This is a genomic window from Pseudomonas sp. NPDC086251 (assembly GCF_044746405.1).
In the GTDB taxonomy this organism is placed as follows: Bacteria; Pseudomonadota; Gammaproteobacteria; order Pseudomonadales; family Pseudomonadaceae; genus Aquipseudomonas.
The window spans coordinates 1-46,654 of the sequence record NZ_JBIVBY010000011.1; the positions used below are offsets into that span (position 1 = coordinate 1).

The window sequence follows — 46,654 nt, forward strand, 5'->3', positions numbered from 1 at the left end:
GTGAGAGAGCCTGGCTAAGCGCCGTCTGGCTTTCGACCGTACTCGTTCGTATGCTATCGTTGGTAAGCTCTTCAACGACCTGGGCAAGCGTTACGCTACCCGTGAGGGTGGCTACCTGCGCATCCTCAAGTGCGGTTTCCGCACTGGCGACAACGCGCCTATGGCGTACGTCGAGTTGGTTGATCGTCCTGCCGGTGGTGAAGCTGTATCCGCTGAGTAAGACGTCAGTCTGAAACGAAGAACCGGGCCTAGTGCCCGGTTTTTTGTGCGCGTTTGAAAAGTGGCGTGTGCGTTAGTAATTTTCTATCGGTTCTGAAAGGTTAATGAATTTGTAGGTGTAACGTTCGTGGTCAATACTCCCTCTCAGCCGATTAGCCGGCAGTTAAAGACTGACAGAGGAAGAGATCGCATGAGCCAAAATAAAACGCTTACCACCGCCAGTGGCGCTCCTGTCGCCGACAACCAGAATTCCCGCGCCGCCGGCCCTCGTGGCCCACTGCTGCTCGACGACTTCCACCTGATCGAGAAGCTTGCCCACTTCAACCGTGAAAACATCCCGGAGCGCCGTGTACACGCCAAAGGCTCGGGTGCTTACGGTACGTTCACCGTGACTCGTGATATCAGCGAGTACACCAGCGCCAAACTGTTTGAGTACGTCGGTAAGCAAACGCCAACATTCCTGCGCTTTTCCACCGTCGGTGGCGAACGCGGTTCAGCTGATACCGAACGCGATCCACGTGGCTTCGCCCTGAAGTTCTATACCGAAGAAGGAAACTGGGACATCGTGGGCAACAACACGCCCGTGTTCTTCATTCGCGATCCACTGAAATTCCCGGATTTCATCCACACCCAAAAGCGCCTGCCGCAAAGCAACCTGAAAAGTGCGCAGATGATGTGGGATTTCTGGTCGCACTCGCCTGAGGCGCTGCACCAGGTCACCATTCTGTTCTCGGATCGAGGCATCCCTGACGGCTACCGTCACATGCACGGCTTCGGCAGCCACACCTACAGCCTGATCAGCGCCCAGGGCGAGCGTCATTGGGTGAAGTGGCACTACAAGACCAAACAAGGGATCAAGAACCTGGCTCCCGCCGACGCAGCGCGTCTGGCCGGTACCGATCCGGATTACGCTCAACGCGATCTGTTCGAGGCAATCGAGCGCGGTGATTTCCCGAAATGGCGTGTGTGCATCCAGATCATGACCGAAGCTCAGGCGGCGGCGCATTACGAGAACCCGTTCGATGTGACCAAGACCTGGTCGCAAAAAGAGTTTCCGCTGATCGAGGTGGGTGAACTGGAGCTCAACCGTAATCCGCTGAACTACTTCGCTGAGGTCGAGCAGGCAGCGTTCGGTCCGAGCAACATGGTCCCGGGTGTCGGTCTGTCGCCGGATCGCATGCTGCAAGGCCGCGTGTTCGCTTACGCAGATGCACACCGCTACCGTATTGGCACCAACCACCAGCAATTGCCGGTGAACGCGCCTCGCAGCCCGGTGAACAGCTACCAGCGCGATGGTTCGATGGCGTTCGGTAGTAACGGTGGTGCGGCGCCGAACTACGAGCCGAACAGTTACGTCGAATCGCCAAAACAAGCGCCTCGCTACGCTGAGCCTGCGTTGGCGTTGAGCGGCGCCGCTGATCGTTACGATCACCGTGAAGATACCGACTACTACAGCCACGCGGGTGCGCTGTTCCGTCTGATGAGCGATGCGCAGAAAACCCTGCTGGTCAATAACATTGCCGGCGCGATGGCCGGGGTTTCCAGCGACGTGGTTGATCGTCAATTGCAGCATTTCTTCAGGGCCGATCCGGCGTATGGAGAAGCAGTCGCAACGGCGTTGGGCGTAGCGCTTAACTAAGTCTAAACGAGAAGCAGAACCGCCCTCATTTGGGCGGTTTTTGCGTTATTTAAACCACTTTTCTCAGAATATCTTCGCTTTTATCGCGCAAACGAAGTGACCAATCTGTCGCCTTGGTTCAAACTACAGACTTTCAAGCAGGGAGATGTAGGGCGATGCAAGGCCACCCAGACGTAATCGATTACCTCAACACGTTGCTGACCGGCGAGCTGGCCGCGCGTGATCAATATTTCATCCATTCGCGGATGTACGAGGACTGGGGTTTCACCGAGCTCTACGAACGTATCAACCACGAGATGGAAGAAGAGGCTGGGCACGCTGATGCCTTGATGCGCCGAATCCTCATGCTCGAAGGCACGCCGCGCATGCGTCCTGACGACCTCGATGTCGGCACCACCGTCCCTGACATGCTGGCCGCTGACTTGCGCCTGGAATACAAAGTCCGCGCCGCACTCTGCAAGGGCATCGAGCTCTGCGAGCAGCACAAGGATTACGTCAGCCGCGAGATGCTGCGCATTCAGCTGAACGACACCGAAGAAGATCACACTTACTGGCTTGAGAAGCAGCTGGGTCTGATCAAGCTGATCGGCCTGGAGAATTACCTGCAATCGCAGTTCTGAATTGTCTCCTGTAGGAGCGAGCTTGCTCGCGATGGACTACAAAACGCCGCGTATATTCATGGATCACGCGTTATCGTTAACGACCATCGCGAGCTAGCTCGCTCCTACAGGTCAGATGCAAAAAAGCCCCTGTCACTGTTGAAGTGACAGGGGCTTTTTCTTGGGCCGGATTCAGGCCCTGTCGCGAGCCAGCAATGGCTTGAGGTAGAAGCCCGTGTGAGACTGCTTCATCTCGGACACTTCCTCCGGTGTGCCGACGGCAATGATCTGTCCGCCCTTGGAACCGCCTTCCGGCCCAAGGTCGACCAACCAGTCCGCCGTCTTGATCACGTCCAGGTTGTGCTCGATCACCACCACCGTGTTGCCGTGGTCGCGCAGTCGATGCAGTACATCGAGCAGTTGCTGGATATCCGCGAAGTGCAAACCGGTGGTCGGCTCATCGAGGATGTACAGCGTCTTGCCGGTATCGCGTTTCGACAGTTCGCGGGACAGCTTCACCCGTTGCGCTTCACCGCCAGACAATGTGGTCGCCGATTGCCCCAGCTTGATGTACGACAGACCGACGTCCATCAAGGTCTGGAGCTTGCGCGCCAAGGCCGGAACCGCATCGAAGAACACCCGCGCTTCCTCGATGGTCATCTCAAGCGTCTCGTGGATGCTCTTGCCCTTGTACTTGATCTCCAGCGTCTCGCGGTTGTAGCGCTTGCTCTTGCAGACGTCGCACGGGACATAAATGTCCGGCAGGAAGTGCATTTCCACTTTGATCAGACCATCGCCCTGACAGGCTTCGCAACGTCCGCCCTTCACGTTGAAGGAGAAACGCCCCGGACCGTAGCCGCGAGAGCGGGATTCCGGGACGCCGGCAAACAGTTCGCGAATCGGGGTGAACAAGCCGGTGTAGGTTGCCGGGTTGGAGCGCGGCGTTCGACCGATCGGGCTTTGGTCGATGTCGACGACCTTGTCCAGATGCTCAAGGCCTTTGATGCTGTCGTGCGCGGCGGCTTCAAGTGTCGTTGCGCCGTTGAGTGCCGTAGCGCTCAATGGAAACAGCGTGTTGTTGATCAGCGTCGACTTGCCCGAGCCGGACACGCCAGTCACGCAGGTCAGCAGGCCGATCGGAATGTCCAGGTCGACGTTGCGCAAGTTGTTGCCGCGAGCGCCCTTGAGGGACAGCGACAACTTCTTGTTGCGCGGCGTGCGTTTGGCCGGGACCGCAATCTTCACCCGACCCGACAAATACTTGCCGGTCAGTGAGTCAGGGTGAGCCATGACCTCCGCCGGAGTACCCTCGGCGACGATGTGTCCACCGTGCACACCCGCGCCCGGGCCGATATCCACCACGTAGTCCGCCAGGCGAATCGCGTCTTCGTCGTGCTCGACCACGATCACCGTGTTGCCGATGTCCCGCAGGTGCTTGAGCGTGCCGAGCAATCGGTCGTTGTCGCGCTGGTGCAGGCCAATCGACGGTTCGTCGAGGATGTACAGAACACCCACCAGGCCCGCGCCGATCTGGCTGGCCAGACGAATGCGCTGAGCCTCACCGCCGGACAACGTATCCGCACTGCGATCGAGCGACAGATAATCGAGGCCGACGTTGACCAGGAACTGCAGGCGCTCGCGGATTTCCTTGAGAATCTTGTCGGCAATTTCGCCACGGCGACCGGTGAGCTTCAGCGCACCGAAATACTCGCAGGCGTCGCCAATCGGCAGATTGGTGACCGCTGGCAGCGTCTTCTCGCCTACCCATACATGCCGCGCTTCTCGGCGCAGGCGGGTGCCGCGGCAATCCGGGCAATGCTGGGTACTAAGGAACTTGGCCAGTTCTTCACGCACCGAGGCCGATTCGGTTTCGCGGTAGCGACGTTCCAGGTTCGGCACGATGCCTTCGAACGGGTGCGAACGTTTGACGATATCGCCACGGTCGTTCAGGTATTTGAAATCGACGTTCTGCGAACCGCTGCCGTGCAGGATGAATTTCTGCTGATCGGCCGGCAGTTCATTGAACGGCACTTCCAGGCTGAATTTGTAATGAGAGGCCAACGACCCGAGCATCTGGAAGTAATAGACGTTACGCCTGTCCCAGCCGCGGATCGCGCCTTCGGCCAGGGTCAATTCGCCATTGACCAGGCGCTTGATGTCGAAGAATTGCTTCACCCCCAAACCATCGCACGTCGGGCACGCGCCGGCCGGGTTGTTGAAGGAGAACAGCTTGGGTTCCAGCTCGCTGATGGCATGGCCGCAGATCGGGCAGGCGAAGCGCGCGGAGAAGATCATCTCTTCGCCGGGCTCATCGTCCATCGGTGCAACCAGCGCAATGCCGTCTGCCAGCTTCAGCGCGGTCTCGAACGATTCGGCGAGACGCTGTTGCAGATCGGCGCGGACCTTGAAGCGGTCGACCACGACATCGATCGAGTGCTTCTTCTGTTTGTCCAGCTTCGGCAGCTCGTCCAGCTCGCAGAGTCGGCCGTTGACCCGAGCCCGGACAAAGCCCTGGGCGCGCAGTTCTTCGAAGACCGACAAATGCTCGCCTTTACGCTCGCGGATCACCGGCGCTAACAGCATAAGCTTGCTGCCCTCCGGTTGCGCGAGGACCAGGTCGACCATCTGGCTGACGGTCTGCGCTTCCAAGGGGATGTCGTGGTCCGGGCAGCGTGGAATACCCACGCGAGCATAAAGCAGGCGCAGGTAGTCGTAGATTTCGGTGATGGTGCCAACCGTCGAGCGTGGGTTGTGCGAGGTCGACTTCTGTTCGATGGAGATGGCTGGCGACAGGCCTTCGATGGTGTCGACGTCAGGCTTTTCCATCATCGACAGGAACTGCCGGGCATAGGCTGACAGCGATTCGACGTAGCGGCGCTGGCCTTCGGCGTACAGCGTGTCGAAAGCCAAGGAAGACTTGCCGGATCCGGACAGGCCGGTGATGACGATCAGTTTGTCCCGTGGCAGGGTCAGGTCGATGTTCTTCAGGTTGTGGGTTCGGGCCCCACGAATCAGGATCTTGTCCAAAGTGGCCTCGCTTGGCGGGCGTCGAAAACGTAGGAGTATACGGCCAAATACTGGATGGATGCACACTATCAAACGAGCGGATTTGTGTCTTACATGAAGAGTCTGTCAGCGGAGCGCGTCAAAGCGTCGCGATATACCCCGTCAATCGATGGGACTGGTAGAATCGCCGCCGGTTCACATGAGGTTTTTCCATGCACGATCCCCACAGCGAACGCATGAGTGGCAGTGAGACACGCGCAGCAAGCGGTCTGGCCCTGGTGTTCGCCTTCCGTATGCTTGGCATGTTCATGGTGTTGCCGGTACTGGCGACCTATGGGATGGACCTGGCGGGAGCGACCCCGGCCCTGATCGGGCTGGCGATTGGCGCTTACGGCCTGACCCAGGCGATTTTTCAAATTCCTTTCGGTTTCATTTCCGACCGCATCGGTCGCCGTCCGGTGATTTACCTGGGATTGATCGTCTTCGCCCTCGGTAGTCTGCTGGCCGCCAATGCCGACTCGATCTGGGGCGTGATTGCCGGACGAATCCTGCAGGGTGCCGGGGCGATTTCCGCGGCAGTGATGGCGTTGCTGTCAGACCTGACCCGGGAACAGCACCGGACCAAAGCCATGGCCATGATCGGCATGACGATTGGTCTGTCGTTCGCGGTCGCCATGGTTGTAGGACCGTTGCTGACGCGCGCCTTCGGCCTGTCCGGATTGTTCCTGGCCACGGGCGGCATGGCGCTGTTCGGCATCGTGATCGTGATGTTCATGGTGCCGCGGGCAACCGGTCCGTTGCAGCATCGCGAGTCCGGTGTCGCGCGCCAGGCACTGATGCCGACGCTCAAGCATCCGGACCTGCTGCGCCTGGACCTGGGCATTTTTGTGTTGCACGCGATGTTGATGTCGAGCTTCGTTGCATTGCCCCTGGCCCTGGTCGAAAAAGCCGGGCTGCCCAAAGAGCAACACTGGTGGGTGTACCTGACCGCGCTGCTGATTTCGTTCTTCGCCATGATCCCGTTCATTATCTACGGCGAGAAGCGACGCAAAATGAAACGAGTTTTGCTCGGCGCCGTCGTGACGCTGATGCTCACTGAGCTATTCTTCTGGCAGTTCGGTAACAGCTTGCGGGCCCTGGTGGTGGGTACGGTGGTGTTCTTCACCGCGTTCAATCTGCTGGAAGCCTCGTTGCCGTCACTGATCAGCAAGGTTTCACCCGCTGGCGGCAAAGGTACGGCGATGGGGGTTTACTCCACCAGTCAGTTCCTCGGTTCGGCACTGGGCGGGATCCTCGGCGGCTGGATGTTCCAGCATGGCGGTCTGTCGGTTGTGTTCCTCGGATGCGCCGGTCTGGCTGCCCTCTGGTTGGCCTTTGCTGTTACCATGCGCGAACCTCCCTACGTCACAAGCCTGCGCTTGCCGTTGTCGCCTGAGGCGATCCGCGAAGCGGGTCTGGTTGAGCGCCTGAAGGCGGTCGTAGGGGTAACAGATGCAGTGATCGTCGAGGATGAAGCGGCGATTTACATCAAATTGGACACCGAACTATTGGATCGCACGACCCTTGAGCGCCTGGTGAACAACCCGGCCGAGGCAGCGTGCGTAGCCTAGGAGAACGTTATGGCCCGTGGGGTTAACAAAGTCATATTGGTCGGCACTTGCGGCCAGGATCCTGAAGTTCGCTACCTGCCTAATGGCAACGCCGTGACCAACCTGAGTCTGGCGACCAGCGAACAGTGGACTGACAAGCAAACCGGTCAGAAGGTCGAGAAGACCGAATGGCACCGTGTTTCGATGTTCGGCAAGGTTGCCGAGATCGCTGGCGAATACCTGCGTAAAGGTTCGCAGGTGTACATCGAAGGCAAGCTGCAGACCCGCGAGTGGGAAAAAGACGGTATCAAGCGTTACACCACTGAAATCGTGGTCGACATGCAAGGCACCATGCAACTGCTGGGCGGCCGTCCACAGCAGGGCGACCAACAAGGCGGGGGCAACAACTACCAGCAGTCCGCCCCGGCTCCACGCCAACAGGCTCCGCGTCCGCAGCAATCGGCACCGCAGCAGTCGCGTCAGGCTCCGCCTCAACAGCAGGCAGCGCCACAACCGGCTCCGGATTTCGACAGCTTTGATGACGATATCCCGTTCTAAGAATCGGCTCAGACTTTCTTGTAAGGTTTAGCCGCGAAACCCCCGATCAGTCCTTCGACTGGTCGGGGGTTTTCTTTTGCCCCTCATTTTGTAGGAGCCAAGCTTGCTGGCGAAGAACGGATAACGCGGTTTTCCTGATTGACCGCGTCATCGTTCTTCGCCAGCAAGCTTGGCTCCTACAGGATAGCGGTCAACGGGATGAAGTCGTCACATTGGCCCGGGCCGAGTGCAGTTTCTTGTAGCTTTCGATCAACCGCAGGTGCCGATCGAGCCCCTCCAGTTTCATGCTGGTCGGCGTCAAGCCATGGAAGCGCACACTGCCGTCCACCGAACCGATCACTGCATCCATCCGCTCGTGACCAAACATCCGACGGAAATTGGCCTCGTAATCTTCCAGCTCCAGGTCTTCGTCCAGCTTCATCTCCAGCACCGCGTTGACAGCTTGGTAAAACAAGCCACGGTCAACGGTGTTGTCGTTGTACTGCAGGAACATTTCCACCGCCTCTTTCGCCTCTTCAAATTGCTGCAAGGCAAGGTAGATCAGCAGCTTCAGCTCCAGGATTGTCAGCTGACCCCACGCCGTGTTGTCGTCAAATTCGATGCCGATCAACGAGGTGATGTCGGTGTAGTCGTCCAGCTCGCTTTCCACCAGACGCTCAACCAGTGCTTTCAGTTCGTCATCGTCCAGACGATGCAGGTTCAGGATATCGGCGCGGAAGAACAGCGCTTTGTTGGTGTTATCCCAGATCAGATCGTCTACCGGATAAATTTCCGAATAGTCCGGTACCAGGATACGGCAGGCGGTCGCGCCGATATGCTCGTAGACCGCCATGTACACTTCCTTGCCCATGCCTTCGAGAATGCCGAACAAGGTGGCGGCTTCCTCGGCATTGGAGTTTTCACCCTGGCCGGAGAAATCCCACTCGACGAATTCGTAATCGGACCTGGAGCTGAAGAAACGCCATGACACCACGCCGCTGGAATCAATGAAGTGCTCGACGAAGTTATTAGGCTCGGTCACCGCATGGCCTCCAAACGTCGGCTGGGGCAGATCGTTGAGGCCTTCGAAGCTGCGGCCCTGGAGCAATTCGGTCAGGCTGCGTTCCAGCGCCACTTCCAGGCTCGGGTGTGCGCCGAACGAGGCGAACACACCGCCGGTACGCGGGTTCATCAACGTGACGCACATCACCGGGAATTCACCGCCCAGGGATGCATCCTTCACCAACACCGGGAACCCTTGTTCTTCCAGCGCCTGAATACCGGCCAGTATGGCGGGGTACTTCGCCAGCACGCTGGCCGGCACATCCGGGAGTGCGAATTCGCCTTCGATGATTTCGCGCTTTACCGCGCGCTCGAAGATCTCCGACAGACACTGCACCTGGGCTTCAGCCAGTGTGTTACCGGCACTCATGCCGTTGCTCAGATACAGGTTTTCAATCAGGTTGGACGGGAAGTACACCACCTCGCCGTCCGACTGGCGCACGTATGGCAGCGAGCAGATGCCGCGCTCTTCATTGCCCGAGTTGGTATCGATCAGATGGGAACCGCGCAGCTCGCCGTCGCGGTTGTAAATCTTCAGGCAATACTCGTCGAGAATTTCAGTTGGCAGCTCATCTTTGCGGCCAGGCTTGAACCAGCGTTCGTCCGGGTAATGCACAAACGCCGCGTTGGCGATGTCTTCGCCCCAGAACTGATCGTTGTAGAAGAAGTTGCAGTTGAGCCGTTCGATAAACTCGCCCAACGCCGACGCCAACGCGCCTTCCTTGGTCGCGCCCTTGCCGTTGGTGAAGCACATCGGCGAGTGTGCATCGCGGATATGCAGCGACCACACGTTGGGCACGATATTGCGCCACGAGGCGATTTCAATCTTCATGCCCAGGTCAGCCAGAATGGCCGACATGTTGGCGATGGTTTGCTCCAGCGGCAGGTCCTTGCCGGCGATATAAGTGCTCGCCTCTGAACTGGACGCCGGCATCAACAACGCCTGCGCATCGGCGTCGAGGTTTTCCACCTCTTCGATCACAAACTCAGGCCCGGCTTGCACCACTTTTTTCACGGTGCAACGGTCGATGGAGCGCAGGATGCCCTGGCGGTCCTTGTCGGAAATGTCCGCTGGCAACTCGACCTGGATCTTGAAGATCTGGTTGTAGCGGTTTTCCGGGTCAACAATATTGTTCTGCGACAGGCGAATGTTGTCGGTGGGGATATTGCGCGTGCTGCAATACAACTTCACAAAGTACGCCGCACACAACGCCGACGAGGCCAGGAAGTAGTCGAACGGACCCGGTGCCGAGCCATCGCCCTTGTAGCGGATTGGTTGATCGGCCACCACCGTGAAGTCGTCGAACTTGGCTTCAAGCCGAAGGTTGTCGAGAAAGTTGACCTTGATTTCCATGGGGGATTACCAGAATAACGGGCTAGACGATTTGGCCGCCATTATCCGGCTTTTCAGCGGTAAGTCTTGTGGTTGTCTGGTCCCGAGACAGGTTTGCACCTGTTTCACCCCTAACGCCCGATGCACGGCACCGGGCGTTTTCATGGGCGATGAGTTTTTCAGTCGAGTATCAGGTGCGGCAGGAAACGGCTCGAATCCTTGGTGATCAAGCTGTTGTCTTCCCGCACCCCGATGCCGGCAGCCTGATCGCCGATTACCCATGAGCCCACCAGCGTAAAGCTGTCACCAAACCGAGGCAGCGGCGCGAATTCCTGAAGGATAAACGGTGCGTCTGTGTAGGGGCCGTCCTCTTTCACGATCAGACCGTCGGCAGTTTGCAACTCGATGTTGGCGCCTTCCCGGGAAAAGAAAGGCTTGCGCACCCAGCCCTTGGGCACTGCTCTGCCCGGGTCGACATCCAGGTGGGACGCGAGCAGATTCGGATGACCTTTATGGAACTCCCACAACAGCGGCAGGATGCCTTTGTTGGAGATGATCGATTTCCAGGCCGGCTCGAAAAACTGCGTATCGCTCTGCGCGATGGCTGCACCGAAAGGCTCGTGGAAGATGAACTCCCAGGCATGCAGCTTGAACAGGTGCGGGATCCAGCGATCTTCGAGATCGACGAAGCGTCCATCGCTGGTAAGGCCGATGTCTTCGAGGTCGATGTGCCGTGATTCTATGCCGACCTTTTCCGCGATCAGGCGCAAATAATCGGTGGTGCCCTTGTCTTCGACCGAGTCTTTCATCGAGGCGAAATAGAAAGGCTGTTTGAGCTGCAGTTGTGCGAAGGCCTGATGCAGTTTGGTGTCGATGCTGTTGAACTGGTCGGCATGCCGGGGCAGCAAGCCGCGCTCGATGCACTGTTCCAGCCAGCCCCACTGAAACGCTGCGGCCTCATACAGGCTGGTCGGCGTGTCGTAGTTGAGCTCCAGCAGTTTGGCCGGCCCGGTGCCGTTGTAGGAGAAATCCATGCGCCCATACAGATGTGGGTGGCCTTCGAGCCATGAGGTGCGAATCATGTCGAAGAACGACGCGGGAATGCTCAGGCGTGCCAGCAACTCCTCGCTCTGAACCACGCGGGACACCAAGTCCATGCACATCTGATGAATTTCGGTGGTCGGGTCTTCGAGATCGTTCTCGATCTGCTTGAGCGTGAATTGGTAATACGCGCTCTCGTCCCAATAGGGTTCGTCGTCGATGGTATGGAACAGAAAGCCGAGACTGTCGGCGGTCTGTTTCCAGTCATGACGCTCGGCGCAGAGAATTTTCTTCATGGCCCTGTTTTCCTTAACTGCTCGACCCGCCGCCGCCCCAGCCGCTACGTGCACTGGCCTTGCTGCCGAACCCGCCGCGGGAGGTGGACGAGGCAACGGAAACCGGCTTGCTGGCGGAACGGATCGAGTCGGAGTAGTTGCTGCTGCCATACCGCGCCTGATTAGACCTGGTAAACGTCGAACCCTTCGAAATACGCTGGTTGAGCGTCGAGGAGGCGTAGTTGCCGCGATCATCGCGATAGCGATACACCGGCTCGGAGTAATAGCTGTTGCGGTTGTTGCTCAGCATATTGCCGATCAGCAGGCCGGTCAGCAGGCTGGTGCCGGAGAACCCCGAGCCACCGCTGTTCGCTTCCGAGGCGGGCAATTGAGCCTTGGCAGCGTCTACCTGGGCTTGCGTCACTTCGCCATCGGCCGTCAGTTCGAACCCTCCCAGTTTCGGGATGAACTTGCCGGCGGAATCCTGCTGGCACCAGTCGGCGACAAAGTCGGCATCGCAATCTGCCGGGTTGTCGTACACCGGCGCAATGCGGCGATGCTCGGCCATGGCGGTCATGTAGGCGTCGGAACAGACGTCCACCGGGAGTTTTTCATCGGCGCACTGTTGAACGGACTGAAAGTTGTACTTCTTCTGCACCGCGTAGGTTTTTTCCGTCGGTCCGCAGCCTGATATCGCCATGGCGACCGACGCTGCCAGCGACAGCTGAACGTACTTGCTTCGTTTCATCGGGAGCTCCGTGCGCAATCAGTTCTGGGAAGGGGTCATGCACGCGGCGTTCAACATGCCGACGCTGATGGCCACGGCTGCCACGTAGATGCCGGCAGCGATTTCACCTTTGCGGATGCGTTCGGAGGCGCCTTTGAGTACCAGGCTGGTCAGCAGAAACGCCAGCAATTGTACGAACGCGGCGATGACTGCCCAGACGACGAAGTCGAGGATGCTGATCGAGTAGGCAATCACATTGCTGGCCGGAATGGCGAAGCCGATGATCGCGCCACCCAGTGCGATCGCGGCCGCCACGTTACCCGCACGGATCAGTTCGAACTCCTTGTGCGGAGTGATTCGGGTGTAGATGAACTGGAACAGCGCGAACAGCACGGCGGCGCCGAGGATGTACGAAACAAATCCGAACACGGCGGCTTTGTTCAGGGAAATGGAGAGCGCTTCGAGCATGGACTGCTTCCTTTTTTAGAATGTATTGAAGTCGGTGGTGTACAGCGAAATGCCCAGCGAAGTACTCAAGCTGATCGTGCCTTCGGCGTCTTCCTCGACGGAAAACAGCAAAAATTCCCGGCGATTGGTCAGGCCGGTTTCGCGGGCGTACAGCATTGAACGGTGCTCGATGCTGTAGGACTCATCCGGATTTTTCAGCTGTTCACTCAACGCCACCAGTTCAGTCTGGCCGCTCTCGGTGCCCCATTCACGCGTGTATTCGACACCGTTGTGGGTGTAGGTCGGCAGCCCGATCAGGCTTTGCGGACCGGCCAGCCGACGCAGTTCCGCTTCGCTGCTGAGGGTGGTGTAGCTGAGGTAATTGAACAGGATCACCGATTCGACCTGGCCAGCGATGTCGCCGGTGGTGTGCACCTGGAGCCAGTAGTCTTCGTCGTTCATGTAATAGCGCGACAGCCAGGTCGACTGCCCGAGATCTATCGTGCCGTTGCTCCAGATCTGCTGGGAACCCGGGATGGCTACGCTGGTTTTTTCATCGAGCAACAATTTCAGGGTGCTGTCGAACATCACACCCTTGCCCAGCGCCAGACCCAATGGGCCGGTGGCTGGCGGCGGGGTTGGGTTGGCTGTCCATTTCGATTCGGTAGTCGCGTTCGGGGCCTCAAGCCCCATCAATTGTTTAAACCATCCCATTGGAGATTTCCTTGAGGCGAGTTGAGGCGATGTAGAAGAGTTCGCCGCCCTCGATGCGCGTGGCACCGGGCGGGTTGATCGAAGGGTATTGGGCGCCCTTGGCGCGATAGCCGATGAGTGTGGCGTTGTGGCGCTCTTTCATCTGCGTGTACAGATCGCCAAACGTTGCCTCATAGTCCTGCGGCAGTTTCATCAGGTATTGGGTCGCGCCCTGGCCCACGCACAGCAATTCATTGATGACTACGGACGAGCCCGGGTCCTGGGACGCGCGCACCAGCATCTCGATGGCCATGCTTGACGTGCATTCCAGGCTGGGCGCGTAGGCGCTGGCGAGCGCGGCAATTTCACTGTCATTGAAATGAGCGACCACATGCCCGACCGGCTTCAATTGATTGACCGCCAGCACGGTGGCCAGGGTCAGGTCGTCCGAATGGGTTCGCACCAGAACGCGCTCGGCACCGGGCACACCCGCGCGCATCAGTAACGCCACCGAGGACAGGCTTTCGCCTTTGATCAACGTAGCCTTGCCCGGCATCGGGTTTTCTTCAAGCGTGCAGTCGCAAATGACGATCAGGTTGTCGTTGGACGTTTCGTCCTGAAGCAACAGCTCAATGACCCGCTCGCTGGTCGCGCCTTCCCAGCCGATAAGAACCGTATGACCGACCTTGCCAGTGAAATCACCTTTGCCCTTCATGCCTTTTCTCCATGCGTCGATGACACTGCTGGTGGTTTTGCCGATGGCTGCCGTCAACAGCGCAATGCCCCCGAGCATCACCCAGGTGGCCACGAAAATGCGACCTGCGGAAGTCTGTGGCGCGAGATCGCCATAGCCCACCGTGAGCGTGGTCGTGAGGTAGAAGTAGATAAACGTGGCCGGGGTGGTGAGGTGTTGTTCGCCCATAAGCACCAGGCCCAGATAGGCCGTGGCCAGGTGTACGCCCAAGGCAATGACCAGTCCTGCCCAGCCAAACCGGTGGAAAAGGGACGAGGCATACAGGCGCAGCAAAAGGAAAATCGACATTTCGTCCCTGACTCCGTGGGTACTCGTTCCCGGCGACGTTTATCGCCTCGGCGTCTGAAAGCTCAAGCGCGGTTAACCGGCGGCATTAAACCTGCTGCGCGGCATTGTTAACAGTACCTTCGCTGCAATAAACCCGGCGAACGCACCCAAGAGGTGTCCTTCGAAGGAAACCCCCTGGCGCGGAAGGAAGCCGAAGATCAGCCCGCCATAGAGCAGGGCCACGACGCTGGCTGTTATCAGGTTGCCCCAGCTTCTCTGGAACCAGGCACGGGACAGGATGTACGCCCACAGCCCGAACACCCAGCCGCTGGCACCGATGTGCACCCCGGAAAAACCGAACAGCCAGACCAGCGAACCACCCAGCAGAATGATGATCGCACTGACGGCCAGAAACCGGTTGAGTCCTTCGACAATGACCAGGGTGCCCAGAATCAAAAAGGGGATCAGGTTGGCGCTCAGGTGCGCGAAGGACGCGTGCAGGAAAGGCGAGGTGATGATGCCGAGCAGACCGTGCGCTGTTCTTGGAACCAGGCCGAATGCCAAGAGGCTGTAGCCGGTGACAACGTTGAGCAGTTGCAACGCGACCATCAGGACAGCGACACCGGCGATTGTCTTGAAACCCTTCAGGGCATCCATCCTTGACCTCAACTCAACAAAAAAACTGATACGCCATCCATTCATTGTGGGAGCGAGCCTGCTCGCGAAAGCGTGTTGTCCGGCAACATTGATGTCACCTGACACTCCCTCTCGCGAGCAGGTTATGCCTCCGGCACCCTGAGTCGGTTACTCGGCGGATTTTTGCTTCAGGCGCTCCAGAATCGCGTTGGCGCTGCCGGCATCCGGTGTGATGCCGGCTTCGCGCAACTTGCGCTCCAGGTCCGTACCGGTCGACGCATCGGCCAGCTGGTCCTGGGCTTCCAGTTCAGCAGCGCGTTGCTGCTGCTTGGCCTGCAAACGGTTCAGCGTGCCGACGGCGGTTTCCAGCTTGCCATTGGCACCGCCACTGGCGATCGAAGCGCTGACCTGGGCTTTCTGGACGCTTTCGCGCGCCTTGGCCATGTCCACTTGCTGGCGCAGGCTTTTGATGCGGTTTTCGGCTTTGGTGATGTCCTTGCGCATGTTTTGTGCGTAACCGCCGAATTCGGTGGCCTGCTTTTGCTCGACATCCAGTTCGCTGGTCAGGGTCGAAATGGCTTCGGCAACTTCCAGGGCCAGGTCTTCGCGGTTGGCCTGGATAGCCGCCATCGCCTTGGACTCCAGGTCCTTGATTTTCGCGTTGTACTCACTGACGCGATCAGCCGACAGTTTGTGTTTGGCCATGATGGTGACCAGCTCACGCTTGGCATTGGCCAGGGCGCTGTCAGCATCGCGAATTTCCTGGTCAAGGATGCGCAGGGCCTGTTGGTCGACGATCGATTCGCCGACTTCGTTGGCGCCACCGCGCAGCGCGGTGAACAATTTGCTCCAGATGGACTGAGTCATTGGATGTTCCCTATTCCCGGATAATTAATTGAAGAAACGATCGAAAGCTTCGCTGGCGCGCTGGACGTTATCGACGAGGGTTTTAACCTCGGTCACGACGTTGGTCAGGCTGGAATCGGAACTCAGTGCGCCGAACATGTTGTAAACCACCTGGCCGTTGGGCATGGACTCGATACCGATGGATGACAGCGGGAACAGTTCCCGGCTGCGCAGCACGGCATCATTGAAGGCCGGCACGTCCTTGATCGATTCGACGTCGACCAGAACGGTATCCACGATGATCTGGTCGCCCACCACGGCGATGTAAATCGGCAAGCCACCGAAATCGTTCATTTCCAGCTTGATGCTGGACTCGGAACCTTGAACCAGGGTGAGGGTGATGTCGTTCGAAACCACTTCGTCCAGAGCCTGAAGGGCACTGAAGAGGCGATCGATGTTCCAGTTAGTACCTGCGCTCATGTAATTCTCCGACATGAATGAGCCAGCCAGAATCGGTTGGCGAAGCTGTTTCTCCATCTGCTTGAGCAGGCTTCGGTTTTCGGGAAGCACCCAAGTCTCGTGTTTTACATAACCGGCGGCACCCAGGCCCGCGCGCATCTGCTTCATGTAGAAACTCGACGGTTTTTTCGCGGACGGTTTCGAGCGCTCTCCCTTGCGGCTCGCAGAATCGGCGACTGAACCGGAAGACGGGTCCGGTGGAGAGCTGCTGTTCATAGTGCTGACCTCGTTTTGAAAAACTCACGCGTGAGAAACACTACAGGCAATTTTTGCCGCCCTCAATAGCTCACGCGTGAGATTTTGTGACGACCGGCAAGGGCCACACACACGAAGGCCAGTAGCGGGCGAACGCTACTGGCCTTTTGGTTTGCGGGACGTCGAATGATGCAGCTCGACAACACTCTTTTAGTGAGTGGCCGCCAGGAAGTCGTCCGTGGACACTACGCTGGCGTAGGCAAAACCCAGGGCCGACATGAACGCAGCGTGCACGTGGGCGGCCGGAACGGTGACGCCGTTGAACTCCAGGTCACGGGAGGCACAGGCGTCGTGGATGACGGTGACGCTGTAGCCGAAGTCGGCAGCGGCGCGGGTGATGCCATCGACACACATGTGGCTCATGCTGCCGACGACCACCAGTTCCTTGATGCCTTGTTCGTCGAGGATCGATTTCAGATCGGTTTCGCGGAACGAGTTGACGAAGTGCTTGAGCACGACCGGCTCGTCGGCGCGGTTGAGGACTTTGGGGTGCAGCTTCGCGCCTTCGGAGCCCGGGGTGAAGAACGGCGCCGCGTCAGAAGTAAACTCGTGGCGGATGTGCACCACCGAATCACCGGCGTCGCGAAAGGCTTTGAGCAGCCGAACAGCGTTGTCGGCCGCCGCGTCGGCGCCGACCAGCGGCCACTTGCCTTGGGGGAAGTAGTCGTTTTGGATATCGACTACGATGAGTGCTTGCTTGGCCATGACTGTTTCCTCGAAGTGCTTGTTGGTGTGGAATGAAGTATCAGGTCCGGCAGGCCGTCCGAGGATTGGCCGCACCGACAATAGAAGGGGGAAAACTGACAATGGACGTAGAAAGGGCAATCGCCGAACTGGGTGTGCTGATCTATCCCGGCGCGCAGATGGCGGCGGTGCATGGGTTGACGGACTTGTTCGGGGTGGCCAACCGGATTGCCGCCGAGCATCAGTCTGCACAGTTGCCGTTGCTGCGGGTCAGTCATTGGCAGGTCGATGGCGATCAGGCGCCGGTGCGCGTCTACGACAGTCATCCCGCTGCGGAGGCCGCGTTAGTGGCGGTGTTGATTCCGCCGTCGATCGGCGGATTTTCCGCAGGCCAGGCGCCACAGGGTTTGATCCGCTGGCTGCGTCAGCAACACGCCAATGGCGCGACCCTGGGCGGGGTTTGCGTGGGGTCGATCCTGTTGGCCGAAAGCGGCTTGCTCGACGGTCGCAGCGCCACCACGCACTGGACCTCGGCCAAAGCCTTCGCCGAGCGTTACCCGGCCATCCAGTTGAAGGCCGATACGCCGATCGTCGACGACGGCGACCTGATTACAACGGCCGGGCTGATGGCGTGGTCGGAACTCGGTTTGCGTCTGGTCAATCGTCTGCTGGGGCCGAGCATCGCCACTAGCACGGCGCGTTTCCTGGTGGTGGAGCACAGCGACAGCGCGAGTGAATGCGGCAGCAACTTTTCACCGATTCTCAGCCATGGTGATGCGTCGATTCTCAAGGTCCAGCATTGGCTGCAAAGCACCGGGGCGATTGATGTCTCGCTGGCGGCGATGGCCGAACGGGCAGGGTTGGAAGAGCGCACTTTCCTGCGGCGTTTTCGGGCGGCGACCGGGCTCAAGCCTACCGAATACTGCCAGCATCTGCGGGTCGGCAAGGCTCGGGAGATGCTCGAGTTCACCAACGGCACCATCGATCATATTGCCTGGACCGTGGGGTATCAGGACCCGAGTGCGTTTCGCGCGACGTTCAAGAAAATCACCGGGTTGGCGCCAAGTGATTATCGGACGCGGTTTGGGGTGACGCCGAGTGCTGCAACCCGGTAGCAGCCTCACCACTGATTAAGTGTGGGAGCGGCGGTGCGACGATTCGACTTGCTCGCGAAGGCGGCGTGTCATTCAGCATTGATGTTGACTGACACGCCGCCTTCGCGAGCAAGCCCGCTCCCACATTTGATTCGTGCAAAATGCCGGAATCTTGAAGGCTGTCGTGCAGAATAAAACAGGCGTGGTGCCATCACGTTTTGTGCAACTGGCTGATTTGAAAACCGTTTCGCTCCAGCCATCCTTGGCCTGATCTCTGCACCCCTTTAACTACATTCATCAAGCGCAGATTGAAGGGGGACGCATGACCCCAACAAACCGCAAGAAACTGGTGGTCGCCCATTCGGTCCGCGCCGAAGCGCCACTGCACGAAGTCGAAACCAATCGTGCATTGGCGCGCTGGCTGGCGCAGATTGTCGGGCTCAAGTACGGCGGCAGTTACAACCCTGAACTTCACAATGGTCGAGACCTTTACTTGCTGCCGACCCAGACGCTGGTGGGCGCCGCTGCCGCTCGGGCGTTGGGCGTCAAAGGGCCGGAGGATTTGTGGGGCGGTTACGTCGACCATGATTTCATCTGCACCAAAGCCATCAGCCATGGGTTGCTTAACCGGCATGCATTCGCGCCTGAGGGCTGGGCGCCGTTGTTTTCCGAGCGAGTGCGCAACGTGGTACTCGATGGCCTCAGCGTTTTTTCCCTCGACGATGCGCGTCCTGCGGCGGAACATTTACTCTACAACGGCCCGATCCGCCTCAAGCCGATTCATGCCTGCGCCGGACGCGGTCAGGAAGTGATCAAAAGCCTCGACGAGTTCGATGCGATCCTCGCCAGGCCCGAGGCCAAAAAGCTGTTCAGCGAAGGCGTCGTGCTGGAGCAGGATCTGGACAAAGTGATTACTCACAGCGTTGGCCAGAGCTTTATTGGCGGCAACGTGTTGAGTTATTGCGGCGATCAATACTTGACCGAGGACGGTCAGGGCGAGCAGGTTTATGGAGGTTCGAACCTGCTGGTGGTGCAGGGCTATTACGACGATCTGCTCGAGCTTGAACTCCCGGACGATGTGCGACTGGCGATCCGGCAAGCGCAGGTGTTCGACAACGCGGCGGACGAAGCCTACCCCGGTTTCTACGCCTCGCGACGCAACTACGACATTGCCCAAGGCCTCGACAGTAACGGTAAACAGCGCAGCGGCGTGCTCGAACAGTCCTGGCGCATGGGCGGTGCCAGCAGCGCCGAAATCGCTGCCTTGCAGAGCTTCGTCAATGATCCGGGAATGCGTGCGATTCGAGTGTCTTCGGTCGAGACTTACATCGACCAGCCGCTGCCGGCGGACGCCATCGAGGTGTATCGCGGGCCGGCGCAAAGCAGTGACTTTCTCCTCAAGTACGTAACGGTTAAATCCTATGACGGCTAGAAGCGAAACCATTCAGATCGACATCGACGACGAACAGATGAGCGGGACCTTTCTCAGTCCCAAATCGAAAGTCCCCGGCGTGCTCTTCGTGCACGGTTGGGGCGGGAGTCAGGAGCGGGACCTGGAACGCGCCAAGGGCATTGCCGGTTTGGGTTGTGTGTGCCTGACGTTCGATTTGCGCGGGCACACGGGCGGGACCGGAATCCCGCTGTCGCGCGTGACCCGTGAAGACAACCTGCGCGACCTGCTGGCGGCGTACGACCGATTGCTCGCCCACCCGGCGCTCGACACGTCGGCGATTGCGGTGGTCGGCACCAGTTATGGCGGTTACCTGGCGTCGATCCTAACCTCGTTGCGCCCCGTTCGCTGGCTGGCGCTGCGAGTGCCGGCGTTGTATCGCGACGATTTGTGGCACACGCCCAAGCGTGAGTTGGACAAGGTCGATTTGCGCGATTACCGCAGCACGCTGGTTCGCGCCGACAGCAATCGAGCGCTGCATGCTTGCTCGCAATTTACCGGGGATGTGCTGTTGGTCGAGTCCGAATCCGACGACTACGTGCCCCACGCGACCATCATGAGTTACCGCGCGGCCTGTCAGCAGACGCATTCGCTGACCCACCGCATCATCGACGGTTCCGATCACGCCTTGAGCACGCCCATTTCGCAACAGGCGTACACCTCGATCCTGGTGGACTGGATTACCGAGATGGTGGTGGGCGAGCGGTTGAGCATTATTCAATCCAGTTGAATTGGCGCTGTTCTCGCGATCATTCGCGAGCAAGCCCGCTCCCACATTAGACCGCGATCCAATGTGGGAGCGGGCTTGCTCGCGAAGACGGCCTACACCTCACCACAACACTCAAGACGGTTTCTTTGCGATCCGCAGCGACTTGGCTTTGGCCTCCACCACCAAATACATCACCAACGTAATCAACAACGGCAAGATGAAATAAATCGCCCGATACGCCAGCAACCCCGCCACCAGACTCCCCCGTGACACTTCATGTTGCAGCAGCGCCACAAACACCGCTTCCAACACCCCAAGCCCGGCGGGAATGTGCGTGATGACCCCGGCGATGGCGCTGATCAGCAACACGCCAAGCACCAGCGGGTAATCCAGTTTGCTCGGCAGCAGGGTGAAAATCACCGCCGCCATCAACGACCAGTTCAGCGCCCCGAGCGCCAGTTGCAGGATCGCCATGCGCAGCGACGGCAGGTCGATTTCCACCCCGCGAATCGCCCACTCGCGCCGTTTCGAAAACCGGCACGCCAGCAGATACCCCGCGCTCACCAGCAGCAGTAAAACGCCCACGCCTTGTAACGCGTCACTGCTCAGTTTCCAGCCTGGCGGCATGCGCACCAGCCCGCTGCTGAACACCGCGCCGGCAATCACCATGTACCCGAACCAGTTGGTCGCCAGGCTCAACCCGAGGATTTTCGCGATGTTGCCCTTGCTCACCCCGAGTCGCGAATACAGCCGATAACGCATGGCAATTCCGCCCACCCAGGCACTCAAATTGAGGTTGAACGCGTAGCTGATAATCCCCACCGGCAGGATCTGTTTCCAGGTCAGGTCCTGGCGAATGTAGGTGCGGCCGATCAGGTCGAAACAGGCGTAGACCAGAAAACTCACCAGCGTCAGCCCGGACGCGATGATCAGCGTGCGCACTTTGAAATCGGCGAGGTTGTCGAACACTTCGCCCCATTCGATACGCTGCGCAAGCATCGTGAACAGCACGATCAGCGCCAGGAAAAACACCATTGTCAGCGGTCGTTTCCAACGGCTCCAGCGGGATTTGCTCGGGCTGTCGGCGTGCGGCGCCGAGTGTGTATCAGCGCGGCTCATGGTTGTCGCTCCCGGCCGGATGCGTGAAAGGTTTCAGGCGCGGTTTATGCGCCGGCAGCCAACCGGCCCAGGCCGGAAAATGCCGCAGGAAGTGAAACACCAAAAAGCCGACGGTCATGTGCCAGACGCGTCCGCGCGGGGACTTATCGGCGGACATGGCTTTGCAATGGTGATTGCTGAGGTCTTCGAGGCGCTCGGACAGGTCGCGGTTGAATGCGCGATCGCGGATCAACACGTTGGCTTCCAGGTTCATCGACAAACTCAACGGATCGAGATTGCTCGAGCCGACGGTGCTCCAGTCTTCGTCCACCAGCGCGACCTTGCCGTGCAGTGGGCGGTCGCAGTATTCGAAGATCTTCACACCTGACTTGAGCAGATAGTCGTAGGTCATGCGCGCCGCCAGCTTGGCCACCAGCATGTCTGGCTGCCCTTGCAGAATCAGCCGCACATCCACACCACGCCGGGCCGCGTTGCGGATCTCCCGCAGCAAGCGATAACCCGGAAAGAAGTAGGCATTGGCGATCACCACCCGCCGCTGGGCACTGCGCAGCACCTGGCGGTAAACCTCTTCAATATCGGTCGAATGCTCACCGTTATCGCGGTACACCAGCCGCACCTGGCCGTCAGAATCAGTGAATGCCAATTCCGAGCGTCGTTGCCGACGACGTTGCCACCAGTATTTGGCGCGACCCGTGCGGCCGCTTTGCAGCAATGCGAAGTGATGAATGTCGGCCACCGCCGGACCTTGCACTTCCACCGAGTAATCCTGCTTGGCTTCAGGGCCGAAATCGGCCAGGTGGTCGGCGGAAAAATTGATCCCGCCAATGAAGGCGATGGTGCCGTCCACCACCACGATCTTGCGGTGCAGGCGGCGGAACCAGTTGGTGCGGATGCCCAGGCGCTTGGGCGCCGGGTCGAACATCTGGATGTGCACGCCGGCCTGGCTCAGGGCGGCGAGGTAGCCTGTGCTCAGTTCACCGCAGCCAAAACCGTCGAGGCTGGCGGTGACGCGCACGCCGCGCCGGGCGGCATCGATGAGGACTTGTTGCAGCTCATCGCCGACCTTGTCCTCGAACACGATGAAGGTTTCCAGGAGGATTTCGGTTTTGGCCTGGCGCATGACCTCGAATACCCGAGGGAAATAAGCTTCGCCGTTTTCCAGCAGCTCGACGCGGTTGTTACCCTGCCAGCCGTACTCGACATCAACCACGCCCGGCTCTCGCGCGGACGGGGTGGTGGAGAGGTGTTCCACGGTCGATTTTTCCATCGATGGGGCACTCATAGCTCGATCTCCACCGACAGCGGCGCATGGTCGGAAAGGTGTGACCAGGGCCGCGCCGACAGCACTTGCGGATGGCTGGCCTTGAGGTTGCGTACGTAGATGCGGTCCAGGCGCAACGCGGGCATGCGCGCCGGGAAACTGCGCGCCGGTTTGCCGTGGTGTTCAGCGAACACTTCCCGCAGCCCGCTGGGCTTGAGCAGTGCATCGGCGCGCTGGCGCCAGTCGTTGAAGTCGCCGGCGACGATCACCGGAGCGTCACTTGGCAGCTCTGCGAGGCGCCGCGCCAGGAGCTTGAGTTGTGCCGTACGGTGGGTTTCGCGCAGGCCGAGATGGACGCAAATGGCATGCACTTCGGTGCTGTCGCCGGGCAGGCGCAACACGCAATGGAGAATGCCGCGGTTCTCGTGGCCACCGATGGAGACGTCGAGGTTGTCATGGCGAATGATCTGGAATTTCGACAGCAGCGCATTGCCGTGATCACCCGCCGGGTAGACCGCGTTACGCCCATAGGCGAATTGCGGCCAGAGGGTGTCGGCCAGGAATTCGTACTGCGGCATCGTCGGCCAGTTGCTGTAGCGCTGGGGATGATGCTCGTGGGTGCCATGAACCTCCTGCAAAAACACCACGTCGGCCGACACGCTACGCACCGCTTCGCGCAACTCGGGCAGGATGAAGCGCCGGTTGAGCGCGGTGAAACCCTTGTGGGTGTTGACCGTCAGTACGGTGAAACTGCGCACGGCGGTGATGATGGGTTGCTGTTCGTCGGTGGTGCCGACCGGTTCGGACATGCTCATGTCAGCACTCCTTCGGCGGCGGGCTCACCGGGCCGGGTGGCGAGTTCTTTATCCAGATGGAAGCGCTCCAGCAAGCTGCGCGCATCGAAGGGCGCGCGGACTTTGATGTCGTTGTCGAAATAGCAAAACACTTCACGGGATTTGCGCGCCTTGGGCTTCTGCCGGGGCGCGATCAGCTGCGGATCGCTCGGTTGCCGGCCGTGATGCCAGGCCTCGATCCGGTCGCCCCAGTGTTTCAGCGCTTGAGGGGTGTAACCACTGGCGTAGAGTTCCTCGGCGCCGTGCAGGCGCAGGTAGACGAAATCGCTGGTGATGTCTTCGCGGTACGGCCATTTACCGGCAGTGTCGGCAATGACCAGCGCGGCGTTGTGGCGTTTGAGCAGGCGGACGAAGGCCGGGTCGATGAAGCTTTCGTGACGGATTTCGACGGCATGGCGCACAGGCTTTTTCTTGTAGGCCTTCAGGCTGGCGTGACCGTGCACGTGCGAATCATGCTGGTGGGCGAGGGCGGCGGCTTGTTCGGTGTCGTGAGGGAGTTGTTCGAGGAAGGTTTCGAACAGCTCGGCGTCGAATTTGAAGTTGGGCGGAAACTGCCAGAGGATCGGACCGAGTTTGTCCTTGAGCTCCAGCACCCCGGAGGCGAAGAAATTCGCCAGGGGTTTATGAATGTCGCGCAGGCGCTTGATGTGGGTGATGAAGCGCGGGGCTTTGACGCTGAAGATGAAGTCCTGCGGGGTTTCGGTATACCACTGGGCATAACGCTCTGGCCGTTGCAGGGCGTAAAACGATCCATTGATTTCGATGCTGTTGACCGCTCGCGAAGCGAATTGCAATTCGCGCTTTTGGGTCAGCCCCTTCGGGTAGAAATCCCCCCGCCAGGGCGTGTAGCGCCAACCTGAAATACCGATGTGAATCGCCGCCATGTCGCCTCCCGTCTAATGGTCATCGGACAACCCTGTCTTTTGATGACTGTCGGGCGAACGAGAAAGTTTCGACGGCGTTACGGACGGCACACCTTCTGAAAATACATTCAATCAATGTGGGAGCGGGCTTGCTCGCGATGGCGGTGTGTCAGGCACATCGATGCTGGATGTGCCGCCGCCTTCGCGAGCAAGCCCGCTCCCACACTGGATCGGTGGTGAACTCAATATGGGTGAACACTGCAATTCAAATGTAGGAGCAGAGCTTGCTCGCGAAAGCGGAGTATCAGTCACATCAATGTTGGATGTGCCGCCGCCTTCGCGAGCAAGCCCGCTCCCACACTGGATTGGTGGTGAACTCAATATGGGTGAACACTGCAATTCAAATGTAGGAGCAGAGCTTGCTCGCGAAAGCGGAGTATCAGTCACATCAATGCCGGATGTGCCGCCGCCATCGCGAGCAGGCTCGCTCCCACAGTGGATCGGTGGCGAATACAAAATAGGTGAACACTGCAATTCAAATGTAGGAGCCGAGCTTGCTCGCGAAAGCGGTGTGTCAGGCACATCGATGCTGGATGTGCCGCCGCCTTCGCGAGCAAGCCCGCTCCCACACTGGATTGGTGGTGAACTCAATATGGATGAACACTGCAATTCAAATGTAGGAGCCGAGCTTGCTCGCGAAAGCGGTGTGTCAGGCACATCGATGCTGGATGTGCCGCCGCCTTCGCCGGCAAGCCTGGCTCCTACGGGGGTTATCAGTGGCCTGTGACGACTCGGGTTGAGCCTTCAGCGGGTTCGGCGTACACCGGACCCAATCGGTCGAGACGACCGCTCCAGGCGGTCAGTGCCAGGGCCACCAACACCACCAGACCACCAATCCACGCAGTGTGGATCAAGCCCATGTGGGCAACGATCAAACCACCGCCCCACGCGCCGCCGGCGATGCCGAGGTTGAACGCGGCGATGTTCAGGCCCGAAGCCACGTCCACCGCATTCGGGGTGTGATGTTCGGCCTGACGCACCACATAAACCTGCAAACCAGGCACGTTGCCGAACGCAACCGCGCCCCAGACCAGCACGGTGGCCAAGGCCAGCCATGGATTGCCAGCGGTGAAAGTCAGTACGAACAGCACCGCCGCCAGCAGGGCAAAGATGATTTTCAGCGCGGCGATCGGGCCGCGTTTGTCCGCCAGTTTGCCGCCCCAGATATTACCGACGGCCACCGAGATGCCGTACACCAGCAACACCAGGCTGACGGTGCCGGCGCTGAAACCGGAGATGTCCTGAAGAATCGGCGCCAGGAAGGTAAAGGCGATGAACGAACCGCCGTAACCGACGGCGGTCATGGCATACACCAGCAGCAGGCGCGGTTGCTTGAGCACTTGCAGTTGTTCCAGCAAGGACGCGGGTTTGCTGTGGGTAATGTTTTTTGGCACATAGAGCAGGCTGCCAATGAACGCGATCACCCCCAGCGCAGACACGGCGAGGAAGGTTTCACGCCAGCCGAAATGCTGACCGATAAACGTCCCCAACGGCACGCCGGTGACCAGCGCCACGGTCAGGCCGGTGAACATGATGGCAATCGCGCTGGCGGCTTTTTCCTTCGGCACCAGGCTGGTGGCGATGGTCGAGCCAATCGAGAAAAACACCCCGTGGGCCAGGCCGGTGACGATCCGCGCAATGATCAGCGATTCGTAGCTCGGCGCTTTCCAGGCCAACAAGTTGCCGAGGGTGAACAGCACCATCAGCGACAACAGCAGCAATTTGCGCGGGACTTTGCCGGTGAGGGCAGTCAGCACCGGGGCGCCAATGGCGACACCCAGGGCGTAGAGGCTGACCAGCAGGCCGGCGGAGGGCAGGCTGACGCCGAGGTCGGCGCCGATGGTCGGTAACAGGCCAACGATGACGAACTCGGTCGTCCCGATGGCAAAGGCGCTTAGGGTCAGCGCGAGCAAGGCAATGGGCATGGCTGCAACTCCGGTGGATTGATTGATGGAGCGCAGTGTCGGGGTTTAGGTTGTGCGGAAAAATACAGGGATTGGCATTTGATATTTGATCTGTACGCAAATATGGCCCCATGTAGCAGCTGGCGAAGCCTGCGTTCGGCTGCGCAGCAGTCGTAAACCCTGAGCACGCGGTTTACCTGTTACACCGAGTTGTCGGATTTCACGACTGCTGCGCAGCCGAACGCAGGCTTCGCCAGCTGCTACATGGATTGCGTTTGGCCGTTATCTCACGGCCAAAACCGAACTTGCCTACAATGTTCCGATCAGTTCCTTACAGACCCTTTTGAAGGAGCACCGCGTTTGTTCAAGTTCAAGACCGCGATTCTGCTGGGGGCGTTGCTGATTCTGGGCAGCAATGAACTGGAAGCGGCGGCGATACCGGGTGTTCCGGCGGCCGCCACGCCTGCCGTGCCACCGGCCCACCCCGAACCGCTGGTTCAGGGCGGTCTGCTGGGGGCCATCAGTTCGAGCATCGAGGAAGTCCAGGGCAAACTCGATCTCAACGAAGACCTGCTCGACGCCTGGCGTCTGCGTGCCGACCGTGCGGCCGATGAAGTGGATCAACTGGTCAATCATCCATCGTCCCGTTCGACCTGGAGCGTGGCCGGGGACTTCCTGCTGTTGTCCGGCGTGTGGATTGGCGTCTTTGCGTTGCTCTGGTTGCTCGGAGGATTGCTCACCAAACGTCTGTGCCAGAACCGCCTGCTGCTCACTCGCGAACGTGGTCAGGCGTTGCTGGGTTACGTGTTGCCCTACACGATTCCGGCGCTGATCAGCCTGCCGCTGACGTTGTATGTCAGCCACTTTCTGAAGGTGTCTGCCGGCCGTGCGCTGGCGTTGTGTTTCGCCTACGCCACCAGCAGCGGCATTTTCGCCGCGTCGCTGCTGTTGTCGCTGGTGGTGCTGTTCAATGCCGGCCACAAGCGCCCCGCGGTGCGTATTATTCGCCAGTACAGCCCACGGCCGCTGTTTGTGATTGGCTTCCTCGTCGCCCTCAGCGATGCCTTGACCAGCCCGCAGATCGCCCGCCTGCTGGGCGGCAATCTGACCAGCAGCATCGCGGTGTTTACCGGGCTGGGCGCGTCGATTCTCTTTGGCTTGCTGGTGATCAAAATGCGCCGTCCGGTGGCGCATCTGATCCGCATCCTGCCGTTGCCCCAGCGTCAAAGTCAGCCGGCATTGCGGGAAATGCTGCGGATCTTTTCCGGGCTCTGGTACTGGCCGATTCTATTGATGGTGCTGGTCTCGGTGATCAACCTGATCGGCATTGGCGATGACAACCAGAAAGTGCTGCGCTGCGCGCTGTTCACCACGGTGTTGCTGATTGCGACGGTGTTTCTCAGCACCACGCTGCATCACCTGTTCAAGTCGCGCGGTGAATCGGCGGTGCGTCGCAGCAGCGCCTACAAGGACCGCTTTCTCAGCCTTTCGCACGCGTTGCTGCGGATCGCCATGGCCATTGTCTTCATCGACATCCTCGGGCGTATCTGGGGCGTGTCGCTGTTCGAATTTGCCGTGAGCAACACGGTCGGACGCGCTATCAGTGATTCCCTGAGTCGTATCGGTCTGATTTTCCTGATCACCTGGATGGTCTGGGTGGTGCTGGACACGGCGATTCAGGAAGCGCTGAAACCACCCGTCAGTAAACGCTCGGCGCGCCAACCCAGCACCCGGGTCAAAACCATCCTGCCGCTGCTGCGCAACGCGATCAAAATCATCCTGGTGGTGATCTGCGCGATCACCACCATGGCCAACCTGGGGATCAACGTCGCGCCGTTTCTGGCGGGTGCGGGGGTCGTGGGCTTGGCGATCGGTTTTGGCTCGCAGCAACTGGTGCAGGACGTGATCACCGGGTTGTTCATCATCATCGAAGACACGCTGTCGATTGGCGACTGGGTGGTGCTCGATTCCGGTCACGCCGGCACCGTCGAGGGCCTGACCATCCGCACTTTACGTCTGCGCGATGGCAAGGGTTTTGTGCATTCGGTGCCGTTCGGCCAGATCAAGGCAGTGACCAACCAATCGCGGCAATTTGCCTATGCGTTTTTCTCGGTGCAATTCACCTACGACACCGATGTCGACAAGGCCATCGAGCTGATTCGCGAGGCCGGGGATTCGATCCGCGAAGATGCGTTCCTCAAGTACAACCTGCAAGGGCCGCTGGATGTGTTTGGTGTCGACAAGATGGACTTGAATGGCGTGGTGCTGACGGCGCAGTTCCGCACGGTGTCAGGTGGGCAGTACGCGGTGAGCAGGGCATTCAACCAGCGCTTGAAGAAGCTTGTGGATAACAGCCCGTGGGTGCATTTCGCGCAGACTTATCCACAGCAGGTTTTGTTGGCGCGGCAGGGGGTTGAGCCGAAAGAGAATGCTCCGGCAGTGGAGCATTCCTCGGTGTTGATGCCGGACCAACCGAGAACTCAATGATTTGTGTTGATGCTGATGGCCTCTTCGCGAGCAAGCCCGCTCCCACATTGGATCTCAGTAGTTCACAAATCAAATGTGGGAGCGGGCTTGCTCGCGAAGAGGCCAGACCAGGCACCATCAATGTCGGATCAGTTTGCAGCTCACCTCAGCACTTGCCTGCTGATCCAGCTCCAGCCAGAAATGCGGCTTGCCGGCAATCTCGGCCGCCGCTGGCAATCCATCGCGATACACCAGCCGATTACTCGCCAGCGCCGGGACTTTCGCCCCAGGCAAGAGCGTGCCGGCAAGGTTCAACGGATCAACCCCGCACACCGCGATCAAACTCCCGTCCTGCGGCCGGCGCCGCACTTCGCGCAATAACGGAATGGCTTCGGGCAACGCAAATTGCTCACCGGCCAAGCCACTGACAAATCGCCCGCCACGAATCTCGCCTCGCGCTTCCAGTCGATGGAACGTGCGCAGCAATTCCCGCCAGCTCGGCAGCCAATCCGCCTCACGCTCCAGCAAGCGCCAGAACACCACGCCGTAGCGGCGCAGCAAGGTCATGGCGATGTGTTCCAAGGTGTCAGCGGGTGTGGGCGCCGGCCGTTTGTTATCCACAACCGGTGGCGCCGCCCCGCGTCGCAACAACGCCCAGCGCCCGGCATCATCCATGCCGCCGACAAACGCTCCGCGCCCACGTCGGCTGCTGCGATTCTGCCGTTTGCTGGCGGGAGTGATCAGTGCGCGCAGGCCGGCGAAGCTGTCGGCGTTCACTAATCCGGCGCCGACCAATTCCTGCAAGGCAATTTCCAGTTCCGCGCGCAACAGGTGCGCTTCGTGAGTCAGCTCATCGAAAAACAGCGCGCCGTGTTGGCTGAGCGCCTCGAAGACCTTTTGGGTTTTGGGCGAGAGTTCGCTGACCGGAGTCTGTTCGGTCAGGCTGCTCCACAACCCCACCTGACTGCGCGGCAGCAGCAGAATCGGCGTGCTGCGCAGCGCCGTGCTGGCGCTCTTGTTGCGCGCGGTCAAACGGGTCCAGACCAGTTTGCCGCTGCGGCACAGGTCATCCAGCCAACTCGCCGAATAGTCTTTGATGCGTGCCGGCAGAATGTCGCTGTCCCAGGCAGAAGCGGCAGCGGGGTAGCCTTCGAACTGGCTGATGATCGCCGGCAAAATCGCGCGCCCCTGGCCTTGTGTCGACGTCGACAAATGCTGCCAGTCGAACAGAAATCGCATGAAATCCTGCAATGCCACCGGCTCGATTTCACGCCGCAGACGCTTGACCGTGTAGCGGTGAATACGCGCCAGCAAATGCCGTTCGCACCATTGTTCCTGATCGGCGCCCGGGGTGAATTGGCCGCGCAGCACGTAGCCTTCGCGCTCCAGTTGCGCCAAGGCTTGAGTGACCTGAGTCACCGCCAAACCGAGCGGCTCGACGATCGCGCTCAGCGCTAACGGGCCAAAGGCGCTGAGCCGTGCGCGGAGCACTTCCAGCACCGCTTCGTCCGGCTCCCAGACTTCGTCGAAACCGGGCAATGCCTCCAGCGCTGGCAGCAAAGTCGCGTGTGGATAAATCGCTCGCAGACACGTCAGCCGCTCCAGTGCCAGCCACAACGACTGCCCGGCATTGATCTGCAAACGACTGGCGCGACCGCTGTCGGCCAGGGCGTTCAGCCATTCAAGCCAATGCGGATTAGCCTGCGCCTCGGCGTCGGTCATGCACGAAAGGCTCATCAACGCCTCATGCATTTCATCGACCCCGGTGGGCGCTGGCCAGGCTTCGTCGCGCACCGCTTGAATCGCCTCGGCGTCCAGCGCACCGAGGTCGTCGGTGGACTGCGGATCGCTCCAGCGCCGGTTGAGCACCGCTTGCGTGCGACGTTCTTCCAGCGGCGCGTCGTCGAGAAAGGTGTAGGGCCGGGCGCTGAGGATTTCCGCCGCGAGTGGCGAGGGCGCCGGCAGGTCGCGGCTGATCAGGCGGACCTCGCCACGCTCCATGCGCCGCAACAACGCCAGCCAGCCTTCGCTGTCCATGGCATCGTGCAGGCAATCGTCGAGGGTTTGCTCCACCAGCGGATGGGCCGGTATTTCTCGCTCGCCGGCGAGGTTCTCCACGCAAGCGATCTGGTCGGGGAAGACGTTGGCGATCAGGTCTTCGCTTTTCATCCGCTGGATCTGTGGCGCCACTTTGCGCCCTCCGGTATAACGCGGCAGCGCCAGAGCAACCCCGGCATTCCAGCGCCAGCGCACGCCGAACAGCGGCGCATCGAGCACCGCTTGAATCAGCGTGTGTTCGGCCGTGTTGCTGTGCAGGTAGCGCCAGACGTCGTCGAGTTCGAAGCTGTGGCTGGTGGACAGCGACAGCACGATGGCGTCTTCGCTGGCAGCGGCCTGTAATTCGAAGTTGAAGGTGCGGCAGAAACGCTTGCGCAGGGCCAGGCCCCAAGCACGGTTGATGCGGCTGCCGAACGGCGTGTGAATGATCAGTTGCGTGCCGCCGGACTCGTCGAAAAACCGCTCCATCAGCAGCGTGTCTTGCGACGGCAGGGCGCCGAGGGTCTGGCGCGCACGGGCGAGGTATTCCACCAGTTGTTCGGCGCTGGCGAGGTTCAGGCCCAAGGTGTGCGTCAGCCAGTCGAGGCTCGGTTGCAAGTTGCCTGGCGTAGCGCCGAGCAGTTCATCGAGTTGCGCTTGCAGGCGTGCCACGGCAAACGACAGTTCCGCGCTGCGCCCCGGCGCTTCACCGAGCCAGAACGGAATGGTCGGCGGCTGACCCTGGGCATCTTCAACCCGGACTTTGCCGGTTTCAACCCGCAGGATCCGGTAGGAGGTGTTGCCCAGCTGGAAAATGTCCCCGGCGATGCTTTCCACCGCAAAGTCTTCGTTGACGCTGCCAATGTTCAGCGCTTGCGGTTCCAGCAACACGCTGTAGTCGGCGTTGTCCGGAATGGTCCCGCCGCTGGTCACGGCCGTCAGTTTGGCGCCCCGACGACCGCGCAGGGTGCGGCTTACAGCGTCGCGATGCAGGTAAGCGCTGCGGATACCCTGACGGCCGTTGTAGCCTTCGGCGAGCATGTGCAGCAGCGCCCGGTAATGTTTTTCGTCGAGTTCGGCGTAGGGCGAGGCCTTGCGGAATGTCTCCAGCAGCGCCTGTTCCGGCCATTCCTGGCAACTGACTTCGGCGATGATCTGCTGGGCCAGCACGTCCAGCGGCGCCACCGGGATCTGCAAGGTGTCGAGCTCGCCACGGCGTACGCAATCGAGCAGGGCAGCGCATTCGATCAGGTCGTCGCGGGTGGTGGCGAACAAACGGCCCTTGGGCGTGCCACCGACCTGGTGTCCGGAGCGGCCGACCCGCTGCAGAAACCCGGCGATCGAGCGTGGCGAAGCGATCTGGCACACCAGGTCGACGTCGCCGATGTCGATGCCCAATTCCAGGGACGCCGTGGCGATCAAGACCTGCAGCTCGCCGCGCTTGAGCCGTTGTTCGGCGTCCAGGCGAAATTCCTTGGCCAGACTGCCGTGGTGCGCCGCCACCGCCTCTTTGCCGAGGCGCTCGCTCAAGTGCCGGCTCAAGCGTTCGGCCAGGCGCCGGGTGTTGACGAAAACCAGCGTGGTGCGGTGTTCACGGGCGAGGGCGGCGAGGCGGTCATAGACCAGCTCCCAGACGTCATTGGCCATCACCGCCGACAACGGCACCGGCGGCACTTCGATGTCGAGGTCTCGTGGACGGGCATGGCCGATGTCGATGATTTCGCAAGGACGGTCGCGGCCCACCAGAAAGCGCGACACCGCTTCGATGGGCTTTTGCGTGGCGGACAGGCCGATGCGCACCAGCGGTTCGGCGCACAGCGCTTGCAGGCGTTCCAGGCTCAGGGCCAGGTGGCTGCCGCGTTTGCTCGCGGCGATCGCGTGAATTTCATCGACGATCACCGTGCGGGCGGTGCCGAGCATTTTTCGCCCGGAATCGGAGCCGAGCAGCACGTAAAGCGATTCCGGAGTGGTGACCAGGATATGCGGCGCATTCTTGCGCATCGCCGAGCGGACTTTTTGCGGCGTATCGCCGGTGCGCACGGCGGTATTGATCTGCAATTCGGGCAGGCCCATCACCCGTAATTGCTCGGTGATCCCGGCCAGCGGGTTTTGCAGGTTGATCTGGATGTCGTTGGACAGCGCTTTGAGCGGCGAAACGTAGACCACCAGGGTTTCGTCCGGCAGATGGCCGCCGTTGTCCAGGCCCCGGTGGACGAGTTCGTCGATGACCGCGAGGAACGCGGTGAGGGTCTTGCCGGAGCCGGTGGGCGCAGCAATCAGGGTCGAGCGGCGCTGGCGGATCAACGGCCACGCCCGGGCCTGGGCGGCGGTCACCGTCGGGAAGGTGCTGCTGAACCAGGCGCTGACAGCGGGGTGGAAGCCTGCCAGGGCGCTGTCCGGTGGAATGGGCAGATTCATGGGGTAATTTATGCGGGCGGGTGACTGAAGATGCAAGTACCGCTGGCCTTTAGGGCCTCTTCGCGGGCAAGCCTCGCTCCTACACGTTCAGCGTGGCCCTGTAGGAGCGAGGCTTGCCCGCGAAGAGGCCAGTAGCAGCACCACAATTCCCGGACATCTACACTTTACGGATGACGGTTGCGCACTAAACCCGCAAAATGCAACGATTCCGGAAACTATCAACGGCATCGCCCGTGGGCGCTGTCGATAAAACCATTGTTTCAATCAGATTGGGCCTGCTGACTCTATGCGAATGCGCCTTATGTTACTGGGCGGCGGAAATGCCCTTGGGCAGGCGCTGATTCGCCTCGGTGCGGAGGAAGACATCGGCTTCCTCGCCCCCCGCCCACCGCAAGACGGCTGGGATGCCGCGAGCCTGACGCAACTGCTCGACGACACCCGCCCGGACGCGCTGATCAACCTCGCCTACTACTTCGACTGGTTTCAGGCGGAGACGGTCAGCGAGGCACGTCTGGCCGGGCAAGAGCGGGCGATCGAGCGTCTGGCCGAACTGTGCCAGCATCACAATATTGTTCTGCTGCAACCGTCGAGCTATCGCGTGTTCGACGGCTCCCGGGCGACTGCCTACAGCGAAAAAGACGAACCGGTGCCCTTGGGCCTGCGCGGTCAGGCCTTGTGGCGCATCGAACAAAGCGTGCGCGCCACCTGCCCGCAACACGTGCTGCTGCGTTTCGGCTGGCTGCTCGATGACAGCCCCGACGGCACCCTCGGGCGTTTCCTCGGCCGGGCCGAACAGCCTGAAGAGCTGCTGATGGCCGATGACCGTCGCGGTAATCCGACGCCCGTGGACGACGCCGCGCGAGTGATCATTTCGGTGCTCAAACAACTCGATTGTGCAGCACCGCTGTGGGGCACCTATCATTACGCCGGACATGAGGCGACCACGCCGCTGGCGCTGGGGCAGGCGATCCTCACTGAAGCGCGCGCCCTGCATCCGCTGGCCATCGAAGCACCGACCGCCCAGGCTCACGCCGCGCGCCCGGATGCTGCCGAAGAGCCGCAACATGCGGTGCTGGCCTGCAAGAAAATTCTGCATACGTTTGGAATCAAGCCGCGCGCCTGGCGTGCGGCACTCCCTGGCTTACTGGACAGGTTTTATCGCCATGGCTGACGGCCCTGTTTTAATCACCGGCGGCGCCGGTTTCATCGGCTCGCACCTGACCGATGCCTTGCTCGCCAAGGGCCATTCGGTGCGCATCCTCGATGACCTTTCCACCGGCAAACGCAACAACCTGCCGCTGGACAATCCCAAGGTCGAATTGATCGTCGGCGATGTCGCCGACGCCGCGCTGGTGGCGCGGGCCATGGTCGGTTGCAGCGCCGTGGCGCACCTGGCGGCGGTGGCCTCGGTGCAGGCTTCGGTGGACGACCCGGTGAAGACTCACCAGAGCAATTTCATCGGCACGCTGAATGTCTGCGAAGCCATGCGCCAGGCTGGCGTCAAACGGGTGCTGTTTGCCTCGAGCGCGGCGGTGTATGGCAACAATGGCGAAGGCGAGTCGATCGACGAAGACACGCCCAAGGCGCCGTTGACGCCCTACGCGTCGGACAAGTTGGCCAGCGAACATTACTTCGATTTCTACCGCCGCCAGCACGCGCTGGAGCCGGTGATTTTCCGTTTCTTCAACATCTTCGGGCCGCGCCAGGATCCGTCCTCGCCGTACTCCGGGGTGATCAGCATTTTCAGCGAGCGCGCACAGAAAGGCCTGCCGATCACCGTGTTCGGCGATGGCGAGCAGACGCGCGATTTCGTGTTCGTCGGGGATTTGGTCGACTTGCTGGTGCAAGCCATCGAGAAGCCGCAGGTCGAGGTCGGCGCGGTGAATGTCGGCTGGAATCAGGCGACCACCCTCAAGCAAATGCTTGAAGCGCTGGAAGCCGTCGTGGGCGAGCTGCCGCCGATCAGCTACGGCCCGGCGCGCTCCGGTGACATTCGCCATTCCCGGGCGAACAACCGGCGATTGCTCGAGCGTTTTACTTACCCGAAGCAGACACCGCTCAGTGTGGGGTTGGCGCGGTTGTTGGGACGCTGATGATCGTTCCTGCGCTCTGCGCGGGATCGTGAATTTGTAGGAGCGAGCTTGCTCGCGATGGACTCGAGGGCGACGCGTTTATCCAGCACACACGCGTTATCGTTGACGTTCATCGCGAGCAAGCTCGCTCCTACAGAGGGCGGGCTTAGAACTTGTAGCCCAGGCCGACCATGTAGATGAACGGATCGACATCCACATCGACCTTGGCCCGAGTGCCCTGGGCCACGGCGTTGTTTTCCACCGTCGCGGTGGTGTCGATGTCGATGTAGCGCACCTGGGCGTTGAGCATGATGTTGTCGGTGATCATGTAGTCGGCGCCGACCTGGAAGGCCATGCCCCAGGAGTTATCCGCCTTGAAGTTGCTGAAGCCGTTGGCGCTGGCTTCGCTGCCGACGTGTTCGTCGTAGATCCAGGTGTAGTTGATACCGGCGCCGACATACGGCTGGAAGGCGGACTTCGCGTCCAATGGGTAGTACACAACGCTCAAGGTCGGCGGCAAGTGTTTCAGGCTGCCGAGTTTGCCGTTGGCCGCACCCAGGGCGGTGCCTTTGATCTTCACGTCATGCTCGAACGGCGTGGCCGCGAGCAGCTCGATGCCCCAGTGGCTGTTGAGCATGTAGGCGAAGTTCAAACCCAGTTGCGTGTCGCTGCTCATGGTCGCCTTGCCGCCCAGGTCAGCACCGGCCAAAGGGCCTTGATCCACCTTGACGCTGGAGCTGTCGGCTTTCGGGTTGACGGTGATTGCACCGGCGCGAAGGATGATGTCGCCAGCGTCGTGGGCATAGGCGAGCGGGGCTGTGAGCGCGAGGGCAAACAGCGAAGCGCTGAGCAAGGACTTGTGCATGGGAGCTCCCAAAGGACGTTAAAAATGTTTGATGTCCAATGGTACGGAGCCGTCTGATACGGTCTTTTGATTCAGCTCAATGAAACAGTGATGGGCCCGGTTTTTGTGGAACCTTTTAGGGACCCTTCGCGGGCAAGCCTCGCTCCTACAGGGTGGGTGATGGCCTTGTAGGAGCGAGGCTTGCCCGCGAAGACGTCCTCACAATCAATACAAACCCACCGGTTTCACTCCGGCAATTCATACACATAAATCTTGTCCGCCTCCATCTGATACCCGGCATCCGCCAACTCGCTGGTCGACGCTTTGACCTGCAACGCTCCTTCGATCCAGTACGGCTGATACAGCTCATCCAGCTTCACGCCGACTTCGCTTTTCACATGCACGATCTGGTTCGATGGCGGTGGCGGCACGTGAATGCAGGCGCCGAAATATGGCACCAGCAAAAACTCCGTGGTGCGGCCTTCTTCACTGACTTCCAGCGGCACGATGTAGCCTGGCAAGCGAATGTTCTGGCCATCGAGGCTTTTCACGACCGGCGCATTGGGCAGGTCCTGCTTGGCGGCCGGCGCGGACTCCAGTGCGTTGCCCATCTGCGACAGGTCGTGCAGCGGCGTCATGTTCGGCACTTCCGGTGCGGCATCCGGCGGGATCATTTCCGACCAGGTCAAATCCTTCGGCTCGGCCGCCCACAGGGGCAGGGCGACCAGCAGCAACAGCGCAAGCAAAGCGCGGGGCATCATTAACGTCCTCATAAACGGATCGACAGGCCATCGGCCAAGGATTGGCGATACGCACGCCAGGCCGGCACGCTGCCCATCAGCAGCGCGGCGATCAGGATGCCACCTAGCAGCGTCCATTCATATTCGCTCGGCCAGGCCAGGGGCAGATACAAGCCGTAATTGGCCTGCACATAACCCTGCGCGGCGGCGATGCCCACGTACAGCAGCGCCACGCCGGCAATCACTCCCGACAGCGCCAAAGCAAACGCCTCCAGCACCAGCAAGGTCGCGATGTGCCATGGCCGCGCACCCACCGATCGCAGAATCGCCATCTCGCGACGGCGCTCGTTGAGGCTGGTGAGAATCGCCGTGAGCATGCCGATCAACCCGGTCAACACCACAAACAGCGAGACCACGAACAAGGCTTTTTCCGCCGTGCTCATCAAACTCCACAGCTCTTGCAACGCCACGCCCGGCAGGATCGCCAGCATCGGTTCACCACGGAATTCGTTGATCTCGCGTTGCACGGCGAAGGTCGAAATCTTGCTGTTGAGGCCGAGCATGAACGCGGTAATCGCTTGTGGCGTCAGGTCCATGTTGCGCGCTTGATCGGCACTGATCCGGCCTTTGCCTTGCGCCGGCACACCGTTGTGCCAGTCGATGTGAATCGCCTCCATGCCGCCGAGGCTGATGTGCAATGTGCGGTCGACCGGAGTGCCGGTGCGCTTGAGAATGCCGACCACGGTGAACGGTTTGTCGTCGTGCTTGACCAGGCTGATCACCGCCACGCCGTGGGCCAGCACCAGTTTGTCGCCGAGTTTGTAATGCAGCGCATCGGCCACTTCGGCGCCGAGCACCACTTCGAACGGGTCGGTGGCGAAGGCGCGGCCGTCGGCCAGTTCCAGGTGTTGTTGATGACCGTATTGATAGTGCTCGAAGTACGCCTCGGTGGTGCCCATCACGCGATAACCGCGATGGGAATCGCCGAGGGACATCGGGATCGCCCACTTCACTTTCGGGTTGTTGGCGAAGTGTTCGAAGCTGTCCCAACGGATGTTGTTGGTGGCGTTGCCGATGCGGAACACCGAGTACAGCAGCAGGTTCACCGAGCCGGAGCGCGCGCCGACGATCAGGTCGGTGCCGCTGATGGTGCTGGCGAAACTGGCTTTGGCTTCGGTGCGCACCCGCTCCACGGCCAGCAGCAGGCAGACCGACAGGGCGATGGCGAACGCAGTAAGGATCGCGGTGAAACGGCGGTTAGCCAGGCTGGCCATGGCTAGACGAAACAAATACATCTCAGACCTCTTCGGGCGTGGCGGCGCGATTGAGTTCGGCCAGCGACAGGTTTCGATCGAACAGCGGCGCCAGGCTCTGGTCGTGGCTGACGAACAGCAGGCTCGAGCCGGCTTCGCGGCATTCGGCGAACAGCAGGCGAATGAAGTTCTCGCGGGCGTCGTAATCCAGGGCCGAGGTCGGTTCGTCGGCGATCACCAGTTCCGGCTGACCGATCAACGCGCGTGCGGCGGCGACCCGTTGCTGTTGGCCGATGGACAGCGAATCGGCGCGGCGGCTGAGGATGCTTTCATCCTTCAAACCCAAATGGGCGAGCAAGGTCGCGGCCGCCTGATCGACGCTGCCGTGGCGCTGTTTTGCCCGTTCGGCGCGCAGTTTGGAGAAGTGGCAGGGCAGTTCGACGTTCTCGCGCACCGAGAGAAACGGCAGCAGGTTGAACTGCTGGAAGATGTAGCCGGTGTGGTCGACGCGGAAACGGTCGCGGGCACCGGCACCGAGTTCGGTCAGTTCCTGGCCGAGCAGGCGAATGCTGCCGCGATCGGGCTTCTGCACGCCACCGAGCAGGCCGAGCAGGGTGGTCTTGCCGCTGCCGCTGGGGCCCTTGAGGAACAGGGTTTCACCGGGTTCCAGGCGAAAGGCCGGGATATCCAGCAGCGGCGGGTGACCGGGCCAGCTGAAGCCCAGGTCGGACAGTTCGATGAGTGCTTGGGTCATGGCGCCGATTTCATGGGTTAGATGTTTTTCTCAACTTCAACACAATCCCCTGTAGGAGCGAGGCTTGCCCGCGAAGGCGGACTTACAGTCGACATTTCTGTTGAATGTGCTGGCCTCTTCGCGGGCAAGCCTCGCTCCTACAGGGGGTTTGCGGTGGATCAGAATTTCAGGGCGGCAGCCTTGGCCGTCACTTCAACGCCTTGCTGCCCGCTTGGGCTGATCAGTTGTACCTGAATTTTCTGGGTGGCCGGGAACGTGTTGAAGAGGTTCGCCAGGTCCAGATTCTTCAAGGCGCCCGGCGCCGAGCAGCTGAATTGGTAATGCGCGTGAATCTCGCTGTGGTCATGGTGATGCTCGTCCTTGGCATCTTCATCGTGATCATCATCGGCATCCGGCTTGTCGCCGAACAACGGGCTTTCCAGTTCCTGCATCGCCACCACGCAACCGGCGGCTTTCGGCAGATTGAACAGGGTCAGCGGCTTTTCAAGTTGCGCACGGGCGGCGGCGACTTTGGCTTTGTCGGCGTCAGTGGTGGCGGCGTGTTCGAAACCCACCAGGTTCATCGCCGGGCTTTCCAGTTCCAGCTCCAGGGTCTGGCCGTCCAGCGCTGCGTTCAGGCGAGCGACGCCATGTTCGTGGGCGCCGAGGCTGCCGTGCTCGTGATCATGTTCGTCAGCCGCGTGGGCGACGGCCAGCGGCAGCAGGGCAAACGGCAAAGCGAGAAGCAGACGGCGCATGGCGGGTCTCCGAAGTAAAATGAATAATTTGTTATGTAATCTTATAACGTAAGTGCGGAGAGTTTGACCGCCCGCTTGGCGTTGCACAAGTCCCATGGGAGCATGCAAGTCAGAAATGTGCAGGAGCGGACTTATGTTGCGAATTCGCGGAAGCATCGGCGACTGGCCGGTGGATTTGACGCTGGAGATGGACGACGGCGACTGGGCACGGCTCGGCGCGCAGTTGCAAGTGGTCAAGCCTGAGGCCAGTGCGGCCCCGGCGAAACCGCTGAATCAGGATGATGCGCTGTGGCAGATCGCCAAGGACTTGCTGCGCAAGGCCGGGCAATTGAGCGGGCCGGATTTGCTTGAGCAGCTGGAAGGGCTGACCGGCAGCGCGGCAGCGGGCAAACGCCTGTTGGTGCGCTTGCGCCATTGCGCGGATGTGAAAGTGTCGAGCGGCGGGGATACGCCGCTCTACCGCTGGATCGAATAAACCGCAAAAGATCGCAGCCTCGTTTTACTCGACAGCTCCTACAAGGGATCCGGTTTCCCCTGTAGGAGCTGTCGAGTAAAACGAGGCTGCGATCTCTTGATTTTAATAAAGCGCAGCAAACAACTTGCGGCGGTACGTGGTCACCAACGGGTGATCGTTGCCCAGCAGTTCGAACACCTGCAGCAAGGTCTTGTGCGGCAAGCCTTCGCTGTAGCTGCGATTGCGCACGAACAGCTTGAGCAACGCATCCAGCGCCGCGTCGTACTGCTGGCGGGCCAACTGCTGGATCGCCAGTTGATACACCGCCTCATCGTCCTGCGGATTTTTCGCCAGGCGCGCTTTCAGGTCCGCTGCATCCGGCAAATCCTTGGCCTGGCCAAGAAACTGGATCTGCGCCTTGGCACCGGCCAATGCCGCTTTGTGCTCATCACTCTTGACCGCGTCGAGCACGGTTTGCGCTTCAACCAGCTCGCCACGTTCGGTGAGGCAGCGGGCGTAGAGGATCAGTGCCTTGGCGTTGGTGTTATCTTCGCCCAGCAGCACGGTGAGAACGGCTTCGGCGTCGGCAAAACGACTGTCGTCGAACAGCGCTTGTGCCTGCTCGAACGGGTCAGCCGCTGCCGGTGGCGGCATTTGCACGTGGGGCTCAAGCATCGTCCGCACGGCCGATTCCGGCTGTGCACCGGCAAAACCGTCGACAGGCTGGCCATCCTTGAACAGCACCACAGTTGGCAGGCTGCGAATGCCGAAACGAGCAACGATGTCCTGTTCGAGATCGCAGTTGACCTTGGCCAGCAGCAACTCGCCCTGATAGCTCTCGGCAATGGTCTGCAGCAACGGCATCAGCACTTTGCAGGGCGCACACCATTCGGCCCAGAAATCCACCAGCACCGGTTTGTGGAAAGAGTTCTCGATCACCGACTGGTCGAAATCGGCAGTCGTGGCGTCGAAGATGTACGGCGTTTCCTGACTCATGGGCAATCTCTTGGAAGCGTGAATAGGGCAACTATACGGCCTGGCGGGGGGTGGCCGGAAGCGGGGTGGTCGTTGGGAGAGGTGTTGACTGACAGGACGCCTTCGCGGGCAAGCCTCGCTCCTACAGGTTTTGCGTCGTTCTCGAAATCAGGTTTAGCGTCGTTCTCGAAAACGGCACGGACCTGTAGGAGCGAGGCTCGCCCGCGAAGCTGTTAGCCGCGCCGCGCATGGTAAAGGCTCACATGCCGAAACTCTTCCGGCTCGGCCAGGTCCGGCAAGGTCATCGCTTCCAGCATTTCAATGCGCTGATACAGCGGATGACGAAAATCCCGAACCCGTGAATCGGCCACCAGCGCTTCCCGGCCGCGACTCAGAAACTCATCGAGCAACGGCAGATTCGCCCGGTCGTACAACACGTCCGCCACCAGAATCAGATCAAAGCGATCCGCCTCGGCGAAAAAATCCGTCGAGTAGTTCAGCTGTACGTCATTGAGTTCAGCATTCGCCCGACACGCGGCAATCGCCAGCGGGTCCAGGTCACAGGCCACCACTTCGAGCGCGCCGGCCTTCACCGCCGCAATCCCCGCCACACCGGAACCGGCACCGAAATCCAGCACGCGCTTGCCTTTGACCCACTCGGGAAATGCCGCCAGATAACGCGCCACCGCCAGCCCACTGGCCCAGCAGAAACTCCAGTACGGCGGTTCATGCAGAATCCGCCGGGTTTCTTCCGGGCTGAAGGCGCGGTCCATCTTGTCGCCGTCAATCAGCCACAGCTTCAGGTCGGTGTCCGGCAGCGCACAAGCGACCAGTTGCGCGTCACCCAGCAGTTCACTCAACGCCAGTTGCAGGTCGAGCGGTGCAATCATGGCGCTTTGACGAATTGCAGTTGGCCCAGCGCTTGCGTCGTTGGCTGTGTGATGAGTTGCGACGGCAGATGCAGAATCAGCTGGCCGGACTGACTGGCCCGGCCACGCAGTTCCACGCGCGCGCCCATCGGGAAGGATTCCGGGTTGAAGCGCAGGTGAAACGGCAGAATCTGGTTGGTGCCGATCAGGCTGGAACTGGCCAGCAATTGTTGCGGACGGTCCTTGTCGTCGATCACCAGCAGCGCCAGTTCAACCTCGGCACCGGCCGGCACGCCTTGCAGGGTGCCGCTCAATTCGCGTTGATACGCCGGCAGCGGGCCGAGGTTGGCCGACTCCTGGGCTTTCTTCTGCGCCGCTTGCGGTGCAGGCCCTGGCGTCGGTGGCTGGGGCTTGGGCGCATCGCTGCTGCAGGCCACCAACAGGCTGAAAAGACTGAGCAATACGAGCGGTCTTAGGGACATTTGCGGCTCCAGCAAGGTGTAATCCATGGATCAAACTATATAGCCCGTCTGTATACCGCAAACCCTATGGCTTGTCTTGCCACCGGGATGCGCTACCATGGCCCTCCCTTTTTTTGTTGCCTGCCACCATGCACTGTCCCTTCTGCGGTGCCAACGACACCAAGGTCATCGACTCGCGTCTGGTCGCCGAGGGCGAACAGGTGCGCCGCCGGCGCGAATGCCTGGCCTGCGGCGAGCGTTTCACGACGTTCGAGACCGCCGAACTGGTGTTGCCGCGCCTGATCAAAACCGACGGCAGTCGTCAGCCGTTCGACGAAGAAAAACTCCGCGCCGGCATGCAGCGTGCCCTCGAGAAGCGTCCGGTGAGTGTCGAACGCCTGGAATCGTCGTTGGTGCACATCAAACACAAACTGCGAGCCACCGGTGAGCGCGAGGTCAAATCCCTCGTGGTCGGTGAACTGGTGATGGCCGAGCTGCAAAAGCTCGACGAAGTCGCCTACATTCGTTTCGCCTCCGTGTATCGACGCTTCCAGGACCTCAACGAGTTCCGCGAAGAGATCGATCGCCTGGCCCGTGAGCCGGTGAAAGAATGACCACGTCCGCAGAACAAGCGATCCTCGACGCCCATTACATGGCCCGTGCTCTGGAACTGGCGCGCAAAGGTCATTACACGACGCACCCCAACCCACGGGTGGGCTGCGTGGTCGTGCGTGACGGGCAGATTGTCGGCGAAGGCTGGCACGTGCGCACCGGCGAACCCCACGCCGAAGTGCACGCCCTGCGCGCCGCTGGCGACAAGGCCCGGGGCGCCACGGCCTACGTGACGCTCGAACCTTGCAGCCACCACGGTCGTACGCCGCCGTGTGCCGATGCGCTGGTGAATGCCGGCGTGGCCCGCGTGGTCGCGGCGATGCAGGACCCGAACCCGTCGGTCGCCGGTCGCGGCTTGCAGCGCCTGACTCAGGCCGGTATCGCCACCGAAAGTGGCGTGCTGGAAGGCGAGGCGCGCAAGCTCAACGAAGGCTTCCTCAAGCGCATGGAACACGGCTTGCCGTTTGTGCGGGTCAAATTGGCCATGAGCCTGGACGGTCGCACGGCGATGGAAAGCGGCGAAAGCCAATGGATCACCGGCCCGGCCGCGCGCTCGGCGGTTCAACGCCTGCGCGCCCAGGCCAGCGTGGTGCTGACCGGCGCCGACACGGTGCTGGCAGACAACGCCCGTTTGACCGTCCGCGCCGACGAACTGGGCCTGGACGCCGAGCAAACGGCCCTGGCGATGAGCCGTCCGCCACTGCGCGTGCTGATTGATGGGCGTTTGCGAGTGCCGCTGGATGCGCCGTTCTTCAAGGCCGGCCCGGCGCTGGTCGCTACTTGCATGGCAATTGAAGAGCAATACGCCAATGGCCCGGAATGCCTGATCGTGGCCGGCGAGGATGGACTGGTTGACCTGCGCAAGTTGCTGATTGAACTGGCCAACCGTGGCGTCAACGAAGTGTTGGTCGAGGCGGGCCCGCGTCTGGCGGGGGCTTTCGCTCAGCAAGGCCTGGTGGATGAATTCCAGATCTTCATGGCCGGCAAGTTCCTCGGCTCCTCGGCCCGCCCATTGCTGGACTGGCCGCTGGCGCAAATGAAAGACGCGCCCGAGCTCAAAATCACCGAAATCCGTGCGGTTGGCGATGACTGGCGAGTCATCGCCATTCCTGTGCCAGCGGCGAGCGTATAATTCCCGGCCTGCGCCAAGCGAAGGTTTTGTTCTCGAGGAGGACTTCATGTTTACCGGCATCATCGAATCCATCGGCAGTATTCGTGCATTGACCCCAAAAGGCGGAGATGTGCGGGTCCACGTAGAAACCGGCAAGCTCGATTTGAGCGACGTCAAACTGGGCGACAGCATCGCGGTCAACGGCGTGTGCCTGACCGCGGTTGAACTGCCCGGCAATGGCTTTGCGGCGGACGTCAGTCGCGAAACCCTCGATTGCACCGCGATGAACGACCTGAAAAGTGGCAGCCCGGTGAACCTGGAAAAAGCCCTGACCCCGACCACGCGTCTGGGTGGGCATCTGGTCAGCGGTCACGTCGATGGCGTGGGCGAAGTGGTTGCCCGCACCGAAAATGCCCGGGCCGTGGAATTCCGTATCCGCGCGCCAAAAGAACTGGCCAAGTACATCGCCCATAAAGGCTCGATCACGGTCGACGGCACCAGCCTGACCGTGAACGCGGTCGATGGCGCCGAGTTCCTGCTGACGATCATTCCTCACACCCTGAGCGAAACCATCATGGCGTCGTACCAGCCGGGTCGCCGGGTGAACCTGGAAGTGGACTTGCTGGCCCGTTACCTGGAGCGTCTGTTGCTGGGTGACAAGGCCGCAGAGCCAACCTCCGGAAACATTACCGAAAGCTTTCTGGCCGCCAACGGCTACCTCAAATCCTGACTCAAGGGGGTGCCTTGTGGCGCTCAATAGCATCGAAGAACTGGTAGAAGACATCCGCCAAGGCAAGATGGTCATCCTCATGGATGACGAAGACCGCGAGAACGAAGGCGACCTGATCATGGCCGCTGAGTGCTGCCAGCCTGAACACATCAACTTCATGGCCAAGCACGCCCGTGGCCTGATCTGCATGCCGATGAGCCGCGAGCGCTGCGAACTGCTGAAGCTGCCCCTGATGGCGCCGCGCAACGGTTCCGGTTTCGGCACCAAGTTCACCGTATCGATCGAAGCGGCTACGGGTGTGACCACCGGCATCTCCGCCGCCGACCGTGCGCGCACCGTGCAGGCCGCTGCCGCGAAAGACGCCAAGGCTGAAGACATCGTCAGCCCCGGCCACATCTTCCCGCTGATGGCCCAGGCCGGCGGCACCCTGGCCCGTGCCGGCCACACCGAAGCGGCCTGCGACCTGGCGCGCATGGCCGGTTTCGAGCCAAGCGGCGTAATCTGCGAAGTGATGAACGACGACGGCACCATGTCCCGTCGCGCCGAACTGGAAACCTTCGCCGCCGAACACAACATCAAGATTGGCACCATCGCCGACCTGATTCACTACCGGATGATCCACGAACGTACCGTTCAGCGGATTGCCGAGCAGCCGCTGGACAGCGAACTGGGCCAATTCAACCTGGTGACCTATCGTGATTCCGTAGAAGGCGACGTGCACATGGCGCTGACCCTGGGCACCGTGTGCGCCGAAGAACCGACGCTGGTACGGGTGCATAACATGGACCCGCTGCGCGACCTGCTGATGGTCAAGCAACCCGGCCGCTGGAGCCTGCGCGCCGCCATGGCTGCGGTCGCCGAGGCTGGCAGCGGCGTGGTGCTGCTGCTCGGTCACCCGCTCGATGGCGACGTGTTGCTGGCGCACATTCGTGAAACCGCTGACCACGCCCCGACGAAAAAACCGACCACCTACAGCATTGTCGGTGCCGGTTCGCAGATCCTCCGGGACCTGGGCGTACGCAAAATGCGCCTGATGAGTGCGCCGATGAAATTTAATGCGATATCCGGTTTCGATCTGGAAGTTGTAGAATACGTGCCCTCCGAATAATGACCGGTTGTTTCCAGTCCTTGATTCGCGGTTAACACATCACTGAGGGACGCGTAGAAAACGCGTCCCGGCTCTTTAAGAGATCTAACGAATGACCCTGAAGACCATCGAAGGTACCTTCATCGCCCCTAAAGGCCGCTACGCTTTGGTAGTAGGCCGTTTCAACAGCTTCGTCGTTGAAAGCCTGGTCAGCGGTGCAGTTGATGCCCTGGTTCGCCACGGCGTGAGCGAAAACGACATCACCATCATCCGTGCGCCTGGCGCCTTCGAAATCCCGCTGGTTGCGCAGAAAGTCGCTCAGAAGGGCGAATACGCGGCAATCATCGCCCTGGGCGCGGTCATTCGTGGCGGTACTCCGCACTTCGAATACGTGGCTGGCGAATGCACCAAGGGCCTGGCCCAGGTGTCCATGGAGTTCGGCGTTCCGGTCGCTTTCGGCGTCCTGACCGTTGATTCCATCGAGCAAGCCATCGAACGTTCCGGCACCAAGGCCGGTAACAAAGGTGCTGAAGCTGCCCTGTCCGCGCTGGAAATGGTCAGCCTGCTGGCGCAGTTGGCGGCCACGTGATTA

The 46,654-nt window shown here is 60.5% G+C and carries 41 protein-coding genes and 1 pseudogene; 17 read left to right on the forward strand and 25 right to left on the reverse strand.

The features are described 5' to 3' along the window. Positions 1-4: 4 nt before the first annotated feature. The 3 genes and pseudogenes from ACIPL2_RS14730 to bfr all read left to right on the forward strand — a co-directional run. Positions 5-220 (forward strand): annotated as a pseudogene (locus ACIPL2_RS14730) (bL17 family ribosomal protein); the annotation flags it as partial. Positions 221-409: 189 nt separating this feature from the next. After that, positions 410-1,858 (forward strand): catalase, encoded by a 1,449-nt coding sequence (locus ACIPL2_RS14735; protein ID WP_401357497.1) that lies wholly within the window; start codon positions 410-412, stop codon positions 1,856-1,858. Positions 1,859-2,013: 155 nt separating this feature from the next. Further along, positions 2,014-2,478 (forward strand): bacterioferritin, encoded by a 465-nt coding sequence (bfr, locus tag ACIPL2_RS14740; RefSeq protein ID WP_059402166.1) that lies wholly within the window; start codon positions 2,014-2,016, stop codon positions 2,476-2,478. A gap of 171 nt (positions 2,479-2,649) precedes the next feature. On the opposite strand, the gene uvrA is transcribed toward bfr, so the two are convergent. Next, positions 2,650-5,484, reverse strand: a complete 2,835-nt coding sequence (uvrA, locus tag ACIPL2_RS14745; protein ID WP_401357499.1) for an excinuclease ABC subunit UvrA — start codon at positions 5,482-5,484, stop codon at positions 2,650-2,652. 191 nt (positions 5,485-5,675) lie between these two features. On the opposite strand from uvrA, the gene ACIPL2_RS14750 reads away from it, so the two are divergent. After that, positions 5,676-7,073 carry an MFS transporter gene (locus ACIPL2_RS14750; protein ID WP_401357501.1) on the forward strand — a complete coding sequence of 466 codons (1,398 nt, stop codon included), beginning with the start codon at positions 5,676-5,678 and terminating at the stop codon, positions 7,071-7,073. Between the two features lie 9 nt (positions 7,074-7,082). Then, positions 7,083-7,610, forward strand: coding sequence for a single-stranded DNA-binding protein (locus ACIPL2_RS14755; RefSeq protein WP_169875954.1), 528 nt, complete (start codon positions 7,083-7,085; stop codon positions 7,608-7,610). 190 nt (positions 7,611-7,800) lie between these two features. On the opposite strand, the gene ACIPL2_RS14760 is transcribed toward ACIPL2_RS14755, so the two are convergent. From ACIPL2_RS14760 to ACIPL2_RS14805, 10 genes are all read right to left on the reverse strand, one after another. After that, a complete protein-coding gene (locus tag ACIPL2_RS14760) occupies positions 7,801-10,005 on the reverse strand; it encodes an OsmC domain/YcaO domain-containing protein (protein ID WP_401357502.1) in 2,205 nt (734 codons plus the stop codon). Positions 10,006-10,163: 158 nt separating this feature from the next. After that, positions 10,164-11,321, reverse strand: coding sequence for a glutathionylspermidine synthase family protein (locus tag ACIPL2_RS14765; protein ID WP_401357503.1), 1,158 nt, complete (start codon positions 11,319-11,321; stop codon positions 10,164-10,166). A gap of 13 nt (positions 11,322-11,334) precedes the next feature. Next, complete coding sequence (locus tag ACIPL2_RS14770; RefSeq protein WP_401357505.1) at positions 11,335-12,048, reverse strand: DUF1190 domain-containing protein; 714 nt, start codon at positions 12,046-12,048, stop codon at positions 11,335-11,337. An 18-nt stretch (positions 12,049-12,066) separates the two neighbouring features. Next, a complete protein-coding gene (locus ACIPL2_RS14775) occupies positions 12,067-12,495 on the reverse strand; it encodes a DUF350 domain-containing protein (protein ID WP_401357506.1) in 429 nt (142 codons plus the stop codon). A 15-nt stretch (positions 12,496-12,510) separates the two neighbouring features. Beyond that, positions 12,511-13,188: a DUF2491 family protein gene (locus ACIPL2_RS14780; RefSeq protein WP_401357507.1), complete on the reverse strand. Its 678-nt coding sequence runs from the start codon at positions 13,186-13,188 to the stop codon at positions 12,511-12,513. Beyond that, positions 13,175-14,209 carry an ion channel gene (locus ACIPL2_RS14785; protein ID WP_401357509.1) on the reverse strand — a complete coding sequence of 345 codons (1,035 nt, stop codon included), beginning with the start codon at positions 14,207-14,209 and terminating at the stop codon, positions 13,175-13,177. The genes ACIPL2_RS14780 and ACIPL2_RS14785 overlap by 14 nt, the downstream gene beginning before the upstream one ends. Before the next feature lie 72 nt (positions 14,210-14,281). Continuing rightward, positions 14,282-14,845 carry a rhomboid family intramembrane serine protease gene (locus ACIPL2_RS14790; RefSeq protein ID WP_401357511.1) on the reverse strand — a complete coding sequence of 188 codons (564 nt, stop codon included), beginning with the start codon at positions 14,843-14,845 and terminating at the stop codon, positions 14,282-14,284. A gap of 147 nt (positions 14,846-14,992) precedes the next feature. Next, positions 14,993-15,691 (reverse strand): PspA/IM30 family protein, encoded by a 699-nt coding sequence (locus ACIPL2_RS14795; protein WP_401357513.1) that lies wholly within the window; start codon positions 15,689-15,691, stop codon positions 14,993-14,995. 24 nt (positions 15,692-15,715) lie between these two features. Then, a complete protein-coding gene (locus ACIPL2_RS14800) occupies positions 15,716-16,297 on the reverse strand; it encodes a YjfI family protein (RefSeq protein ID WP_401357714.1) in 582 nt (193 codons plus the stop codon). Positions 16,298-16,594: 297 nt separating this feature from the next. Beyond that, complete coding sequence (locus ACIPL2_RS14805; RefSeq protein WP_401357514.1) at positions 16,595-17,149, reverse strand: cysteine hydrolase family protein; 555 nt, start codon at positions 17,147-17,149, stop codon at positions 16,595-16,597. 101 nt (positions 17,150-17,250) lie between these two features. Here ACIPL2_RS14805 and ACIPL2_RS14810 point away from each other — a divergent pair, with 101 nt between their 5' ends. From ACIPL2_RS14810 to ACIPL2_RS14820, 3 genes are all read left to right on the forward strand, one after another. Continuing rightward, entirely contained in the window at positions 17,251-18,243 is a 993-nt protein-coding gene (locus tag ACIPL2_RS14810) for a GlxA family transcriptional regulator (RefSeq protein WP_401357516.1), read from the forward strand. Between the two features lie 301 nt (positions 18,244-18,544). Continuing rightward, the gene (locus tag ACIPL2_RS14815) at positions 18,545-19,654 is read left to right on the forward strand and encodes a DUF3182 family protein (protein ID WP_401357518.1); all 1,110 of its coding nucleotides are present in this window, start codon (positions 18,545-18,547) and stop codon (positions 19,652-19,654) included. After that, the gene (locus tag ACIPL2_RS14820) at positions 19,644-20,402 is read left to right on the forward strand and encodes an alpha/beta hydrolase family protein (protein WP_401357520.1); all 759 of its coding nucleotides are present in this window, start codon (positions 19,644-19,646) and stop codon (positions 20,400-20,402) included. The genes ACIPL2_RS14815 and ACIPL2_RS14820 overlap by 11 nt, the downstream gene beginning before the upstream one ends. Positions 20,403-20,513: 111 nt before the next feature. Here the strand turns inward: ACIPL2_RS14820 and ACIPL2_RS14825 are convergent, their stop codons facing one another. From ACIPL2_RS14825 to ACIPL2_RS14845, 5 genes are all read right to left on the reverse strand, one after another. Then, entirely contained in the window at positions 20,514-21,500 is a 987-nt protein-coding gene (locus ACIPL2_RS14825; protein WP_401357521.1) for a lysylphosphatidylglycerol synthase domain-containing protein, read from the reverse strand. Further along, entirely contained in the window at positions 21,487-22,782 is a 1,296-nt protein-coding gene (gene clsB / locus ACIPL2_RS14830; RefSeq protein WP_401357523.1) for a cardiolipin synthase ClsB, read from the reverse strand. Before clsB ends, ACIPL2_RS14825 begins: the two co-directional genes overlap by 14 nt. Beyond that, positions 22,779-23,576 (reverse strand): endonuclease/exonuclease/phosphatase family protein, encoded by a 798-nt coding sequence (locus ACIPL2_RS14835; RefSeq protein WP_401357524.1) that lies wholly within the window; start codon positions 23,574-23,576, stop codon positions 22,779-22,781. The genes clsB and ACIPL2_RS14835 overlap by 4 nt, the downstream gene beginning before the upstream one ends. Beyond that, complete coding sequence (locus ACIPL2_RS14840; protein ID WP_401357525.1) at positions 23,573-24,499, reverse strand: DUF72 domain-containing protein; 927 nt, start codon at positions 24,497-24,499, stop codon at positions 23,573-23,575. The genes ACIPL2_RS14835 and ACIPL2_RS14840 overlap by 4 nt, the downstream gene beginning before the upstream one ends. Before the next feature lie 752 nt (positions 24,500-25,251). Beyond that, positions 25,252-26,463, reverse strand: coding sequence for an MFS transporter (locus tag ACIPL2_RS14845; RefSeq protein ID WP_401357526.1), 1,212 nt, complete (start codon positions 26,461-26,463; stop codon positions 25,252-25,254). A gap of 339 nt (positions 26,464-26,802) precedes the next feature. On the opposite strand from ACIPL2_RS14845, the gene ACIPL2_RS14850 reads away from it, so the two are divergent. Further along, positions 26,803-28,929 (forward strand): mechanosensitive ion channel family protein, encoded by a 2,127-nt coding sequence (locus tag ACIPL2_RS14850; RefSeq protein WP_401357527.1) that lies wholly within the window; start codon positions 26,803-26,805, stop codon positions 28,927-28,929. 117 nt (positions 28,930-29,046) lie between these two features. On the opposite strand, the gene ACIPL2_RS14855 is transcribed toward ACIPL2_RS14850, so the two are convergent. Further along, complete coding sequence (locus tag ACIPL2_RS14855; RefSeq protein ID WP_401357528.1) at positions 29,047-33,363, reverse strand: DEAD/DEAH box helicase; 4,317 nt, start codon at positions 33,361-33,363, stop codon at positions 29,047-29,049. 286 nt (positions 33,364-33,649) lie between these two features. Here ACIPL2_RS14855 and ACIPL2_RS14860 point away from each other — a divergent pair, with 286 nt between their 5' ends. After that, positions 33,650-34,534 carry a sugar nucleotide-binding protein gene (locus ACIPL2_RS14860; RefSeq protein WP_401357529.1) on the forward strand — a complete coding sequence of 295 codons (885 nt, stop codon included), beginning with the start codon at positions 33,650-33,652 and terminating at the stop codon, positions 34,532-34,534. Further along, the gene (locus tag ACIPL2_RS14865) at positions 34,527-35,456 is read left to right on the forward strand and encodes an NAD-dependent epimerase/dehydratase family protein (RefSeq protein ID WP_401357531.1); all 930 of its coding nucleotides are present in this window, start codon (positions 34,527-34,529) and stop codon (positions 35,454-35,456) included. Before ACIPL2_RS14860 ends, ACIPL2_RS14865 begins: the two co-directional genes overlap by 8 nt. Before the next feature lie 145 nt (positions 35,457-35,601). Here the strand turns inward: ACIPL2_RS14865 and ACIPL2_RS14870 are convergent, their stop codons facing one another. From ACIPL2_RS14870 to ACIPL2_RS14890, 5 genes are all read right to left on the reverse strand, one after another. Beyond that, complete coding sequence (locus tag ACIPL2_RS14870) at positions 35,602-36,300, reverse strand: OmpW family protein (RefSeq protein ID WP_401357533.1); 699 nt, start codon at positions 36,298-36,300, stop codon at positions 35,602-35,604. A gap of 224 nt (positions 36,301-36,524) precedes the next feature. Beyond that, on the reverse strand, positions 36,525-37,037 hold the full coding sequence (locus ACIPL2_RS14875) for a DUF3299 domain-containing protein (protein WP_401357535.1): 513 nt from the start codon (positions 37,035-37,037) through the stop codon (positions 36,525-36,527). Between the two features lie 11 nt (positions 37,038-37,048). Next, positions 37,049-38,314, reverse strand: a complete 1,266-nt coding sequence (locus tag ACIPL2_RS14880) for an ABC transporter permease (protein ID WP_401357537.1) — start codon at positions 38,312-38,314, stop codon at positions 37,049-37,051. Between the two features lies 1 nt (position 38,315). Then, positions 38,316-39,026 carry an ABC transporter ATP-binding protein gene (locus tag ACIPL2_RS14885; protein ID WP_059402147.1) on the reverse strand — a complete coding sequence of 237 codons (711 nt, stop codon included), beginning with the start codon at positions 39,024-39,026 and terminating at the stop codon, positions 38,316-38,318. A 158-nt stretch (positions 39,027-39,184) separates the two neighbouring features. Next, the gene (locus ACIPL2_RS14890; RefSeq protein ID WP_401357539.1) at positions 39,185-39,763 is read right to left on the reverse strand and encodes a DUF2796 domain-containing protein; all 579 of its coding nucleotides are present in this window, start codon (positions 39,761-39,763) and stop codon (positions 39,185-39,187) included. Positions 39,764-39,896: 133 nt separating this feature from the next. Here ACIPL2_RS14890 and ACIPL2_RS14895 point away from each other — a divergent pair, with 133 nt between their 5' ends. After that, positions 39,897-40,238 (forward strand): hypothetical protein, encoded by a 342-nt coding sequence (locus tag ACIPL2_RS14895; RefSeq protein WP_401357541.1) that lies wholly within the window; start codon positions 39,897-39,899, stop codon positions 40,236-40,238. Between the two features lie 102 nt (positions 40,239-40,340). Here the strand turns inward: ACIPL2_RS14895 and trxA are convergent, their stop codons facing one another. From trxA to ACIPL2_RS14910, 3 genes are all read right to left on the reverse strand, one after another. Then, on the reverse strand, positions 40,341-41,213 hold the full coding sequence (trxA, locus tag ACIPL2_RS14900) for a thioredoxin (RefSeq protein ID WP_401357543.1): 873 nt from the start codon (positions 41,211-41,213) through the stop codon (positions 40,341-40,343). Positions 41,214-41,425: 212 nt separating this feature from the next. After that, a complete protein-coding gene (locus ACIPL2_RS14905) occupies positions 41,426-42,082 on the reverse strand; it encodes a class I SAM-dependent methyltransferase (protein ID WP_401357545.1) in 657 nt (218 codons plus the stop codon). After that, positions 42,079-42,543, reverse strand: coding sequence for a YbaY family lipoprotein (locus ACIPL2_RS14910; RefSeq protein WP_401357547.1), 465 nt, complete (start codon positions 42,541-42,543; stop codon positions 42,079-42,081). The genes ACIPL2_RS14905 and ACIPL2_RS14910 overlap by 4 nt, the downstream gene beginning before the upstream one ends. Before the next feature lie 128 nt (positions 42,544-42,671). Between ACIPL2_RS14910 and nrdR the strand changes: the two genes are divergently transcribed. The 5 genes from nrdR to ribE all read left to right on the forward strand — a co-directional run bounded on the left by nrdR (position 42,672) and on the right by ribE (position 46,651). Further along, positions 42,672-43,136, forward strand: coding sequence for a transcriptional regulator NrdR (gene nrdR / locus ACIPL2_RS14915; RefSeq protein WP_003228656.1), 465 nt, complete (start codon positions 42,672-42,674; stop codon positions 43,134-43,136). Beyond that, positions 43,133-44,266 (forward strand): bifunctional diaminohydroxyphosphoribosylaminopyrimidine deaminase/5-amino-6-(5-phosphoribosylamino)uracil reductase RibD, encoded by a 1,134-nt coding sequence (gene ribD / locus ACIPL2_RS14920; protein WP_401357549.1) that lies wholly within the window; start codon positions 43,133-43,135, stop codon positions 44,264-44,266. The genes nrdR and ribD overlap by 4 nt, the downstream gene beginning before the upstream one ends. Before the next feature lie 46 nt (positions 44,267-44,312). Then, positions 44,313-44,975, forward strand: a complete 663-nt coding sequence (locus ACIPL2_RS14925; RefSeq protein WP_134423297.1) for a riboflavin synthase — start codon at positions 44,313-44,315, stop codon at positions 44,973-44,975. 16 nt (positions 44,976-44,991) lie between these two features. Continuing rightward, positions 44,992-46,083 (forward strand): bifunctional 3,4-dihydroxy-2-butanone-4-phosphate synthase/GTP cyclohydrolase II, encoded by a 1,092-nt coding sequence (gene ribBA, locus ACIPL2_RS14930; RefSeq protein WP_401357551.1) that lies wholly within the window; start codon positions 44,992-44,994, stop codon positions 46,081-46,083. A 91-nt stretch (positions 46,084-46,174) separates the two neighbouring features. Beyond that, positions 46,175-46,651: a 6,7-dimethyl-8-ribityllumazine synthase gene (ribE, locus tag ACIPL2_RS14935; RefSeq protein WP_401357553.1), complete on the forward strand. Its 477-nt coding sequence runs from the start codon at positions 46,175-46,177 to the stop codon at positions 46,649-46,651. The last annotated feature ends 3 nt before the right edge of the window (positions 46,652-46,654 follow it).

Bases quoted from the DNA above. Each gene is read 5' to 3' on its own strand.
- ACIPL2_RS14855 (WP_401357528.1), bottom strand. From the start codon at position 33,363: ATGAATCTGCCCATTCCACCGGACAGCGCCCTGGCAGGCTTCCACCCC.
- ACIPL2_RS14800 (WP_401357714.1), bottom strand. From the start codon at position 16,297: ATGAAGCAGATGCGCGCGGGCCTGGGTGCCGCCGGTTATGTAAAACAC.
- ACIPL2_RS14925 (WP_134423297.1), top strand. From the start codon at position 44,313: ATGTTTACCGGCATCATCGAATCCATCGGCAGTATTCGTGCATTGACC.
- trxA (WP_401357543.1), bottom strand. From the start codon at position 41,213: ATGAGTCAGGAAACGCCGTACATCTTCGACGCCACGACTGCCGATTTC.
- ACIPL2_RS14780 (WP_401357507.1), bottom strand. From the start codon at position 13,188: ATGGGATGGTTTAAACAATTGATGGGGCTTGAGGCCCCGAACGCGACT.
- ACIPL2_RS14865 (WP_401357531.1), top strand. From the start codon at position 34,527: ATGGCTGACGGCCCTGTTTTAATCACCGGCGGCGCCGGTTTCATCGGC.
- ACIPL2_RS14880 (WP_401357537.1), bottom strand. From the start codon at position 38,314: ATGTATTTGTTTCGTCTAGCCATGGCCAGCCTGGCTAACCGCCGTTTC.
- ACIPL2_RS14840 (WP_401357525.1), bottom strand. From the start codon at position 24,499: ATGGCGGCGATTCACATCGGTATTTCAGGTTGGCGCTACACGCCCTGG.
- ACIPL2_RS14770 (WP_401357505.1), bottom strand. From the start codon at position 12,048: ATGAAACGAAGCAAGTACGTTCAGCTGTCGCTGGCAGCGTCGGTCGCC.
- ribD (WP_401357549.1), top strand. From the start codon at position 43,133: ATGACCACGTCCGCAGAACAAGCGATCCTCGACGCCCATTACATGGCC.
- ACIPL2_RS14735 (WP_401357497.1), top strand. From the start codon at position 410: ATGAGCCAAAATAAAACGCTTACCACCGCCAGTGGCGCTCCTGTCGCC.
- ACIPL2_RS14805 (WP_401357514.1), bottom strand. From the start codon at position 17,149: ATGGCCAAGCAAGCACTCATCGTAGTCGATATCCAAAACGACTACTTC.
- ACIPL2_RS14750 (WP_401357501.1), top strand. From the start codon at position 5,676: ATGCACGATCCCCACAGCGAACGCATGAGTGGCAGTGAGACACGCGCA.
- ACIPL2_RS14835 (WP_401357524.1), bottom strand. From the start codon at position 23,576: ATGAGCATGTCCGAACCGGTCGGCACCACCGACGAACAGCAACCCATC.
- ACIPL2_RS14825 (WP_401357521.1), bottom strand. From the start codon at position 21,500: ATGAGCCGCGCTGATACACACTCGGCGCCGCACGCCGACAGCCCGAGC.
- ribE (WP_401357553.1), top strand. From the start codon at position 46,175: ATGACCCTGAAGACCATCGAAGGTACCTTCATCGCCCCTAAAGGCCGC.
- ACIPL2_RS14860 (WP_401357529.1), top strand. From the start codon at position 33,650: ATGCGAATGCGCCTTATGTTACTGGGCGGCGGAAATGCCCTTGGGCAG.
- clsB (WP_401357523.1), bottom strand. From the start codon at position 22,782: ATGAGTGCCCCATCGATGGAAAAATCGACCGTGGAACACCTCTCCACC.
- ACIPL2_RS14810 (WP_401357516.1), top strand. From the start codon at position 17,251: ATGGACGTAGAAAGGGCAATCGCCGAACTGGGTGTGCTGATCTATCCC.
- ACIPL2_RS14875 (WP_401357535.1), bottom strand. From the start codon at position 37,037: ATGCCCCGCGCTTTGCTTGCGCTGTTGCTGCTGGTCGCCCTGCCCCTG.
- ACIPL2_RS14795 (WP_401357513.1), bottom strand. From the start codon at position 15,691: ATGACTCAGTCCATCTGGAGCAAATTGTTCACCGCGCTGCGCGGTGGC.
- ACIPL2_RS14785 (WP_401357509.1), bottom strand. From the start codon at position 14,209: ATGTCGATTTTCCTTTTGCTGCGCCTGTATGCCTCGTCCCTTTTCCAC.
- nrdR (WP_003228656.1), top strand. From the start codon at position 42,672: ATGCACTGTCCCTTCTGCGGTGCCAACGACACCAAGGTCATCGACTCG.
- ACIPL2_RS14845 (WP_401357526.1), bottom strand. From the start codon at position 26,463: ATGCCCATTGCCTTGCTCGCGCTGACCCTAAGCGCCTTTGCCATCGGG.
- ACIPL2_RS14760 (WP_401357502.1), bottom strand. From the start codon at position 10,005: ATGGAAATCAAGGTCAACTTTCTCGACAACCTTCGGCTTGAAGCCAAG.
- ACIPL2_RS14895 (WP_401357541.1), top strand. From the start codon at position 39,897: ATGTTGCGAATTCGCGGAAGCATCGGCGACTGGCCGGTGGATTTGACG.
- ACIPL2_RS14905 (WP_401357545.1), bottom strand. From the start codon at position 42,082: ATGATTGCACCGCTCGACCTGCAACTGGCGTTGAGTGAACTGCTGGGT.
- ACIPL2_RS14755 (WP_169875954.1), top strand. From the start codon at position 7,083: ATGGCCCGTGGGGTTAACAAAGTCATATTGGTCGGCACTTGCGGCCAG.
- ACIPL2_RS14885 (WP_059402147.1), bottom strand. From the start codon at position 39,026: ATGACCCAAGCACTCATCGAACTGTCCGACCTGGGCTTCAGCTGGCCC.
- ACIPL2_RS14775 (WP_401357506.1), bottom strand. From the start codon at position 12,495: ATGCTCGAAGCGCTCTCCATTTCCCTGAACAAAGCCGCCGTGTTCGGA.
- ACIPL2_RS14870 (WP_401357533.1), bottom strand. From the start codon at position 36,300: ATGCACAAGTCCTTGCTCAGCGCTTCGCTGTTTGCCCTCGCGCTCACA.
- ACIPL2_RS14790 (WP_401357511.1), bottom strand. From the start codon at position 14,845: ATGGATGCCCTGAAGGGTTTCAAGACAATCGCCGGTGTCGCTGTCCTG.
- ACIPL2_RS14910 (WP_401357547.1), bottom strand. From the start codon at position 42,543: ATGTCCCTAAGACCGCTCGTATTGCTCAGTCTTTTCAGCCTGTTGGTG.
- ACIPL2_RS14815 (WP_401357518.1), top strand. From the start codon at position 18,545: ATGACCCCAACAAACCGCAAGAAACTGGTGGTCGCCCATTCGGTCCGC.
- ACIPL2_RS14765 (WP_401357503.1), bottom strand. From the start codon at position 11,321: ATGAAGAAAATTCTCTGCGCCGAGCGTCATGACTGGAAACAGACCGCC.
- ACIPL2_RS14820 (WP_401357520.1), top strand. From the start codon at position 19,644: ATGACGGCTAGAAGCGAAACCATTCAGATCGACATCGACGACGAACAG.
- ACIPL2_RS14890 (WP_401357539.1), bottom strand. From the start codon at position 39,763: ATGCGCCGTCTGCTTCTCGCTTTGCCGTTTGCCCTGCTGCCGCTGGCC.
- bfr (WP_059402166.1), top strand. From the start codon at position 2,014: ATGCAAGGCCACCCAGACGTAATCGATTACCTCAACACGTTGCTGACC.